Source organism: Rhizobium sp. 01T444 (assembly GCF_056398305.1).
The window spans coordinates 1-44,719 of sequence record NZ_JBFTPD010000043.1 but is presented as its reverse complement, the minus strand read 5'-3'; the positions used below and the strand labels follow the sequence as shown (position 1 = coordinate 44,719).

Below are 44,719 nucleotides of genomic sequence, written 5' to 3'. Positions count from 1 at the left end.
GTGCTCCAGAGCTAGACGCGAAACCGAAACGCCGGGCTCTAAACACGCTGCGACAAGCTGATCTCGGGAGGCAGGGTCATATCGACGGCGGCCGTCGCGACCAACAAGCCGCACCTGCAGTTTAGGAGCATCTTCATCCATGATTTGGTGTCCACCTATTTTGGTGGACACTCATGCCTCAGAGCGCTGCGTCTCAAAAGGCGCACCGAAATTCGCGCTTACAAAACTACAACCTTCGTCGGAGCGATGACGCTACGCGGTTTCATCGCACCCTTGCTTTTGAGACCTACGTGGAAAAGGTCTTGCTGCCGGAGCTTCACGCCGGCGACATCGTCGTGATGGACAATCTGTCCAGCCACAAAGGGCCATGGGTTCGCGAAATGATCGAAAGCGTCGGCGCAAGGCTCGAATATCTTCCGCCCTACAGCCCGGATTTCAACCCTATCGAAAACGCCTTCTCAAAGATCAAGGCACTGCTGCGAAAGGCCGCCGAACGATCCATTGACGGTCTCTGGACCGCAACTCGGCCGCTCGCTCAAGCTCTTCACGCCAAACGAACGCCAGAACTATTTCGCAGCAGCCGGACACGATGCAACGTGATCGGATTCCGCTCTAATAACTGGTGGGGGCCTATACGCAGTTCCCACTCTGGCAAAACCCGGCATGTTGAGTGAAATGTTCACTGAACTGGGGCTTGTCGTGCTTACCCGCGCCGCTGGGCAAAACGTGACGCTAGCGGTCAACGCATTCTTGGATCCATATCTTCTGTACTCATTTGCCGCAGCTTTGCTTATGCTAGGCCTATGTCGACCAAGCTGGCGAATAATCGCGTCCTGGGTGATTTATATTGCCCTTATCATTATGATGGCGCTTCTCGGCAGGCCCGCCATTCTGAGGGTCTATTATCCGCTACTTGTTTTTCTCACCGTGGTGCCTTTACTCTCGAGACCATCAGCGTTTCGCCAGTACCTGATCTGTAGTGTTGCCATCTCCTGTTTGCTGGCGAATGCCGCTCACCTGTACTCCGAGGTTCCTGGCTCCAAGTTACTTCGAAAGGATGACTTGCTCGATCTTAAGCTAGTGAATGACGAACCCCTTTATGTTTGAGGGGGACAATTTCCATTTCAAAAGGTTTACGCGCAGATGCACAATTTAACGGACGGGCTTGATCTAAAGATCTATGGATTTGGTGTCTTCACACTGACACCGTTTTCAGTCGCGGCTAAAGAGACAGCAAGAGGCCGTTCGTTCGAACAGCAAATATGCTCCTCTCACGAACTGTTCATGATGGCATCTTCGCAAGATCTCAGCACTTTGAGCGGCTACTGCAAAGAGCACTTTGACGGCAACTTGGATGTTCAAGATGTTGGTAGGATCACTGACTACCCACTTCGGAAGGTCCAATGCGTGATTCCGACGCCTTAACATGCTGCCGCGACGTCCGGGCTCTCAACGAGGGCGATATAAGATTGCCCGCCCATGTACGGAGGGGATTGGAATTTCTGTCACCGGCACATAAAGCCCCGGGAAATCGATGCCCAAATCGGACAGAAGATCCAATGGAATGCCCGGATATGTGCTGTCCGGTACCAGAAGCCATGCAGACTTTCGATCAGCCTCAGAGAGCCTCGACACGAAGTACCGAAAAAAGTCAGAACTTCCGCTATACCCCGCTAGAGTCCACGCTGTTCCAGGAATTTGTGCGCCGAGTTGATAGGCAGCCATCGGCGCCCTGCCAGTCATGTCAAGAAGAACTGGTACGTCACCACCACCAAAATATTGGCTCCTGACATTCTCGAGATTGCGATAAAACGGTGCGAAAGCGGGATTGACTTTGAAGGGTTCGTTGTTTGGGCCGATTTCAACGACTTCTGTTAGGGCGGAGAATGTCGAGTTCAACCGATAAGGACTTCGTTCTATCGAGATTGCCGTAATTTGAGCCGATCCGCCAATCAGTGCCAGCGCGTAGATAACGTTTGATCGCGCCAAGGCTCCAAAGAACACCGCTGCGGGGACTAACGCCAAAAGTGTCGCTAACGAGAGCAAATTGGACCATGGAGAATTTGTCCCGAAGCAATAAGCCACCTGCCCATAGGCCGTGATCCCTACGACAAACAGTGCACGTCCACGAATGTCCGCTTTGAACTGGCCCGTTCCAATCGAGTAGATCGCGGCAAGCTGCCCCAGCAGTCCGATTAATGTCAGTCGGATTTGCGGCGACGCGCCGTCGAAGGACAGGATGACAATAGCAGCGACCAACATTGCAGCCTGACAGCCCCTCACCCACGGACGGACAGTAGATATTATTCCCGTCCGCGGCACTGCCGCGGCGGAAAGAACGCCAAGCACCATAAAGGATACAAGAAGGTAGCGATTCCCCTGAATGACACTTTGAATATTCGCCGTGTAAATCCTCAAAGATTCTAGGACATTGAAATGAGGGTCTGTGATCATCTGGGCGACATAAAAGCCCTCGAGGAGAACATTTACCGCTTTCGCCGGGTAAAGGCCGACCGACATCAACAGGAGTACTGGGACAACCATCCCAGCGAGCGCGCCACCGATGGATGTAATCCAGACCCTTGCTGCGGTCACGTGACGCGCAGTCCAGAGAAGGAAAATAACGAGTAGTGGCGCAAGCAAAGCTGCTGTCGTTACTTTCACCAAAGCTAGGCTAAGCCCGGCTGCGCCCAAAATCGTTATAGGCAGCACGACACCGCGAGCCGTTGGCGTTTTTCCATTGCCGAAAAGATCAATAAGTTGAAAAAAGGAACCTAAAACCGTGCTTACGAGAACCAAGTTTATTAAGTCATACGAGGGGTCCGGCAGCCAAAAATTGTAGAATGCAAGTGCTGCCGTAGCGCATAGGGGACCCACGAGCAGGATTGACTGCAAGCCCTGAGCTGACGTCAAATATTTCGTTGCGCCCCATGAGAGATATAAACTCGAGGCTACAATCAAAAGAAGAGCGAGAATGCGGTTCCAGTAGATTGACGCAAAAGGCGAAATACTATCCCACAACGCGCCAAACAGGGTCACTTGCGCAATAATCTGCGCGTGGCGTGACACGCTGATGAGGTAAAACGCTGTATCGGTTATATCAACGCCGGCATCGAGTCGCGTTGAAATAAAAAAGAGGAGTGCCGCAAATATCGTCCAAGAAATAGCGACCGGTAGCGGGAGGCGTTGAAATGAGCGTTCAATAAGACCGCCAAATTGCAAAACGCCTGATCTGAAAAACGTGCGATTCAATTTTCAAGACTTCCAAGTACAGAAGCTGTTTGAGACACAATATAGTCAATATCTTCGGGCGTCAGATCGTAAAAGAGCGGAAGACGGACGAGGCGAGCAGCCGCATCTTCTGTAACTGGGCATCCGCGAGGCGCAACTCCGAAGCGGAGGCCGGCCGGAGCCGAGTGCAAAGGCACGTAGTGAAACGTACAGTTGACGCCCCGAGCCTTCATCTCCGCGAGAAATGCTGGACGACATCCAGAATCCGGCAACAGAATATGAAATATGTGGCCGTTTACCGGTTGATCAGCGGTCTCCTGATCCGGCAGGCTCACGCTGAATCTCTTCGTCAAGCTTTGGAACCCTTCCCGGTACCTTTTCCAATGACCTCTGCGCACATCCGTAATCGTGTCTGAACACTCGAGCTGGGCGAGCAGAAATGCCGCGGTCAATTCCGATGGAAGGTAGGATGATCCTAAATCGATCCAGGTGTATTTGTCTGTTTGGCCCTGAAGGAATTGTTGTCTGTTCGTGCCCTTTTCACGCAACACTGCCGCTCGCTCGATAAATCGAGGATCATTGATCACCAGGGCTCCACCCTCTCCAGCGGTGACATTCTTCGTGTCGTGAAAACTTATAGTCGACAGTGCAGAGTGCGTTCCCGATGGAGACCCTTTGTAAAACGAACCATAGGATTGAGCCGCATCTTCGATAACGACAAGTCCACGCTCGCGCGCGAATTCGTTAACTCGATCCATGTCAGGGACACGGCCCGCATAGTGAACCACAAGAATTGCCTTTGTGGCGGCGGTTAGCAGCGCTTCGATTTCATCTAAATCGATGTTCATCGATCCGATTGAAACATCCGCAAAAACTGGCTTGGCACCTCGGAGGGCGACAGCATTCGCCGTGGAGGTAAAGGTGAATGACGGCATGATGACCTCATCACCTGGACCAAGGTCAATAAGCAGCGCCGCCATCTCAAGTGCAGCTGTGCAGGAATGCGTGAGGTAGACTTCGGCTGCACCCAATCGTTGTTTGACATGTCCAGAAACCGCCTTCGTGTAGAAACCATCACCACTCAGGCGGCGGCGTCCGATCGCGTCTTCAACGTATTCTTTTTCTCTGCCAAGGAGTGGAGACCGATTAAAAGGAATTTCAGCCATGATGCGATCCAGTTTCCTGCTGCACAATTGCCTGCAGAGATTGCCCGTATGAAGATTGTTTGAGGTCGCTGGCAAGTCTCGATAATTGATCCAACGAGATCAATTTCATCCGGTACGCTATTTCTTCAGGTGAGCAAACCAGCAAGCCTTGCCGATCTTGCAGAGTTTTAACGAAATCCGACGCCTGCTGCAGACTTTCGTGAGTGCCGGCGTCGAGCCATGCAAAACCGCGATGCAACATCTCGGTACTCAATTCATCCTCGGCTAAATATCGCTCAAGGATGGACACGATTTCAATTTCACCGCGCGCTGAGGGCTTTACGTCTTCCGCAAAATCGGACGCCCTTTCGTCCAGGAAATAAAGCCCCGTTATTGCCCATCGTGACAATGGTTTTGACGGTTTTTCGACGACCGAAAGAGCCTTACCCCTTTCGTCGACTTGCACCACACCGAAGCGCTCCGGATCTTTCACCAAACTAGCAAATATTGAGGCGCCCTTTCGGGCGTAAGCTCTGGCAAGGTGAGTCTGGAAGTCATGCCCAAAGAAAATATTGTCACCAAGGATCAGTACGCTCGGTGAGCCGTTTAGGAATTTTCGTCCAATCTTATAAGCGTCAGCTAGGCCGCGTGGCTCCGTCTGCACGGCATATTCAAACGACATCCCGAATCGCGAGCCATCGCCTAGCAAATTCCGAAAAGACTCTGCCGAATCCGGCGTTGTGATAAATAGGACCTCTTGAATGCCGGCTAATATCAAGACAGAAAGCGGATAATAAATCAGCGGCTTATCAAAGATTGGCAACAGCTGTTTCGAAACACTTAGTGTGAGAGGGAATAGTCGACTACCTGTGCCTCCCGCAAGTACTATGCCTTTTCGCTTCAACAATTTCGGCTCCTCAAGAACTCCGGACGTTAATCGGTCGATAAGACTCGCGAACTCTCGGACGTTTTTTTATGCGAGTAGATCTCCTGAACGATCGACCGAGGCCGATCTTTCACCTCCTCCAGGATCTGCTTCACATAAAGGCCAATCAATCCAGTAAAGACCGCGTTCAAGCTGAAGAAAAACACCACCACGGCCATCAGCGATGACCACCCATCTTGAACCGGCCCAGTTAGCGCGCCCAGCACAACATAACTGCCGTAAAGGATCCCTAGGGTGGCCATGAGGAGGCTGAAGAGTAGCATCAACATGAGCGGTCGCGCGGAAAAGGTTGTAATTGCGAGAAGCATAAGAGCAATCCTTCGGCCGATCGAATACGTCGTTTCCGAGGTGCTGGATTTGACAAATTCGAAAGGTGCCTGAGGATAGCCCGCAAGAATACTCAGGGGAACGAAGACAGGATTCTTATCTCGAAAGCGAAGCAGTGAATCGACATAGCGACGAGTCATCAGCCTCATCGTCGACACGTTTTCTGGGATACCAACGTCGCTCAAAGTGCGGAAAAGCCAGTAGAATAGTCGCCCAGATACCCTCTCGACGTATCCGCCCCTGCGCTTTTGCTGCAACCCGTAGACGCAGTCGACGGATTTTCCTCGCAAAACATCGGCTATTTCTGGAAGCAGTTCCGGCGGCTCCTCAAGGTCACTGTCAATCAAAAAGACAAGATCACCGCGGGCATGATCCAACCCAGCGAGCATCGCGTGATGATGACCAAAGTTTCTGCTAAGCTCCACCAAGGAGATACGTGGATCAGCATCAACGCTTTTACGAACGATTGCCGCGGAATCATCCGGACTGCCGTCGTTGACGATCACTACTTCGATGTCGTCAGTGACTGCTTCGGCCGCGGCTATTGCGCGTTGAATGAATTCCTCAATTGTCTCTCGGGACCGGTACAGTGTCGTGACTATCGAAAGCTTGCACGTCATTGGTCATATGGCTTTCGTCTGTCTGGACCTAAGCCAGTCGTCGACAGAGCGAAACTCTTCCAATCCATAGCCTAGAATCTTTTTCTGCTGGTCGGAGAATCCCGAAGCGTCGGCAACTACAGACGAAATGTGAAATTGTTGCCGAAGCATGGGGATCGTAAATACATGATTGATCGCTCGGCGATTTCTGGCAGTCATATTGGTGCCACCTGCATGATACACCATGCAGTCCAAAACGACGAAAGTACCCCGTTTAACGATGACTTGCTTTTCCAAACGCCGAACAACTTCATCGGGCGGAAATGCTTCACGATGATGGCTGCCAGGAATAACGCGAGTCGCGCCATTCTCGATCGTGAAGTCATCTAATGCGAACAGCGCGTTGATCGCGAGGGGACGTGAACTCGTGAAGTGCTGATACGGCAAATCTCTATGGTATTGAGCCTGATGATACTTGCTTTGATTACCGCGGTTAATAAGGCCATTTACCTGATTGAGAATATAATAGCCTCCCAGTAGCCTTGATAACAATTGATGGAGTCGTTCATTAAAGACGATTTCCCAAAAAAGCGGGCTTATCGTCGGAAGAAGGCGAATTGCATCACGCTCGTTAATTTCCTCAAGATTGTAACCCCTTGCGGAAGCGTCAGCACCATACTGCAGCTCTGCTTCATCAAAGTGTTTCGAGTAATTGTCGAGTTCGCTTTCGGACAAGGCGGCTTCTAGCGCGCTGTACCCAAGGAGCCTGACTTCTTCCGCCAGAACGTCGTAAACGTCCCTTGCGCCCGTAGTTTCAAGGACTCCGTAGCGTGAGATCTCTGTCATCGTAGTGCATCCTGACTTACAACTTCAAAGGGATGAATGATCGGCACGCTCGCTAGCTTAAACCGGTCATGAATTACTCGCCAATTTCGCTCGTGAACAGCAGCGATCAAGGAGATCGGCGCTGATTTTAGGAACTCTTCAGTAGAAATCACCGGCTTGTCATATAACTGTTTCTCAAGCGGGCGGTCGGCTACTAAAAACATGGCGCCCTCGATGATCGCAGGGGTATAGGCGTGGAGTAGGTCGCAGTATTCTCCGGCTCCGAACACACCATATTTCTGACCAACTAGCGTCTGGTCCACTGCCCCGGCAATTTTGCTCCAAGTCCGCAGATAATCGATACGCTGATCGGCTAAAGACTGGAAGTCGCCACAATTCGACCCAACCACCGTCGCCATAAGCCGGAAAAGGTAAATTCTGAAACCCTTCAAGACACCGATCAGAGGGGCGTCCGCAATCGCTGTCAATCGAGCTCTTGCTGCAATCGTTGCCAGAGATCTCGATGTGAAGCTGGAGATATGATCGTAGAAAAGCAGTTCCGATCCGGCGGCCTCTCCATCCGGACATACAATAAGAATTCTTCCCGTTTCATCGATTGTTCGGGCACAAGCCTGCAGGAAGGCGAGCGGATTGCTTGCATGTTCTATGACGTTCACAGATAGGCACAGCGTATCTCTCTGCGCGGTATCAGCAAATTGCTCCGCAAAACCCTGCTGGATGGAAACGCGCTCACCAGCTATAGAACTCGCATATGCCGCGACCTTCGCGCTGGGCTCAACGCCAATCCCAAATTCTGCTTCGAGATTGGTTGTCAAATGATTTAGAAGCGTACCACTACCGCATCCGAATTCAATAATCTTCGTAAAATGCGTCTCACTCCCCAGGTCCGCCAGAAATCCTCTTACCTGTCGGTCATATTCAAGGGATCTCTCAACCTCCGCCGCTGTGTCCCTCAGACCGATAGAATAGTTGTCGCCGTAGATTTCTCTTACGTCACGTTCGGATAAGCTTTCAAAATGAAAGCCATGCCCGCAGTTCGTGCAACTCGAACGCTTTAATGGCTTGCCTGTAACACTGCCATCGCTGATCATCGAGCGCGTTGGATGCGGAACGGGCAACGCACGACAGTCAGCTGAACCGCATGCAGGACATATATGATTATATTTTGTCAAGCCAAATCTCCCTGACCGCCGCTGCGCGAAGCCCATATCGTACCTTGCCGGCAACTTGCAAGCCGTAAAACTGTATCTACAACCCTGAGGGAGCCGTTCCAAGTTGCACCTAAAGACGCTGGCAGCAGCCAGGCAAATTCCAGTGGAAACCACAGACCACGTCGAAGGTCGGGAATTGGAAATCCACGAATCGCTCGAGCTATCGAAGGCGGCCATCTTTGCGCAGCCCAGCTTCAAATTACGAACCTTTAACATGTAAGCGGCCGACCGATTGACATTTCGGACCGGAACAATCAAGGAAAACGACATTGGCTGCACGCCTAAGATCGGCGCTGGTGTAGTTGCAAATTTGGTAGGCGTAACGCCTCGATGACCAATAGATGGATGGGCACACGATGATCCGGCCTCCCAGGATATTTGTTGCAGGACACAGGGGAATGGTCGGCTCGGCTATCGTACGGCGACTATTGGCTGCGGGCCATCCGGCCGATCAGATCGTCACGGCGAGCCACCAAGAACTCGATCTCATCGAGCAGGCCGACGTTCGACGTTTTTTTGAGCAAGAACGGCCCGATGAGGTCTACGTTGCCGCGGCAAAGGTTGGCGGCATCTACGCGAACAATACCTACCCGGCTGACTTTATCTACGACAACTTGATGATGGAGCTTAATATCGTCGAGGCAGCGTTTAGAACCGGCGTTAAAAAACTGTTGTTCCTCGGCTCGAGCTGTATTTATCCAAAGCTTGCCAACCAACCGATCAAAGAAAGCGCGCTTCTGACAGGCCCCCTGGAGCCGACCAATGAGCCCTACGCCATTGCAAAGATTGCCGGTATCAAGTTGTGCGAGAGCTACAATCGACAATATGGCGACAGCCACGGGGTCGATTACCGATCTGTGATGCCGAGCAATCTCTATGGTGTAGGCGACTCCTATCACCCGCAGAATTCTCACGTTATCCCCGCGCTCATAAGGCGTTTCCACGAGGCGAAAGTGGGCGGAGCTTCAACTGTAACGCTGTGGGGCAGCGGTAGGCCTTTACGAGAGTTTCTGTACGTCGATGATATGGCCGTGGCGAGCGTTCATATCATGAATCTGCCTCGTGAAGTCTACAAGAGGCTGATGCCGGAGGGGCAGTCCCATATCAATGTCGGTTATGGAAGCGACGTCACCATCCTTGAAGTTGCGACCATCATCAGCAAGATCGTTGGCTTCAACGGCAGTATCGACTTCGATACAAGCAAACCCGACGGCACCCCAAGAAAATTGATGGACAGCGAAGTCGCAAGAAATCTCGGCTGGTCGCCAAATGTTGATCTGCAGCAAGGCCTCAAGCTGGCTTACGAAGATTTCCTATCCCGAGAGAAAGTCGCATAAATGAGCAAAGTCGCATTAATAACCGGCATAACCGGACAGGACGGTTCTTATCTTGCGGAACTCCTTCTTTTGAAGGGATACGAGGTCCACGGAATCAAGCGGCGCATGAGTTCGTTCAATACGCAGCGTATTGATCACATCTATGAAGATCCGCATAACGAGAACATGCGGTTCAAGCTGCATTACGGCGATCTGACGGATACGAGCAACCTGATCCGCATCATTCAGGACACCCAGCCTGACGAGATCTACAATCTTGGCGCCCAGAGCCATGTGGCCGTCAGCTTCGAAAGTCCCGAATATACGGGCGATACCGACGCTCTGGGCACGTTGCGGCTTCTGGAAGCCATCCGAATATTGGGCCTCGAAAAAAAGACACGTTTCTACCAGGCCAGCACAAGTGAACTTTATGGGCTGGTGCAGGAGACGCCGCAAAAAGAGACGACCCCCTTCTATCCCCGCAGTCCTTATGCAGTCGCAAAGCTCTACGCTTACTGGATGACTGTGAACTATCGCGAATCCTATGGAATGTATGCGTGCAATGGCATCTTGTTCAATCACGAGAGCCCTCGCCGTGGCGAGACGTTCGTGACGAGGAAGATTACGCGCGGGTTGGCGAATATTGCACAGGGGCTCGAGAAGTGTCTTTACATGGGCAACCTTGATGCATTGCGGGACTGGGGACATGCCAAAGATTATGTCCGCATGCAGTGGATGATGCTTCAACAGGATAGTCCACAGGATTTTGTCATCGCCACCGGCAAGCAGTATAGCGTGCGCCAGTTCATCGAATGGGCAGCGGAGGATCTGGGCGTTAAACTCCGCTTTGAGGGAACCGGATTGGAGGAGCGAGGCATCGTGGAATCGGTCTCCGGAGATAAAGCGCCGGCGCTGAAGCCAGGGGATATCATCCTCAGGATCGATCCTCGATACTTCCGCCCGGCCGAGGTCGAGACCCTGCTTGGTGATCCCAGCAAGGCCCGCGAGTTGCTGGGATGGGTTCCGGAGATTTCGGCAAGAGAAATGTGCATAGAAATGGTCTCGCACGATCTGGTGGAGGCGCAGCGACATGCCCTGCTCAAGCGTCACGGGTTTGACGTGAGGGTCAGCACCGAATAACAACTGACGCAACATCAGCAGGAAAGAGATCGTGATAAATTTTGCTATTGTCGGTTGCGGGCGTATCGCGAAAAGACATTCAGAGCTGCTTGGCCTCTCGCAGATTGAAGGCGCAAGATTGGCTGCGGTTTGCGATGTCGACCTCGAAAAGGCAAAGGAATTCGGCGAACGTTTCGGCGTGCCTTATTACCAGTCTTTTGATGAAATGTTGCAGAACGTGCAGATTGACGTTGTCTCGGTGTTAACACCGAGCGGCATGCATGCAGAGCACGTGATCGCGTTGGCAAAGTATAAGCGACATATCGTCGTCGAGAAGCCGATGGCACTGACCCTCACGGATGCGGAGGCCATGATAAAGGCATGCGACGACAATGGCGTACGCCTGTTCGTCGTCAAGCAAAACCGCTTCAATGTCCCAGTCGTCAAGGCCCGCGAGGCACTGGATGGCGGCCGTTTCGGCAAGCTCGTCCTTGGCACCGTCCGGGTCCGCTGGTGCCGCGACCAGAGCTACTACGATCAGGACAGTTGGCGTGGAACCTGGGCTTATGACGGAGGTGTTCTGGCCAATCAGGCAAGCCATCATATCGATATGCTGGCCTGGTTTATGGGCGAAGTGGAGAGCGTATATGCCCGTGCCACCACAGCCCTTGTCAATATCGAGGCCGAGGATACCGCCGTCGCGACGCTGAAATTCCGCAACGGTGCCCTGGGGATTATTGAGGCGACCTCCGCGACACGCCCCAAGGATATCGAGGGCTCGATCTCGATCCTTGGCGCCGGCGGGTCAGTGGAAATTGCTGGTTTTGCGGTCAACAAGATCAGGACCTGGCAATTCGGTGACAATCATGCGGCCGATGCCGAGGTCATGGAAAAGTATTCGGTCAATCCGCCGAATGTCTATGGCTTCGGCCATCAGGCATATTACGAGCATGTCGTTGATTGCCTGAGGAATAACACCAAGGCTCTTGTCGATGGTCACGAGGGCCGTCAGAGCCTGGAGCTCATCATGGCGCTCTATGAATCGATTGCGTCCCAACAGGAAGTCAGCCTCCCTCTGGAGGTCAAGCATTCCAAACTAGGAAGCCGATCCTCGTGACGGGTCCTTCGCCAACACTCTGGAAGGCGCAGGTCCGGGATGTAACCTGCGGCGATCGCGTAAAGATCGTGGAACCCGCCAATGTCTATGAATGTACCCTGTCGGATGACTGTTTCGTCGGCCCCTTCGTCGAGATCCAGAAGGGCGTTCAGATCGGTGCCCGTACCAAAGTACAGTCACATAGCTTCATCTGTGAGCTCGTTGAGATCGGCGAAGACTGCTTTGTCGGCCATGGTGTGATGTTCATCAACGATCTTTTCTCCAACGGAGGGCCCGCAAGAGGAAACCGGACGCTCTGGAAGAAGACACGCATCGGAAATCGAGTATCCATCGGATCGAATGCCACAATCCTGCCGGTAACCATTTGTGACGATGTGGTCATCGGCGCCGGAGCGGTTGTGACCCGTGATATCGAAGTTTCGGGCATCTACGCAGGTAACCCAGCGCGGTTCATACGCACCGCGGGCTCGGGATCTGCCGAGAATTGAACTAAGCGGACGCATCAACATCAATCGACATATCGAGAGCGACATCATGAAAGTCCCCTTCGCCGATCTTCATCTGCAGTATCTTTCGATAAAGGACGAGATCGATGCTGCTATTGCTGCGGTCATCAAATCCTCGGCCTTCATCCGAGGCCCCTTCGTTCAGAAGTTCGAGGAAGAATTTGCTGCTGCTGTTGGCGCCGCACATTGCGTTTCCTGCGCAAATGGAACGGATTCGCTTTACATCGCCATGCATGCGCTGGGCGTAAAGCCGGGCGACGAAATCATTACAACTGCGCATTCCTGGATTTCCACCAGCGAGACGATTACCCAAGCTGGCGGCAAGGTCGTCTTTTGTGACACGGATGCCACGACCTTCACGATCGACGCCGCCAAACTCGAAGAAAAGGTTACCTCGCGCACCGTCGGCATCATCCCTGTCCACCTTTATGGTCACCCGGCCGACATGCGTGCGATCATGGCGATTGCCCGCAAGCATGGCCTTTGGGTTATCGAAGATTGCGCTCAAGCGCATCTGGCGGAAGTTGACGGACAGATGGTCGGAAGCTTCGGGGACGCGGCCTCCTATTCGTTCTATCCGGGGAAAAACCTCGGCGCCATGGGGGATGCCGGAGCCATCACCTGCAAGGACAAATCCCTCGCCGACAAAATGGCGATGTTTGCCCGTCACGGTGGTCTGACAAAGGGTGAGCACCGGATCGAAGGCATCAATAGCCGGCTCGACGGATTGCAGGCGGCTATTCTGTCGGTCAAGCTTCCTCGCCTGGCCGAATGGACCGCGAAGCGGCAAGAGGTTGCGGCGCGCTATGCCGCGGCGCTCGGCAATGTCGGCGGGCTGGAACTGCCGGAGACTGCGCCCGGCAGGACGCATGTCTACCACCTTTTCGTCGTCAAGCATGAACGTCGCGACGCCCTCGCCGCTCACCTGAACGAACATGGCGTACAGACAGTCATAAACTATCCGGTCGCGCTGCCCTTTCTCGCCGCTTATGAACATCTGGGCCATCATGCGGAAGACTTTCCTAATGCCTTCCATAATCAATCGCGGATCCTATCGATTCCGATATTCCCCGAGATGACCGAAGATCAGCTCGCTTACGTGGCCGACACCATCAGGGGATTTGTTGCGTGAGCAAGCCGCAATCCGGCGACCGGGGAGAAGCACGTTCAAGCCTCCTCGGTAACTCCAGCTGGAATCTAGCGGCTTTCGTCTTCACGCTTATTGCGAATTTGGCCACAGTGCCTTTTGTCGTTCGCTGGATCGGACTGCATGATTTCGGCAATGCAGGCATTGTAATTGCAATCACCGCACCACTCACGCTCATCGGCACCGTCCTCGGCCAGGCAACAGTCCGCGAGACATCGACGAGAACAGGACGCGGGGAATATAGCGCCGCATTTCACGTCGCAGTCGTTGCATTGAAGATTTGTCTGATCGCTTCGGCGATCGGATGTATAGCCCTGGTGCTAGCCGGACCATGGATCATGAGAAGCCTCGTAAACAACGAGGGTGCCGGCGCCCAAAACTTCACAGTTCCATTCTTGATCACTGCAGCGGGCATTTTTGCCCAGCAGTTTTCACTGGTGCTGCAGGCCATTTCCGTCGGGCGACAAAATTTCAAGAATGTTGCCAAGGCTTCCGCCTGGAGTTCTTTTGTCACGGTTTTCGTCACGTTGGGATGTACTTGGTCTATCCCAACGCTGAATGGCTATCTGTCCGGCTTCGCCGGAAGCCTCATCCTGTCTGCGGCAGGATGGCTCCTTGTCACACGCCATATCCTGCGCCGCGGCGAACATGCAGGCCCAAAGGTCGGAGACGAACTAAACGCCCTGCTGCATTTCGGGAAATGGCAAGGGCTATCGCAACTTGCAGGTATTTTCGGCAATCAGATGGATAGGTACGTGCTTGCGTCCCTGGCACCTGCCGCAGTGGTCGGACAATATAATATCTGCAATCGCGTGCAGGAGGCCGGTTACATTGCGACCATACGTGCATGCGAGGTGCTTTTTCCGCGCTTCGGCAGCATGTCCGCGAGCAGCGAGTCCGAACGATTTGATTTTTTCCTCAGCTCGTCATGGGTCAATGCGGCATTCGGCGCAATCATGTTATCGCCGATCGCAATTCTCTCAAGACCCCTGCTGACGCTTTGGGTCGGGACGGAAACGGCCGAGGCGGCCGGCCATCTGCTACAGGTTCTCATCCTCGGAGGCTTGATCGGCTGCAGCTACAACGTGTTTTTCTACTATGCCGCCAGCATGGGGAAAAATGCGACCGTGACGATGGTCTCGCTGGCATATTCTATAATGACAGTCATCTTCTCGATTGTTTTCATAGGATATTTCGGCCCCGTCGCTGCAGGCAGTGGCCTGTTGGCTGCAACCATCATCCGATTCGGCCTCACGCTCGTGGTGATCCGCCGCCGCTTCTTTGCGGCGTTCAGCGGTGAGCAGATGTTTGCGAGCACCATTGGCCCAACTGTTGCTGGTTCCGTGCTCTCGCTCGTTTTCTATCAAGTCCAATTCCAGTGGATCGACAACTGGTTCCTGCTCGGCCTCGCCTACATCCTGTTTTTCGGCATTGTGGGAATGGCGATGGTACTTACCGCCATGTCGTCAAAAACCGGACGTATTATCTTGTCCAGAATTTATAGCTCCGTTAGAAGCACAATCGTAGATCGGTATTTCGGCCGGTTCGCCTGACGAAACATAAGAGAGGGCTTTGAGTGATCACTGTAGTGGACTACGGTGTCGGTAATATTGGTGCGATCATCAATATGGCGGACTATCTCGGGATCGATGCCGAAACAAGCAGCGATCCGGACAAGATCAGAAACGCCTCCAAGCTCATTCTTCCAGGCGTCGGCGCGTTCGACAAAGCCATGCTGACCCTGCAAAACAAGGGACTGATTGAACCGCTCAACGAAGCCGCGTTGAAGCGGCAAATTCCCGTTCTTGGCATCTGCCTTGGCATGCAGTTGCTGGCGCGCAGAAGCGACGAAGGTGGTCAGGCCGGCTTGGGCTGGGTCGCGGCGGATGTACTTAGGATCACCTTGCCGCCTGAATCCCCCCTTAAGGTGCCGCATATCGGCTGGCTTGAGGTGAAGCCGGCACGCATAAGCGCCCTTTTCGGTTCGGCAGTACATGGCGAGCGCTTTTATTTCGATCATGGCTATTATGTGCAATGCGACAACCCTCAGGACGTGGCGGCGACAATCGATTACGGTAGCGAAATCTGCTGCGCCGTGAACTCCGGAAATGTAAGCGGGGTGCAGTTCCACCCGGAAAAGAGCCACCGCTTCGGCATGCGCGTGCTTGAGGCCTTCGGGAAGATTTGATGAGAAAAAGGCTTATCCCTGTTCTGCTGGTCGACGAAAAACATCGGCTCGTCAAAACCGTTGAATTCGGAGCTCGGACTTATGTCGGCGATCCCTTCAATGTCGTGCGGCTTTTCAACGAGAAGGAGGTGGATGAGATTTGCATCCTCGATATCGACGCCTCCAAGAACCACCGTGGACCAGATCTTGGTTTCTTGCGCGAGCTGGCGACCGAATGCTTCATGCCGTTGGCCTATGGAGGCGGGATAACCAAGCCGCGGGAATGCGAAGAACTCAATCGCTTCGGCGTCGAAAAATTCGTGCTCGGGACTGGAGCTCACGACGCACAGCTGCTGAAGGCGATTGCCGCGGATATGGGAAGCCAAGCACTCGTTGCCTGCGTTGACGTGAAAGGGCGAGGTTCCGCGGCAAAGTGCATACAGAAGGATGCCGATGGACCGCAAGATCCGGTAGAGTTCTGTCTCCGGCTTCAGGATCTAGGTGTTGGAGAAGTCATCCTTCAGTCCGCAACTCTGGATGGAGAACGATCTGGTTATGATCTCGAACTCATCAAGTCGGTCGCGAGCAAGTTAACCATTCCGGTCATCGCTCTCGGCGGTGCAGGGACGTACGATCACCTGACCGAAGGACTGCGTGCGGGTGCATCGGCTGCGGCATCAGGAAGCACATTCACCTTTGTCGGCCGGTTGCGTGCGGTTCTGGTAAATTATCCCGATCCAGAAATGCTTGGAGGAATGGAGCGTGACGCCCATGCGTAAAGCGCAAAGGATATGTTCTTTCTGTATTATGGATGACTCCAATCCGGCAATCGAATTCGACGCCAACGGACAGTGCAATTGCTGCCGCGATGCGCTCACCAGAAAATCGCATGAATGGTGGCCCGGACCCGAGGGCGAAGTACGAATGCAGCGACTTGTCGCCATGCTGAAGCAGGAAGGCAAAGATAAGCCCTACGATGCAATGGTGGGGCTTAGCGGCGGCATTGACAGTGCCTTCCTCGCACACCTTGCGGGCCGGAAGCACGGCCTACGCTTGCTCGCTGTTCATGTCGATGGAGGTTGGAATTCCGAGCCTGCGGTCCACAACATAGAAAGACTGGTGCGGAAACTCGATCTCGACCTTTATACCTATGTTGTCGAGTGGCAGGAAATGCGAGATCTTCAAGTTTCATTCCTGAAAGCGTCCGTACTCAATCAGGACATCCCGCAGGATCATGCGTTTTTTTCGACACTCTATAGAACCGCAGCAAAATTCGGCATTCGGCACTTTTTAAGCGGCGTCAACTTCGCTTCTGAATCTGTTGTTCCTCCCGGCTTCGGCTATCCATCCGTCGACGGAACACATGCACGCGCCATTCAGCAACGCTTCGGCTCCATGACGCTCGCTACCTACCCCTTCATGAGCTTTCCGGAATATATCTGGATGACGCGGGTACAGAAGCAACTGACAATTCATCGCCCGCTAAACTATTTCGATTACGACAAGGAGAAGGCACAGGACGAGCTTCGCCGAGAATACGGCTGGCGCGACTACGGAAGCAAGCACAGCGAGTCTCGTTTCACGAAGTTTTATCAGGACATATACCTGCCGGCAAAGTTCCACTTCGATAAAAGGAGGCTGCATTTGTCGAGCCTGATCGTAGCAGGACAGTTGACACGCGATAGCGCCCTGGCAGAGATCTCAAAGCCAATCATACTCGAAAGAGATGCGCGCAGGGAAACCAAGTTCGTCGCCAAAAAGCTGGGATTGACCGAACAACAACTTCAGTCCTACATCCTGGCGCCGCCAGTTCCTCATACTGATTATCCCAACGGTATGATGCTGCACAAAGCACTCATGCAGTTGCGACGCTGGGTTCGAAAACTAGTGCCAGTCCGTCGTCACGTGACCGCAAAGGCAGCAAATGTGGACTAGCCTGGTCTTCTCGATCGCGGTCCTTCTGGCGGCGGGGTTCTATATCCGACGCATCGGAGTCAACTTTACCCTCTCCTCGCTGCTGCTTGGATTGATGCTTGTTCTGCATGGTCCGCTTTATCTCTATTACAMACGCGTCTGGGGACCGAAGACGTTATTTTTCGAAAAGATCCTTTCTRCCGCACCTGGCGGAGAGGTCATTCCCACTCTGGATCTCGCTTTAGCTCTATCGTTTTGTTCCGTATGTATTGGAATAGCTCTCTCCGATAAAGTTTTGGGGATCAGCCGTCAGCAAATGCGCGACGCCATTAGCAATTGGAACCTGCAAGCTGTACGGGTTTCTAGAGGCTTCTCCGAGAGGCTTGAGATCATAGCTACCATCGGCGTGCTGGTTCTCGGATTTTTTATCCTCAGCGAGAACAGCGTGCCGCATGTGCTAACCTTTTTTCACACAGATGCGAGTGAACTCGAAAAGATAGCGATGCGCCGTGAATTCGGGGGCAGCCGGTTTTATCTATTGAACCTCTTTAACTCCAATCTGTTCCCGTTTCTGGCATTTTGCTGTTTCGTCGCCTTGAGGGAGAGGTCCATCTGGCTCCGACCCTTGGCCTGGGCGTTTATTGCCGTCGTGCTTTTCGAAAAGGCAGCGACGTTGAGCAAGGCACCGCTGGCGATTTTCATCTTGCAATTGATGGTGATCGAATATCTCCGGCGATCACTTCAGGTTCGCCTCGGCGCGGCTCTCGGTTTTAGCGCCGTTTGTGTTGTGCTGTTCGGAGCGATGACGGCAATCGCCATTCGAGAAGTCAGCGGTTTCGGAGAAACGCTCGATTTCCTCTTCTACCGTGTCTTCATGATCGTCAATGAAAGCCTGTTGRAATATTTCGCAGCAATTCCAAGCGTGCTTCCGCATAGTTGGGGTCGTCAGTTCAGCTGGTTGGCCAATATCCTGCAATCAGAGTCAACTCCGCCCACCTATCTGCTTGTTGGCGCAGTGCATCGCGGAGTGATGGGCTCGACGACAACCGCGATGTTCATTGCCGATGCCTGGGCAGATTTTTCCTGGGCTGGGGTCCTTGCACTCTCACTTATGGCGGGCTTTTTCGTGAGATGGCTCGATACCGAGCTGATCGTAAAGCGAGGTAAGACGGCAGCGACCATTTCCGGTCTGGCGCTCGGCCATTCGGGCGTCTTCATCATGCTATCCACCGCATTGCAGACGGCAATGGTCACGGGCGGATTGATCTTGGTCGTACCATTGACCGTAGCAATGTCCTGCGCTTTCAAATGGCGCCCGATCAACCAGTATCCAGGCAGTGTCGACAGCATGGCCAGCCTGAAGCAGGCATAGACGACATGCGTATTTTCCAGAACTCCGGCGTATATGCATCCTATTTGCCGCGCCTCAATCGCCTTGCAAACCAGGAAATAGAGTTCCGGAAGCGATTGCAGGTCTTTCTGGACGACTCTTATGGGGCATGTCACATCCTCAAGCCTCCCGCCGAACTGGCGCCTGACGTCTTTTTCACGAATGGCGACGATGAAAAGCTTCAAAAATATTGGGCTGCAGAGAATGGTCTTCCAAGTTCAACCAGCATGGAAGAGATCCTGCTTAGTCAAATAGAGCATCACCGAACCGAGATTTTTTACAACATGGATCCGATGCGCTACGGCAGCGAGTTTTTACGAAAGCTGCCGGGTAGTGTTCGCAAGTCCATCATGTGGAGGGCGGCTCCATCCGGTAATGTCGACTTCGGAGCGTATGATCTTATCGTTTGCAACTTTCCAATCATTTTAGAAAGTTACCGCAAGCATGGATGGCATGCGGAGTATTTTGCGCCGGCACATGACCCTGCAATGGATAACTATGCCGCCAATAGCAACCGGCCAGTGGATGTTTTATTTGTTGGAGGTTACAGTCGCCACCATCGCAAGCGCGCCGAAATCCTGGAGGCGGTCTCTGAGCTCGGCACGGGAGTTCGGGTTGTATATCACCTCGACCGATCCCGCCTCACCCGCCTCGCGGAAAGCCCGATAGGATGGCTCCTGCCTCTACGTGAGCACAAACGGCCCAAGAGCATCCGAGCAGTTTCCCAGCCAGCTGTTTTTGGACGCGACCTGTATAGCGCCATCTCACAGGCAAAAATCGTATTGAACGGTGCTGTCGACATGGCTGGCCCCGACCGAGGTAATATGCGCTGCTGGGAAGCACTTGGTTGTGGTGCAGCCATGGTATCCGACGCCGGGAACTACCCGCCGGGGATGGTGGATGGCGAAACCATGTTAACTTATGATAGCGCTCAAGCTGCGGTATCGATCATCCACGACCTACTTGCTGACCGCCGTCAACTACAAACAGTTGCGGCCAGGGGCCACAGTATGATCAGGACGCTCTATAACAAAGATGCTCAATGGCAACAGTTCAATCGACTGGTCGAGATCGCATGAAGCTCAATCCATCGGCACTAGCTAATCTGCTTGCTGGCATTCTGGTGCGGAACAGAAGTCGGTTCGTTGTGGGGCCGCGGAGCAGGGTTCGCTGGTTGGCCTTGCGCTCCATACGAGGTGGTAACACCCGAATTGGTCGAGACTGCATCATAAACTGCATTATCAGTTTCGACGACCCGAATGGGCACATTTCGATTGGCGACCGATGTTACGTGGGATCAAGCCATCTGGTTTGCCATTCAGGCATCGAAATTGGAAATGATGTCATCATCTCCTGGGGCGTAACGATCGTAGACCACGACTCTCACTCGCTGGATTGGGAACTGAGAAAGACCGATGTTCGGGACTGGGGTATAGGTCGGAAGGATTGGTCCGGCGTCGCGATTAAGCCAGTTGTGATCCAAGACAAAGTGTGGATCGGCTTTGGCGCCAGTATCTTGAAGGGCGTGACAGTCGGCGAAGGTGCGGTTATTGGTGCGCAAGCCGTTGTAACGCGTGATGTAGCACCCTACACGGTTGTCGCAGGTAATCCGGCTCGGATCATTCGCCACATAGCGCCGGAAGCAGTCTTAACTCAGGATTGATGATGACATCGCAGCATCTGGATACATGGGAGCAGGCTGTACAATGGCTCCGGGAACAACCCGACCAGCAGAAGCTTGTTATCGATGCCTATTACGACGACCCTCTTTCGAAAGCGGCCGACCGCTATTGGCGAAGCGACGAGTGGGAAGCCATCCGCAAGTATCTTCCTGATCAGCGGGGCAGCGCCGTCGATATCGGCGCAGGACGAGGTATCGCGAGCTATGCTCTGGCCAAGGAAGGCTTCAATGTCACTGCCCTTGAGCCCGACAAAAGCAACCTCGTAGGTTCCGGAGCGATAAAACATCTCGCGGAGGAAACAAAGCTGCCTATTCAAGCGGTGGAAGAGTTCTCTGAGAAATTGCCGTTTCCCGACCAGGCGTTTGATGTCGTTTTCGCAAGAGCCGTCTTACACCATACATCGGATTTGGCAGCCGCCTGCCGGGAGTTCTTTCGTGTCCTGAAGCCGGGCGGTCGCCTGATCGCCATAAGAGAACACGTCATTTCCTCGAAAAACGATCTTCCGGTTTTTCTGGACCAGCATCCTCTTCACAAGTTGTACGGTGGAGAGAATGCTTTCCTTCTGACAGACTACGAAAATGCTATCGTTTCTGCCGGGTTTGGTATGGACAAAGTCTTGGCGCCCCTCGAAAGCGAAATAAATTTTGCTCCGTACACCAGGAATGAACTAAAAAGGGAACTCGGCGCGCGTATCGGAGCCAAGCTGCCACTCGTCGGCGGTGCTGCTTCCGCAATCTTGCGTTTCGACCCGGTGTGGACCGTTCTGTCACGTATTGCACGGGTGTTCGACAACCGACCCGGACGGCTGTACTCCTTCATTGCCACGAGGCCCAGATAGAGAAGAATGGCTCGAATCCTCATCACTGGCGCTCACGGTTTTATCGGCAGATATCTGGCGCGGCATCTCTCGGAAAACGGGCATGTCGTGCTTGGTCTTGGGCATGGTATCTGGCCTCCTCTCCACGCGGAACGCTGGGGGCTGACGCTTTGGCACAATGGAGAAATTGATGGCCTCAATCTTCGGTTGATGCAACGACAGTCCGGCACGCCGGATGTGGTGTACCATCTCGCTGGTGGCTCTTCGGTCGGTGTCGCGATTGCAAATCCCCGCGAGGATTTCCATCGCACAGTAAATTCGACGGCGGAGCTCCTCGAGTGGCTGCGACTGGAAGCGCCTGAGTGCCGACTGGTGGCTGTTTCGAGCGCTGCGGTTTACGGCGCCAATTACGAAGGTCCAATCTCGGAAACAGCGGCTACGAACCCGTTTTCCCCCTACGGCCATCACAAAAATATAATGGAATCTCTATGTCAGTCCTATTGCGATACATATGGATTGAAGGTCGCGATCGCTCGTCTCTTTTCGGTTTATGGACAAGGGTTGCGTAAGCAACTACTGTGGGACGTCTGTTCTCAACTTGAGAGAAATCCGGACCGCCTCAGTCTCGGCGGTGGCGGTGCTGAACTTCGAGACTGGATCGATGTCGCGGATGTCGTGCGTGCGCTATCGCTGATTGAGGCACAAGCCGACCAGTCTCGTAGGGTCATCAATGTCGGCACAGGCAGCGGCACGAGCGTTCGCTCCATTGTCGAGATGGTTGTGGACGCATGGTTCGAGAAACAGCCCTCTCGTCCGAGTATCGTTTTTTCCGGCGAGGCGAGAAAGGGCGATCCTCAAAGCCTGGTCGCGGATTCGACACGGCTCAAATCCCTCGGCTTTGATCTGCGCAGCGATTTAAAGGACCGGCTTTCCGCATATGTCGGCTGGTTTCGGTCGGAGGCTGGCACAGCAAGATGATCAGAATCGGCTTTACCATGATCGGCGGTCGTAACTGGACCGGCGGTTACAATTATTTGCTGAACCTCGTCACGCTTTTAACCCGTTACCGAAAGGACGAGATTTGTCCCGTCGTTTTCTTCGGAACCGATGTTGAGGAAGACGAGGTAGCGCCATTTGCAAGCCTGGACGGCGTAAGGGTCATCCGCCATCCGTTGTTCAACAGATCTCGAAGCCTTCGGTCGCTAATACTCAGTCTTGCAACCGGTACGGATAGAAGCATCCGCGCGGTGTTCAACAAACACCAGATCGATGTGGTCTTTGAAGTGGCGCAATTTTTTGGCTTCAGGCTCGGCCTACCTGCCATTGCGTGGTTTCCGGATTTCCAGCATCGTTATCTGCCGCATCTTTTCAGCAGGTTTGGCTACTGGAAACGTGACATCGGATTTCGGCTCCAGATTATGGCTCATCGCTCAATCATGCTGAGCAGCGAAGATTCCAAACGGTCTTGTGAACACTTCTATCCCGCAGCTCGAGGTCGTACGCATGTCGTTCGCTTTGCCGTGCCGCCAAAAGGCAAGATCGACTATAGCGTGGCGCGGGCAATTGCCGACAAGTACCGGCTACCGGAGCACTACGTCTTCCTGCCCAATCAATTCTGGAAGCATAAGAACCATCTTCTCGTGCTTGAGGCGCTGAAAATCCTCCGTGAGCGGGGATACGGGATCACGATCGCGGCGAGTGGCAATCAATCGGATCCACGTGATCCCACATATTTTCCAAGCCTGAAGGCAGCCATCGAAGAAGTTGGGCTTGAGCAGAATTTTCGTTTGCTCGGGTTGATCCCGTATCAGGATCTCGCACCACTCGGCATTGCGAGCGTGGGGCTGCTAAATCCCTCGCTATTCGAGGGGTGGAGTACCACGGTGGAAGAGGCTCTATCGTGGGGTGTTCCCCTGATCCTGTCAGATCTCAATGTGAATCGAGAGCAGGCGGGCGAAGCAGCAACGTATTTCAACCGTTACGATGCACATTCGCTTGCAGATGCCTTGGTCTCTGTTTTCCCGCATACCCCTGCAACGATCGCTACAAGCGGTGATTCGGCACAGACTATGTCCAGCGAACGAGTTCTCCGCTTCGTTTCTGACTTCACCTCGCTTGTTCGCCATACTTGCAACCAAGTGCAATAACAGAGCAACGACCGAGCACGTGTGGTGTTTCAGTTTCGGTCGCCATAAGAGAACGCAAATGAGTGAGCCGAAGATTTCCGTCATTACTGTCGTCTTCAACAATGAAGATACAATTGCCGATACCATCGAGTCTGTTGCCGCCCAGGATTACGCCAATCTGGAATATATCGTTATAGACGGTCTCTCGAAGGATCGGACGCTTGACAGGATCAAAGAACGCAAGGAGATCATCAGCAAGCTTATCTCCGAAAAGGACGCCGGAATCTATGATGCGATGAATAAAGGTATCGCGTTGGCGACAGGAGATATCATCGGCTTTATCAACGGGGACGATTTCTACCTGCCAGGTACGTTGGCAAAGGTGGCCAAGACATTCAAAGACGACCCACAGCTTGAAGCATGTTACGGCGACCTCTGCTACGTCAAGCAAAACGATCCCCAAACTGTGGTCCGCCACTGGCGTTCGTCACCCTTCGTGCCGACCGCGTTCGAAAGAGGATGGGCTCCCCCTCATCCGACTTTCTTCGTACGCCGCAGTGTTTATGAGCGATTTGGTTCATTTGATCTCGGTTACCGCATCGCCGCCGATGTCGAGTTGATGATGCGGTTCCTGGAACGCCATCGAATCCGTGTCCGGTACGTACCAGGAGTGATGGTCAAGATGCGTATGGGAGGCACAACCAATCGCAGCCTTACCAATATCGTGAACCAGAATAAGGAAATCCTTCGTGCGCTTCGCAGCCACGGCCTGAACGCACGTCTATTTCGGTTTTTGAGCGGAAAATTTCTTTCACGAGGTCTGCAGTTTGCTCGTGGGAAATTCCACGTTTCCACGGCGCCAAAGGTCAAATAGCTCATCGAACGAAGTGCGGCGGCTATTAATTCAGGTTAGCAAAGATTCGAGCTTAATTTGTGCGTCGGGAGTTGTACCAGGTCTTTGCAATTGCTGCGAAGACCCCAACAGCAAAACCGCCGATCAACCCGACGAGAATTCGCTTCAGGCTATTTGACGACACTGGGGACGGCGACGCATAGACTGGTGATAAAAGCTTCGCAGGCTCATTTAGCTGTAGCCGCGAATTAAGGTTCATAATTTTCTGGCGAAGAAAATTGGAATCATCCCGCGTGGCCAAATAAATCGCTTTCTGCCAGTCCGACCCCTGCGACGACTCAATCAATTTCAGATTGTCTGCGAGTTGATTTTCGCTGGCAGCAATTTCTGCCTTGATGCCGTCATCGCTCTGCGAGGCCAAGAGCGATTGCTGCTCTTGAATTAGCTGCACAACGGACGTTACACATCGCTCCGCGAATTCCGACGTAGATGCGCTGAAAGATATCGAGATCACATCATCAGGCGTTGTCGGGGCTATAATTCGTACGCTTCGTGCCAGTTGCTCGCGTGTGGCAGTCCCTCCTTCAGAACAGCTCTGAACGAGCTTCAAGTCGAATGCAGCTGGCGAACGCATCCGAAACATAAAACGATCCCGCGGCTCCGCCGGAGCTACCAGTACAGTTCCATCAGGGCCAGGCCGCCCGATTTTCGCAAGAACGAGTTGTGCGGATGCTTCGAAAACCGCCGGCGCCTTGGTGGTAAGAACACTTGCCCCGATGAGGCCGATGACCGCGCATGCACCAATCACGAGAGCATTTTTCTTGAGGAAGGAAGCCAAAACGAAGAGATTTATTTCTTCATCAAACCGCTTCTCAGACATGGTCGCTCCCGACGTTCACAAACCGGAACCTGAACGAACTGCCACTCGTTCGAAGGTCGTCATCAAACCGCTTCAAGCGTATCCTCGCCCCTAAGTCAATGATCAGAACATCCGCGCGATGGCGGTAGAGGTTGTCGTGAAGGTCGCGCAAAACGAGAATTCAAGGTCAGAGAGCGAATATTCAAACTGTCACTGTTGAGTCAGCTCAGAGAGAACTAAGCGAACACCATCATCTGCGGTGGCACAACCGCTAGCATGCCGACGCGGCGGGCGGCGACATATTTCACGAGCTGTTCCACTACCCGCGGCATGACCGGTTTTTGCACCACGCCGAGGGCGCCGCGCACGCCGTCTGCAACCACTTCCGGATTGGCGGTCATAAAGACGACGGAGATACCATGGTCTTCCGCGAGCTGTCGGCCGATCTCCGGGCCGGTTGCACCGTCGGAGAGGTTGACATCGACGAAGGCAATGTCGGCGAGTGGGGCGAGCCTGAAGGCCCCCTCACGATCCGCTGCGAGGCCTGCGACATGCACGCCCATGTTCTCGATCGTCATTTCAAGATCGAGGGCGATCAGAAGTTCGTCTTCGACAATCAGCACTCGCTGTTCCATGAGATGTTCCCGTTGACAGCTACGCATGACATTCGTGGCCATGACAGATCCCCTTTACACTTTACTTCAGGAGACTCCGCTTCGTTGAAGAGAGATCGCTTCGACGAGGCTCGCAGCTTAAACGGGCGATGCGACGATATGTTCCGGCATGAAACGCAGCATTTCACAATTAAACTTTTGTTAATATTGATAAATTCTTAAAAGCCTTTGCAGGTCGTAAAAAGGCGGCTACTTGTGCCGCCTTCTGAAATTCTGATTTCGGAGGCTTCTCAGCCCTTGGCCTTCAGCACCAGAACCGGATCCTTGCTGTAATCGGCCGGGAAGATTTGCTTCAGGTTTTCGATCTTTGGCAGGTCGTTATAGACGATATAGGGGTAGGTCGGGTTCAGCGTCAAAAAGTCCTGGTGATACTGCTCGGCCGGGTAGAAGCCGGTATAGTCGGTGACCTTGGTGACGATCGGCTGTTTGAAGACATGCGCCTTGTCGAGCTGGGCGATATAGGCTTCGGCGACCTTGCGCTGTTCCGGGTCTGAGATGAAAAGTGCCGAGCGGTATTGGGTGCCTTGGTCCGGTCCCTGGAAATTGAGCTGCGTCGGGTTGTGCGCGACAGAGAAGAAGACCTGCAGGAGCTTGCCGTAGCTGACCTCTTTCGGATCGAAGGTCACCTCGACGGATTCGGCATGGCCCGTCGTACCGGCGCTCACCGTTTCGTACTGGGCGGTTGCCGCTTCGCCGCCGGCATAGCCGGAAATGGCGCTCTTGACGCCCTTCACATGCTGGAAGACGCCCTGGACGCCCCAGAAACAGCCACCGGCGAAGACGGCCGTCTCCGTGCCGGACTTACCCGCCTCGTCGATGGCAGGGGCTGGAATGACGACGGCATCTTCCGCCGCTTGGGTGGCAACGGAACCAAGGCCGAGCGAAAGAGTGGCGGTTGCAAAAAGCGCGGCAAGGACCTTGCCTGATGTGGATATGGGCATGGGGGCTACCTCCGGGAACGACATGGCGAAATCCTCGCCGATCGACGAAAAAGCCGCAAATCACAAGCTGTTCACTCACACCGATGTGACGATTGCACGAAAGCGAATGTGCGAAACCGGAACAGGCGGGAAGGCGAGTTGACAATTCTCTGGAGAGTGGGGACAGTGCCGCCCGGCTCAGAGCCAGCATCCGGGGGGAACCAATGTCTGTGCGCTCGTTCTTCGCTTTTTCCATCATCGTCGCATCTATGATTTTTGCAGGCCCGTCGGCTTTTGCCGCCGACGCCAAGCGGGACATCGTCACCGTCAAGGACGCCGACTATTTCGGCTTCGACCTGCGAACCGAGCAGAATCTCTCGCTCGATCAGTGCAAGGCGGCCTGCATCGGCGACAAGAGCTGTAAGGCCTTCACCTATAATCCCAAGGTGAAGTGGTGCTTCCTGAAATCCGACTTCAAGACGATGAATGCCGCCCCCGGCGCGATTGCCGGCAGGATCGTCGAAACGACGGCTGCGAGCGTCCCGAAAGAGCCGGATATCGGCGCTGCTCCCCGCCTGCCCTTCCTCTCCGACGATCTTGTCCAGCAGGCTCGCAATTTCCGCAACGATCTGGCGCTTGCCGACGACCAGCAGGACCAGGGCGTCGACAGCCTGACGGCAAGCGCGCGCCTGGATCTCACCGGGGGCAATCTTTCCGATGCGCTGAAGGCCTTCCATGGTGCCCTCTCGATCACGCCTGATGATGGCGACCTCTGGATCGAGACGGCGCGTGCCGCCACCTCGCTCGGGGCGCCTGACAGCGGCGTCTTCGGTCAGGCGGTGATCGACGCGCTGAACGGCTACCAGTTGACGCGCACCACCAACAAGCGCGCCGATGCGCTGGCCGTGCTTGCCAAGGTCCTGGAAAAGAATGCCAACTATCGCGATGCGCTGAATAGCTACAAGGCAAGCCTTGCGCTCGTCAGCGCCAAGGATGTGCAGGCGGACTACCTGCGGCTCAAAGAGACGCAGGGCTTCCGCATCACCGAACATACGGTCGATGCCGATAGCGCCACACCGCGCGCCTGCGTCACCTTCTCCGAGGCGCTGGTCAAGACGGTCGACTATGCGCCCTTCGTGACGCTGAACGGCGCTGCTCCCAAGGCCCTGGAAGCCAAGGACAAGCAGATCTGCGTCGAGGGCCTCACTCACGGCGAGACCTACAAGATCGGCTTCCGCACCGGCCTGCCCTCCTCGGTCGACGAGGTTCTGGAAGCGCCGGTCACGATCGACGTCTATATCAAGGACCGCAGCCAGATGGTGCGTTTCACGGGCGACAGCTTCGTGCTGCCGTCGACGGCGCGCCGGGGCATCCCGATCGTTTCCGTCAATATGGCCTCTGCCAATCTGAAGCTCTACCGGATCGGCGATCGCGGCATAGCACCTCTGCTGACCGGCTCGCAATTCCTGACGCAGCTCGACGGCTACAGCGCCCAGAATATCCAGGACCAGAGCGGCGAGCTCGTCTGGCAGGGTTCGATCGAGATCGCCAACGAACTCAACAAGGATATCGTCACCAGCTTCCCGGTCGACGAGGCGCTGCCCGAGCGCAAGCCCGGCATCTATGTGATGGTCGCAACCCCATCGACCGGCCCCGCGCAGGACTGGGATTCGCAGGCCACACAATGGTTCCTCGTCTCCGATATCGGCATCACCACCTATGCCGGCACCGACGGGCTGAACGTCTTTGCCCGCTCGCTTGCGTCTGCCAAGCCGATGGCCGGCGTCGAATTGCAGCTTCTTGCCAAGAACAATGAAGTGCTCGGCACTGCCACGACAGACGCGAACGGCCGCGCCACCTTCACGGCCGGTCTGATGCGCGGCACCGCAGCACTCACGCCGGCCGTCATCAGCGCCAAAAACGGCACGTCCGACTATGTCTTCCTCGACATGACGCGCGCCGGCTTCGATCTTTCCGACCGTGGCGTGACCGGACGCGCCGCGCCGGGCGCAATCGACATCCTGCCTTGGACCGAACGCGGCATCTACCGCGCCGGCGAAATCGTCCATGCCGCAGCCCTTGCCCGCGATACCGACGGCAAGGCGATCGAAAACCTGCCGCTGACCTTCATCTTCTCACGGCCGGACGGTGTGGAAGACCGACGCATCGTCAGCCAGACGAGCAATCTCGGTGGCTATGTGGTGGACCTGCAAACGCAGGAAAACGCCATGCGCGGCACCTGGACGATGAACGTCTATACCGACCCGAAGGGCTCGTCGATCGCCACCAAGACCTTCCTCGTCGACGATTTCGTGCCTGACCGCACTGACATGGAGATCAAGACCGACTCCAAGGAGATCGGCACGGATACGGCCGCGACGATCAATATTTCCGGCAAATATCTCTATGGCGCGCCAGCGGCGGGCCTGACGATTGAGGGCGACGTCGTCGTCAAGCCGACCCGCGAAAATGCCGCCTATCCCGGCTATCAGTTCGGCCTTGCCGACGAAGAGGCGAGCGAGGATTCGCGCCAGCCGATCGATGGACTGCCGGCGCTCGACGAGAACGGCGAGGCCTCGACGGATCTGACGATCGGCGAACTGCCGGCCACGACCCAGCTCCTGAAGGCCACCGTCTATCTGCGCATGCAGGAGCCGGGCGGCCGGGCCATCGAGCGCTCGCTGGAGATCCCGGTCAAGACCGACGCGACCGCCATCGGCATCAAGCCGGAATTCGACGGCGACCTGCCGGAGAATGCGCTGGCGAATTTCACGGTCATCGGCCTCGATACCCAGGGCCAGAAGCAGGAGATGAAGGGCCTGCGCTGGAAATTCTACAAGCTGCGCCGCGACTATCAGTGGTATCGCGAAGGCACAGCCTGGAAATATGAACCCACCTATACACCCGAAGAGGTCGCCTCCGGCTCGGTGGATGCGACGGCTCAAAATGGCGGCAAGATCCAGGCACCGGTCAACTGGGGCCGTTACCGGCTCGAGGTCGAAAGCCCTGACGCCGAAGGTCCGACCTCCAGCGTCGAGTTCGATGCCGGCTGGTTCGTCGCCTCGACTTCGACGGAAACGCCCGACGGTCTCGAAATCGCTCTCGACAAGGACAGCTATCATGTCGGCGAGACGGCCAAGCTGAAGGTCACGTCGCGTTATGGCGGCGAGCTGATGATCACGGCCGGCACAGAAAACCTGATTGCCGTTGAGAACGCCACCATGGGCGAAACCGGTGGCGAGGTCGATATTCCCGTCACTGCCGACTGGGGTGCCGGCGCCTATGTGACTGCCACCCTCTTCCGGCCGGGCGATTCGCTCGACACCCATATGCCCGCCCGCTCGATCGGCATCAAATGGCTGAAGGTCGATCCCGCTGAGCGTGCACTTCAAGTCAAGATCGAACCGCCGGAAAAAATGCTGCCGCGCGGACCGCTTGATATCGCACTGCAGGTCACAGGCGCCGGCGCGAATGAGGAAGCCTATATTACGGTTGCCGCCGTCGATGTGGGCATCCTGAACCTGACCCGCTACGAGCCGCCGAACCCTGAGGACTGGTATTTCGGCCAGCGCCAGCTCGGCCTCGAAATCCGCGACCTTTACGGCCGCCTGATCGACGGTTCGCTGGGCGCGACCGGCAAGCTGCGCACAGGCGGCGATGGCGGCGCAATCGCGCTGCAGGCAAGCCCGCCGACGCAGAAGCTTGTTGCCTTCTTCTCCGGTCCGGTAAAGCTCGATGCCGAAGGCAAGGCGAAAGTCAGCTTCGACATTCCGCAATTCAACGGGACCGCCCGAGTGATGGCACTGGCCTGGACGAAAACCGGCGTTGGTCACAGCGCCAAAGACGTCATCATCCGCGATCCTGTCGTCGTCACCGCAAGCCTGCCGAAATTCCTGGCACCCGGGGACAAGGCCAATCTGCGGCTCGACATCGCCAATACCGATGCGCCGACCGGCGACTACAAGTTGACGCTCACCGGCAACAGCGCGCTCAGCATCGACGGGCCTGCCGAGCAGACGCTGAAACTTGAGGCCGGCGCCAAATCCGATCTGACGCTGACGCTTGTCGGCGGCGAGCCGGGCGATGGCAGCGTGGCGATCAACCTGTCGAATGATCAGGGGCTTTCGCTCGACCAGGTGGTCGATGTGCCGGTGCGGCCGTCCTCGCTACCGATTACAGAACGGCGCGTCATTGCGCTTGCACCCGGCAAGAGCCTGACGGTCGACAAGAACCTCTTGGCCGACAGCGTGTTGCCGGGGGCTTCGATCGCCGTCAACGTCACACGCTCGGCCGCTTTCGACATTCCCGCTCTGCTGATGACGCTCGACCGCTATCCGTTCGGCTGCGCCGAACAGACGACGAGCCGCGCGCTGCCACTGCTCTATCTGGCCGAGGTCGCCAAGCAGGCCGGTATGGATGAAACGGATGACGACATCCACAAGCGCGTGCAGGATGCGATCTACCGTGTGCTGTCCTACCAGGCCTATGCGGGAAGCTTCGGTCTGTGGGGACCGGATTCCGGCGATCTCTGGCTCGATTCTTATGTCACGGATTTCCTGACGAGGGCGCGCGAGCAGAAGTACGATGTGCCGGATCGCGCGCTCGTCCAGGCGCTGGAAAACCTGCAGAACTCGCTCTCCTACACGACGGATGTGAAAGGCAAGGGTGATGAGATCGCCTACGCCCTCTATGTGCTTGCCCGCAACAAGAAGGCTGCCGTCAGCGACCTGCGTTACTATGCCGACACGATGATCAACGACTTCCCGACGCCGCTTGCCAAGGCCCATATCGCTGCAGCACTGGCGCTCTATGGCGATGCAACGCGCTCGAAGAACATTTTCGTCGATGCGCTCCAAATGTCGAAACAGTCGATGGTGACCCGCGTGAATTTCTCGCGCACGGACTATGGCTCGGTGCTGCGCGATGGCGCGGCGATCCTGGCGCTCGCCGCCGAAAGCCGGCCGGTTCCGCCCGTCATTCCGGAACTTGCCAAGGCGGTCGCGCGGGAATGGGATCGCAGCAAATATACAAGCACCCAGGAACAGGCCTGGATGCTGCTGGCGGCGCGTGCCCTGCAGAACGGCGACGACGATCTGAAGGTCAACGTCAACGGCGCTGAGCGGACCGGCGCCTATATGGCGAAGATGACCGGCGATGCGCTGATCGACCATCCGCTGACATTGACGAGTGCCACGAGCGACACGGTCTCGGCTGTCGTCACCACGGTCGCCGCCCCTGTCAAGCCGCTGCCGGCCGGCGGCAACGGCTTTACCATCGAGCGGACCTATTACACGCTTGATGGCGAGGAGGCGAATGTCAGCGAGGCGCAGCAGAACGAGCGCTACGTCGTGGTGCTGCATGTTACCGAGCAGAACGACTGGGCCTCGCGCATCGTCATCACCGATCTCCTGCCGGCCGGCTTCGAGATCGACAATCCGAACCTTGTCGACAGCGCCCAGATGACGAATTTCGACTGGGTTGGCGAGATGTCCGCCGCCCATACGGAATTCCGCTACGACCGCTTCGTCGCCGCCTTCAACCGCGACGAAAGTTCAGCGCGTGACTTCAACGTCGCCTATGTCGTGCGCGCCGTAACACCTGGCGTCTACGATCATCCGGCAGCGACAGTCGAGGACATGTACCGTCCCGATATGTCTGCGCGGACGGCGACCGGCAAGATGGAGGTCGTTGCGGCTCGACAATGAGGCGGTGGCAAAAGTTTGCGATCGGGACAGCGGCCGGCATCATCATTGCCGGCGCAGGTCTTTTCGCGCTCGATGCCGCCGACCGTGCTTATCCGCCGCCGCTGGAGCAAGCAGAAGCCGTCTCGCCCGAAGTGCTGGATTCCGACGGGCAGTTGCTGCGCGCCTTTGCCACACCGGAGGGGCGCTGGCGGCTGAAGACCGGCGTTTCCGACGTCGATCCGCAGTTCACTCGCATGCTGGTCGCCTACGAGGATCGGCGTTTCTACGAGCATTCCGGCATCGATGTCTGGGCGCTCGGGCGCGCGGCACTGCAATTTGTCAGCAACGGCCGAATCGTGTCTGGCGCCTCGACGCTCTCCATGCAGGTGGCAAGGCTGATCGAGCCGCGCGAAAGCCGGTCGTTTTCGGCAAAGCTCCTGCAGATCATGCGCGCCGTGCAGATCGAGCGGCGGCTTTCGAAGGGTGAAATCCTCGATCTCTATCTCACCCATGCGCCCTATGGCGGCAATCTGGAAGGCGTGCGCGCCGCAAGCCTTGCCTATTTCGGCAAGGAGCCGAAGCGGCTGACGGTGGCCGAAGCCGCCCTGCTCGTCGCGCTGCCGCAATTGCCCGAAAAGCGCCGCCCGGACCGGAACCTGAAAGCTGCGGAAGCGGCGCGCAAGCGGGTGCTCGACCGTATCGCCGTGGCCGAGGTGGTCGGCGATGGCGAGGCCGAGCGCGCCGAGGGTCTCGCCATTCCCGCCCGCAGGCTGCAGCTTCCAGCCCTTGCCGCCCATGTCGCGGAAGCCGCCCTGCGCAAGGATCCGAAAGCGATCCAGTATCAGACGACGCTGAAGAAACAGGTCCAGACGGGTCTCGAATCCGTCGCGCGTGCCGCGACGATGAAGCTCGGACCAAAACTGTCGCTCGCCATGGTGATGGCGGACGCCGAGACCGGCGAGATCGTCGGCRAGGTGGGTTCCGCTGATTATTTCGATGCAAGCCGCTCCGGCTGGATCGACATGACGCGTATCAACCGATCGCCCGGCTCTACGCTCAAACCCTTCATCTATGGCCTTGCCTTCGAGCAGGGACTGGTCAGCCAGGAGACCATCATCGAGGACCGGCCGGCCGATTTCTTCGGCTACCGGCCGCGCAATTTCGACATGAGCTACCAGGGCGACGTGACAGTGCGCGAGGCCTTGCAGCTCTCCCTCAACGTGCCGGCCGTCAAGCTGCTCGATGCGGTCGGCCCGTCTCGCCTTATGGTACGTTTCCGCCGCGCCGAGGTGCGCCCCGTTTTGCCGCCAAACGAGACGCCGGGCCTGGCGATCGGCCTTGGCGGCGTCGGCATCACGCTGAAGGATCTCGTGCAGCTCTATACAGCGCTTGCCAATCGCGGCCAGCCGGTAAGGATCGGTGACGGTGTAACGAATGCGCCGGGCAAGATCGAAGGCGAGCCCCTGCTGGAGCCGGTCGCGGTCTGGAATGTCGCCGACATACTCTCGGGCGTCATACCGCCGGCCGGCGCGCCGCAACGCGGCATCGCCTACAAGACCGGCACGAGCTACGGCTATCGCGATGCCTGGTCGGTCGGTTATGATGGGCGCTATGTGCTTGGTGTGTGGGTCGGACGGCCCGATAACAGCGCCGTACCCGGTTTGACGGGATATGGCACGGCCGCCCCCATCCTTTTCGAGGCGCTTGCGAAATCCGGCATCGCCACCACGCCGCTGCCGCGTCCGCCGGCAGGCGCCGTGCGCATCGCCCAGACCGAGCTGCCGATCAGCCAGAGGCGATTTGCCGTCAATGCCAACGGGCTGCTCGTCGCGTCCGGCCGCGAGCCGTCGCCCCAGATCGTCTATCCCCCGGAGGGCGCCCATGTCGATCTTGGGGCAAAGGCGGGCGATCTTTCGCCGCTGATGCTAAAACTGCAGGGCGGCCGCGCGCCTTTCCGCTGGCTTGCCAACGGCAAGCCGCTGCCGGATCTTTCCCGCCGGCGCACGCAAAGCTGGATGCCTGATGGCGGGGGTTATTCCAAGCTGACGGTTATCGATTCCATGGGCCGGGCGGCAAGCGTCGGCGTCTTCGTCGACTAGAGCCTTACCTGGCCAGATTGAAGCGTTCTGTTGGCAGAGCACGAAACTTGACCTTGGCTCCCGGACGATGGCCCATCAGTAGAAGCCCAGCGTTCCTGATAAGCGCGGCTACAGAGGCACTCGATAGAGGATGACGCGAGCACTCGGTACAAGCTGCGACAGGAAGTCGAAATCCCGCACGTTGCCGGTCAATACGCTCGCGCCCAGCTGCCGCGCCTGCAGGAAAATGAGGGCGTCATTGACGAAGCGGCGCTCATGTCCCTCGCCTTTGGGCAGATTGCTCAGGCGAAAGAGGAGCCCGGCCAACATGCCTGCCTGTCCCCAGATGGGCGCATCCGGGGCATGAAGCCGGTGGACCGGAATGTCTTCGACCGTCGCAGCGATCGCTGCCAGAGCCGCTTTTGTAGAGGGATGTTTTGGGTTCAGCCGACCGAAGGCATGGGTCAGCTCAGAAAGGCACACTGCGGAATGGTGGCAGAGGCGATAGGTCAGCAGCGTATCGACCTCCGTCGGTGAGCGGCCCTGAAGCACGTCCAGATAAACGCTGGTGTCCAAGAACAGAGGCCCGCCGATTGGCGGTTCGTCAGCAGCCCATGCGAGAGTTTCGTCGGGTCTGCGTTCGAGCGTTCCCCTGTGCTTTTCGGGTTTTAACGCGCGAAGGCTTTCGGAAAGATCAAATCTCAAGATCGATATCCGCCGGGATGATGCCTTTTCGGTCCACCAGACGCACGCCAAAGTCATCTTCAAGAGCAAGGCGGGAAAGCGCCAATTCCAGCAACTCGGTGTCGGAGGTAACATGGGCACGCTTCTTGGCCGCCTCGATCAACTCTGAGGGGACGCGCCCGGACAGTCTCGTATTCTTCGCCGCGCCAAGAAGACCAATGGCCTTCGCTTGCTCGAGCACAAGTTTGTTGCGATTCAATGCGACCTTTGCTTCAGTTTCCGCGGCAGAATGTGATCGGGCAGCCATGAAATTCTCCCTGTGTTGAACAGAGTATATATAGCGTTGAACGTCGGGGCAAGATTTTATGGTGAGTAAGCGGTCCAGAAGTGCGCGCTGGAGATTGGAACGGTCACGGTGCGGATACGATTCAGACGCCCATTCCCCATGATTTCGAATTCACTACCATCACGAACCCACCCTTAAGGGACGGGAACAAAAGCGCTTCACAACCGTTGGAAGATGTCTCCTCCAAACGGCAAAAATGACCCCATGACACTCCCCTCCGCGACCTACCGGGTCCAGTTCCGCAACGGCATGACATTCGATCACGCATGCGGGCTCGTACCCTATCTGAAGTCGCTCGGCCTCAGCCACCTCTACGCCTCGCCGGTCCTCACGGCTACCAGGGGATCGACGCATGGTTACGACGTGACCGACGCCAGCGAGATCGATCCAGCACTTGGAGGAAGGGCGGGATTCGATCGCCTGACGGCGACGCTGTCAGAAGCAGGCATGGGCCTGATCCTGGACATCGTGCCGAACCATATGGCCGCTTCACTGGAGAATGCCTGGTGGCGGAGCGTCCTGGAATTCGGCAGGCATAGCCCGTTTGCAGACTATTTCGACATAGACTGGCGCGAGCGGCTGACCCTGCCCCAGCTCGGCAAGAGCTTCGATGAAAGCGTTGCTGCCGGCGAACTGACGATCACCATCGACGAGGCGCATGGCAATTTGGCGATCAGCTATTTTGACAACCTCTTTCCGCTGAGCATGGAAAGCTACCCTCTGCTCTCGGCGGAACTGGATGATCCGGTTCTCGCCGGGATGGCGGAACTGACGGCCTCTGTCGACGGCGGTGACCTGCATCGTGGCCTGCGCGATATGATCTTCGAGGCCGGCGATCTCAAAAGCCTGAGTGGAAAGCTTGCAGCGCTTTCGAAAGACAATGCCTTTATGACACGGCTGCACGGGAGACAGCACTGGCAGCTTCAGCGCTGGCAGGAGGCCTCGGAGCATCTGAGCTATCGGCGGTTTTTCGAGGTGACGGGGCTGGTCGGCCTGCGGGTCGAGGATATCAGGGTCTTCGAAGAGAGCCACCGCCTGGTTCTCGATCTCGTGCGTCAGGGCCAGGTGCAGGGCCTGCGCATCGACCATATTGACGGGCTGGCGGAACCGAGAGCCTATCTCGACCGCCTGCGGGAAGCGGTCGGCGCGGACACCTATATCGTCGTCGAAAAGATTCTCGGCGCAGGTGAGGAATTTCCCGCCGACTGGCCGGTGCAGGGAACGACCGGCTACGAGTTCATCACAGCCTTAAGTGGGCTTTTCGTGGACGGCAATGGTTTACAGAAGCTCGATGAAGCCTATCGCCGACTGGCGGATGGCAATGGCGATTTTGAAGCCGGGCGGCGGACGGCCAAGCGGCTGATGGTCGAACAGAATTTCGCCGGCGAGGCGGCCCGCCTTGCACACATTGCAGCCGGCCTCTTTCCCGAACTGTCGAAGGAGGAAATTACTGGGGCGATCTCAGAGCTTCTGATCGCCTTTTCCGTCTACCGCACCTATGGGGCCAATGGCCCGCTCGATACGCGGGATGCGGATCTCCTGAAGAAAGCCGAGATGGCGGCCGCCGGACATCTGGACTATGCGCAGCCCCTGCAGAGCATCGCGGCCATACTCGAAGGCACGATCGACAACGAGGCGGCTCGCGAATTCCGCCTCCGTTTCCAGCAACTCTCCGGCCCCGTCATGGCAAAGGCAATGGAGGATACGCTGTTCTATCGCTACAACCGGCTGCTGGCGGTAAACGAGGTCGGCGGCGAGCCGGATCATGTGCCAGGCGGCGTCGAAGCGTTTCACCAATTCATGCAAGCGCGCACACGCTCCCAGCCCTCAGGTCTTTCGGCAACATCGACGCATGACACGAAGCGCGGCGAGGATGCGCGCGCCCGGCTTTATGCTGTCAGCGAAGGCGCCGGCGTCTTTGCCGACGCCGTCGAACACTGGCGAAGACTGAATGAAAGCCACCGCACGGAACTGCCGGATGGCGCAGCACCTGAGCCCAATCTGGAATGGATGCTCTACCAGGCGCTTGCCGGCGCCTGGCCCGAGGATTTCGACCGCCATCATGCCGATGCGCTACGCGACCGCTTCACCGCTTTTGCGGAAAAGGCCATTCGCGAAGCCAAGCTGCGCACGACTTGGACGGCGCCGAACAGTGACTATGAAGAGGCGGTGCGAACCTATACGGCCGCGCTCCTCTCAATCGACGATGACGCATTCACCGAGGATTTCGCTCGAGTCCTGCAGCCCTTCATCGAAGCCGGCTACGTCAACAGCCTGTCGCAGACGCTGATCAAACTGACGGCACCGGGCATTCCCGACATCTACCAGGGGGCAGAGGGTTTCGATTTCAGTTTCGTCGATCCCGATAACAGGCGCCTACCGGATTTCGAGACATTGAGCGGCTGGCTTGCCGAAGGCGGTGCGCTCGCACGGCTGCAGGCCGCGGCATTGAAACAGCGCATCATCCAGATCGGCCTGGGGCTCCGGATGGAGCGCGCCCGGCTTTTTGCGGAAGGCGATTACCTGCCGGTTGCCGTCAACGGGACAAGGAGTGACCATGTCGTCGCCTTTGCCCGTCTGCATCAGGAGAACTTCGCCATCACAGTCGTGCCGCGACTGATGTTCGGCTGGCTCGATCCCGGCGTGCTCTTTGCCGGACCGGAATTCTGGGAGGATACGGCAATATCAGTGCCCTCGCCCATGCACGGCCTCAAGGCCGATCTGTTGACCGGCAAGATGCTGGAACCGGGAAACAAGATCTCGCTTGCCACGCTACTTGGAGACCAGCCGGCGGCTCTGATCGTGCCGGCCTGACGGCAATCGCGAAAAAATCTGCACGGACGAAAAAAGACGTTGACCTTCCAGTTGCTGGAAGGTTCATAAAGCTGTCCGGATGCCAGAAAGGCATGAAAGGCGCAGTTTATGGATAACAAGCACGATCATCATCAAGACCACGATCATCATGGGCATGATCACGGCCATCACCATCATGGCGACGGCACGCAATGCGGTTGCGGCCACGACGAAAAGGCTGAAGACATGGTGGTGCGCGATGCCGTCTGCGGCATGACGGTCGACCCGAACGCCGGAAAGCCTTCCCTCGATTATGAAGGTCACACCTATCACTTCTGCAGCGATGGCTGCCGCCAGAAATTCGAGGCGGCACCGCAGGATTATCTGACCGCCAAGGACCCGGTCTGCGGCATGACCGTCAACCGCTCGAACGCGAAACACTTCCTGAAGCACGAGGGCGAAAAATTCTATTTCTGCTCCGCGGGCTGCGAGGCGAGGTTCGAGGCCGATCCCGAAACCTATCGCCATGGCAAAAAGCCAACGGCAGCCGCTATGCCGAAGGGCACGCTCTATACCTGCCCGATGCATCCCGAAGTCGTCAGCGACCATCCCGGCGACTGCCCGAAATGCGGCATGGCGCTGGAACCGATGGGCATTCCGCCTGAAGATGAAGGTCCGAACCCGGAACTCGTGGATTTTATCCGGCGCCTGTGGGTCAGCGCTGTTCTTTCAATTCCGCTCTTGATGCTTACCATGGGCCCAATGCTTGGCCTGTCCTGGCCGCGTGAAGCGCTCGGCGAGCCGCTGGCGAGCTATGTCGAACTGTTGCTGGCGACACCCGTCGTCCTCTGGGCAGCACTTCCCTTCTTCCGCAGGGCATGGGCATCGCTCGTCAACCGCAGCCCCAACATGTGGACGCTGATCGGCCTCGGCGTCGGTACGGCCTATCTCTACAGCGTCGTCGCGACCTTGGCGCCGGACCTCTTCCCCCACAGCTTCCGCGGTCATAGCGGCTCCGTCCCCGTTTATTTCGAGGCGGCTGCCGTCATCGTGGCGCTCGTCTTCGTCGGGCAGGTGCTGGAATTGAAAGCCCGTGAACGCACCGGCTCTGCAATTCGCGCCCTGCTCGATCTTGCGCCAAAGACTGCGCGCCGCATCGATGCCGACGGCAGCGAGCGCGACGTGCCTGTCGATGAGATCCAGACCGGCGACCGGCTGCGCGTGCGCCCCGGCGAACGCGTACCGGTCGATGGCTCCGTCACCGAAGGGCAGTCGACGCTGGATGAATCGATGATCACGGGTGAACCGCTTCCGGTTGAAAAGGCCAAAGGCGACGCACTGACCGGCGGCACGATGAACAAGAACGGCGCATTGATCATGACCGCCGAAAAGGTCGGTGCCGATACCACTCTCTCACGTATCGTCGATATGGTGGCCAAGGCGCAGCGTTCGCGCGCGCCGATTCAGGGCGCCGTCGACCGTGTTTCGGCGATCTTCGTTCCGGCCGTCGTTGCCGCTGCCATCGCAGCCTTCCTCGTCTGGTCCTTTGTCGGGCCGGAGCCGCGGCTGGCCAATGGGCTGCTCGCCGCCGTCGCCGTCCTGATCATCGCCTGCCCATGCGCACTTGGCCTCGCAACGCCGATGTCGATCATGATCGCCACCGGACGCGGTGCGCAGGAAGGCGTCCTGATCAAGGATGCGGAAGCGCTGGAGCGTTTTTCCAAGGTCGATACATTGATCGTCGACAAGACCGGCACGCTGACCGAAGGAAAGCCCAAGCTGACGGACGTTGTGGCTTTGGGCAGCATTGATGAAAAACATCTGCTGGCGCTTGCCGCGAGCCTCGAACGTGGCTCTGAACATCCGCTTGCAGAAGCCATCGTCTCAGGGGCCCAAGAACGCGGCCTCACCTTTCACGAGGTCACAGGTTTCGAGGCACAGACCGGTAAGGGCGTAAAGGGCACGGTTGGCAGCGCGTCCGTCGCCCTCGGCAATGCCGCCCTACTCGCCGATCTCGGCACCGATCCGGCAGCGCTCCTGGACCAGACCGAGGTGCTCCGCGGCGAAGGCAAGACCGTCATGTTCGTCGTCATCGACGGTACTTTGGCCGGCCTCGTCGCAGTCGCCGACCGCATCAAACCAACGACGGCGGCTGCCATCAAGGCGCTGCACGACAGCGGCCTGAAGATCATCATGGCGACCGGCGACAACGAACGCACGGCCCGTGCCGTGGCGAAAAGCCTCGGGATCGACGAGGTCCGCGCCGATGTTCTGCCCGAGGACAAGAAGGCGCTCGTCGATGAACTGAGGGCAAAGGGCGCCGTCATTGCCATGGCTGGTGATGGGGTCAATGATGCACCGGCGCTGGCAGCCGCCGATGTCGGCATCGCCATGGGCACGGGTGCAGATGTTGCGATGGAAAGCGCAGGCATTACATTGGTGAAGGGCGATCTCAACGGGATCGTCCGCGCAAGACGGCTGGCTGAGGCGACGATGCGCAACATCCGCCAGAACCTCGGCTTCGCCTTCGGCTACAATGCTCTCGGCATCCCCGTGGCAGCCGGTGTGCTCTACCCGATCTTCGGCCTGTTGCTCTCGCCGATGATTGCAGCGGCCGCCATGAGCCTCTCCTCTGTCTCCGTCATTGGCAATGCGCTGAGACTGAGGGTCGAAAAGCTGTAAAGGAACCAGGCGATGAATATCGGCGAAGCCTCGGAACGGTCCGGCCTGCCTTCAAAGACCATCCGCTATTATGAGGATATCGGCCTGATCCGTCCTGACCGGGGCGGAAACGGCTACCGCGACTATGCGGCCTCGGACGTACACAAGCTGCGCTTTCTGCAGCGTTCGCGCGGCCTCGGCTTCTCCGTGGAGGAATGCCGTCAGTTGCTGGCGCTCTACGAGGACAAAAGCCGGGCAAGCGCCGACGTCAAGGGGATCGCCGAGGCGAAGCTTTCGGAAATCGATCGGAAAATCCGCGAGCTGACGGAGTTGCGACACACGCTCGAGCATCTTGTTCATGCCTGCCACGGCAATGACCGTCCCGACTGCCCGATCCTCGAAGAGCTCTCGGATAGCGCCGCCTAACGAGGCCGGTGCCCAGATCCAGGGCTTTTCTCGTCCTCGCCATATCAGGAAAAGCGGAGGTTATTCCTTGATGACCGTTTCGGAGGGTTTCTTCTGTTCCTCGGCCTCTTCATCATGCTCGTCATCGATGCTGGTGTCATCCAGTCGGTGCTTGATCGCCAGCGCATAGATGACATCGAGGATATTGCGGTCCTTTAGATGAGGATCGCTGAGCGCCAGCAGCGAGGCACGAACGATCTTCTTGCTGGAGGCTTTCGGACAGCGCTTGCGGACAAATTCATAAAGGGCATCGCCCACAAGTCCATCCATTGCGCCGTCCACGAGAGCCTCGTAGACCCGCTTTTTCTCTTTCATATTCCATGTTCCCCTTGCAAATCAGCGGGGCACATATTCTGTCATGGAACCGTCATAAACAACCGCCGAGCGCGATCTGTCGACAATTGGTCAGCTATGCAATCGTGGAAAACGATAATTCTCATGTCGCCTGTCTAGACATGCGACCGACAAGCCTGGCGGGCATCCCTAAAACCGAGACCAGCTCCCCGAAACGCATTCAGGCAAGATTAGTCACAGCGGAAGCGACATGGAGAGGCTAATCGCGCTTCTTGGCTGCAACGACAGCTTCAGCCTGAATCACAAACATCTCTAGTTCCTGTTTGGTCATTCCATTAGCCACATTGGAAAAACGCTCAAGCAGCGCCGCGAACTGTGGATCTTTTGCAGTCTTAAGTGTCACACCCAGCAGCCAGTTTGGTGAGGTCTCCAAGGTGTTCGCGATCCTCACAAGGGTCGCCAAATCTGGTTCCCTGCGACCTGAAGCGTAGTGCGCGTACCGGCGTTCATCGAGCCCAATTCGCCGCGCCGCCTCAGCGTTCGAAATGCCCAGTTGCTGGGCTCGTTCCTGCAATCGTCTCGCGAGTGTTTCCATAGGAACATCTTGTTCCCCAATGACACGAGTCTAGCCATGAACGATATGTAGTGCTATAACTACGATATGGAGTTACCCGATGCGGAAGATTTCTGTCTGGAAGATCCCGGAAAAAGGACATTAGGCAGCACATGGAATTACGCCAGCTATCCTACTTCGTTGCAGTGGCCGAGGAGCTGCATTTCGGCAGGGCGGCAGCCAAGGTGCATATCGCCCAGCCAGCTTTGTCGAACCAGGTGATGGCACTGGAGAAGGAACTCGGCGTCGCGCTCTTCATCCGCACGACACGGCGGGTGGAGCTGACAAGGGCAGGGGCGGCGTTCTACGAACGCTCGGTCAGGATCCTCAGCGAAGTCGACCTGTCGACCGAGATCGCCCGGTCGGTGGCCGGCAAGACGACACGCAGGATTGCGATCGGCACCGTCTATCCTGCCACCATCGGCGTGCTGCCATCCTTCCTTGCGCGCATCGCCCGCAAATATCCCGATATCCGCCTGCATATCGAAAGCGGCACCACCGATGATATCATCCGCCATATCGAGGCAGGCCGCATCAATCTCGGCTTCATCCGGCCGGTGGAGAATATCGGCTCCTTGCGCTTCTTCTCGATTGCCCATGAACGTTACCTGCTGGCTGTTGCCAAGGAGAGCCCGCTATCGCGGAAGAGCGAGATCGGTCTCGAGGATCTGCGTAGTGAGAAGATCATTTCCTTTTCCCGCCAGAACCTCTCCTACAGCGAGCGCTATTTCGCGGAAAAGTTCGAGGAGCACGATCTGACCGGCAATGTCGCCTATACATGCGACGACACGTTCTCGCTCGTATCGCTGGTTTCTGCCGGCCTTGGCATCGGCTTCGTGCCGGAATGGACGCAGGATCTGCCGAACCGCGGCTTCGAGCTCAAGAAGGTCAAAGGCGTCGACTTCAAGATCGGGCTCGGTGTCGCCTGGAACCGGGAAGACCCGACCGCCTCACGCGACGACATCATCGATATCGCACGATCGCTGGTTCGGCCGGGACGATAAGATATCGGTCAATCGCTGTCGCGGTGGTCGATGTATCTGCCATGGATTGGCTTTGCGGACTGCATCCATCAATAGGCTATTTCAGGGATAGTCCTTGGCTCTTCGTCTGCCGCATTGCCTCCGCCTGCTTGAGTGCCATGACAGTACGCTCATGCGCAGACAGTTGTTGGACGGTCCGCATCGAGGCCCAGGCGGCCTTGATCTCCAGCTGTAGCGCAGTGCTTATTCCGGCGGTAAGGGTCTTGAACGCTTCGCCGTCAGCATCCTTCGCCGCTATTCCGAGAAAAGTGCGCTCTCCGAACCGTTGAGAAACGGCGCGTGCGAACCCCTCGAGCTCTGCCTTTACGGTTCTGTCGGCCAGCGCATATTCGAGGCCAGCCGGATGATCGTTTCGATTGATTGCATCGCGAACGCGTTCGAGAACAGCCTTGGCATTTTGCGACAGATCTGGGATTTCAACCGACAAGTTCTGGCGTCGAGCGTACTCTGCCATCTCAGCCCTTTGCACGGTCTGAATGCGTATCTTCAGAAAGCGCTCCAGAGAGCGAGATAGAGCGGGAACATTAAGAAGAGCAGTTTCCCGATCACGCTTGTCGCTCTTACCGGCCAACAAACCTATCTTGCCTCTGAGCGCGCCATATATCTCCGGCGTGTTTGCGATCTTCAATATTGTATTCGCAGCCACCCCTGCATCCCGGATCATCGCGTCGACATTGACCGCCTTGAATGCCGCCTCCGGTTGCCCATAGACGAGACGAAACCGCAACGAGACATCCTCCCACTCCTTCTGGAGGCCGGGATCGGCGCCGAGCCTGGCCTCTATGGCCTGTGCCATCGACTGAGGGAAGATCGTTATGCCGGATACCATCGGCTTTGCTGCCTTGTCTGCGCTGACAAGGTGAGCCGTCGATGCGGTTCTTGCGACACCGAGCCTTTCGCCGACAGTGGCCAGACGGGCGGCGAGGCTCAAGAGCGTCTGCTTCTGCCTGACCATCCATTCCAGCCGATGCGCAACCAGCGTCCGTGCGACCCGAACGAGGTGCAGACCGCGGCTTTCGGCAAAATGAAGTGCCTGCCGATAGAATGAGCCGCCCTCGTAGTCGAGCGTCGTTTCCTTGGAATTCCTGCGCGACAGGATTGGTGTGAGACCACCCGTCTTTTCGAAGGACCGGCGTCCGTAGTAGA

Annotated in this window: 38 protein-coding genes and 1 pseudogene; 24 read left to right on the top strand and 15 right to left on the bottom strand. The window is 56.6% G+C overall.

Features of this window, described 5'->3' with window-relative positions:
* Positions 1 to 141, bottom strand: a 141-nt coding sequence (locus AC1DTN_RS34205; RefSeq protein ID WP_477924531.1) for a transposase, incomplete at its 3' end; no start/stop codon positions are given.
* A gap of 33 nt (positions 142 to 174) precedes the next feature.
* On the opposite strand from AC1DTN_RS34205, the pseudogene AC1DTN_RS34200 reads away from it, so the two are divergent.
* Both AC1DTN_RS34200 and AC1DTN_RS34195 read left to right on the top strand, forming a co-directional pair.
* A pseudogene (locus tag AC1DTN_RS34200) lies at positions 175 to 600 on the top strand (transposase); the annotation flags it as partial.
* 63 nt (positions 601 to 663) lie between these two features.
* The gene (locus tag AC1DTN_RS34195; protein WP_477924527.1) at positions 664 to 1,107 is read left to right on the top strand and encodes a hypothetical protein; all 444 of its coding nucleotides are present in this window, start codon (positions 664 to 666) and stop codon (positions 1,105 to 1,107) included.
* A gap of 342 nt (positions 1,108 to 1,449) precedes the next feature.
* Here AC1DTN_RS34195 and AC1DTN_RS34190 read toward each other — a convergent pair whose 3' ends face one another.
* From AC1DTN_RS34190 to AC1DTN_RS34165, 6 genes are read right to left on the bottom strand one after another with little or no spacing between them, the layout of a single operon-like run.
* Entirely contained in the window at positions 1,450 to 3,252 is a 1,803-nt protein-coding gene (locus AC1DTN_RS34190; RefSeq protein ID WP_162747946.1) for a hypothetical protein, read from the bottom strand.
* A complete protein-coding gene (gene rffA / locus AC1DTN_RS34185) occupies positions 3,249 to 4,397 on the bottom strand; it encodes a dTDP-4-amino-4,6-dideoxygalactose transaminase (RefSeq protein WP_113321228.1) in 1,149 nt (382 codons plus the stop codon). The genes AC1DTN_RS34190 and rffA overlap by 4 nt, the downstream gene beginning before the upstream one ends.
* The gene (rfbA, locus tag AC1DTN_RS34180) at positions 4,390 to 5,280 is read right to left on the bottom strand and encodes a glucose-1-phosphate thymidylyltransferase RfbA (protein WP_477924529.1); all 891 of its coding nucleotides are present in this window, start codon (positions 5,278 to 5,280) and stop codon (positions 4,390 to 4,392) included. Before rfbA ends, rffA begins: the two co-directional genes overlap by 8 nt.
* A 29-nt stretch (positions 5,281 to 5,309) precedes the next feature.
* Positions 5,310 to 6,269, bottom strand: coding sequence for a glycosyltransferase family 2 protein (locus AC1DTN_RS34175; protein WP_477924525.1), 960 nt, complete (start codon positions 6,267 to 6,269; stop codon positions 5,310 to 5,312).
* A 3-nt stretch (positions 6,270 to 6,272) separates the two neighbouring features.
* Positions 6,273 to 7,094: a phytanoyl-CoA dioxygenase family protein gene (locus tag AC1DTN_RS34170; protein WP_477924523.1), complete on the bottom strand. Its 822-nt coding sequence runs from the start codon at positions 7,092 to 7,094 to the stop codon at positions 6,273 to 6,275.
* The gene (locus AC1DTN_RS34165) at positions 7,091 to 8,266 is read right to left on the bottom strand and encodes a class I SAM-dependent methyltransferase (RefSeq protein WP_477924521.1); all 1,176 of its coding nucleotides are present in this window, start codon (positions 8,264 to 8,266) and stop codon (positions 7,091 to 7,093) included. The genes AC1DTN_RS34170 and AC1DTN_RS34165 overlap by 4 nt, the downstream gene beginning before the upstream one ends.
* A 380-nt stretch (positions 8,267 to 8,646) precedes the next feature.
* Here AC1DTN_RS34165 and AC1DTN_RS34160 point away from each other — a divergent pair, with 380 nt between their 5' ends.
* Genes AC1DTN_RS34160 through AC1DTN_RS34085 form a run of 16 tightly spaced genes read left to right on the top strand, consistent with a single transcriptional unit; the run spans position 8,647 to position 24,480 of the window.
* Entirely contained in the window at positions 8,647 to 9,642 is a 996-nt protein-coding gene (locus AC1DTN_RS34160; RefSeq protein WP_477924520.1) for a GDP-L-fucose synthase family protein, read from the top strand.
* Entirely contained in the window at positions 9,643 to 10,761 is a 1,119-nt protein-coding gene (gene gmd, locus AC1DTN_RS34155) for a GDP-mannose 4,6-dehydratase (protein WP_113321225.1), read from the top strand.
* Positions 10,762 to 10,792: 31 nt separating this feature from the next.
* Positions 10,793 to 11,857 (top strand): Gfo/Idh/MocA family protein, encoded by a 1,065-nt coding sequence (locus AC1DTN_RS34150; protein WP_477924518.1) that lies wholly within the window; start codon positions 10,793 to 10,795, stop codon positions 11,855 to 11,857.
* Positions 11,854 to 12,345 carry an acyltransferase gene (locus AC1DTN_RS34145; RefSeq protein WP_113321223.1) on the top strand — a complete coding sequence of 164 codons (492 nt, stop codon included), beginning with the start codon at positions 11,854 to 11,856 and terminating at the stop codon, positions 12,343 to 12,345. Before AC1DTN_RS34150 ends, AC1DTN_RS34145 begins: the two co-directional genes overlap by 4 nt.
* Positions 12,346 to 12,391: 46 nt before the next feature.
* Positions 12,392 to 13,495, top strand: a complete 1,104-nt coding sequence (locus tag AC1DTN_RS34140) for a DegT/DnrJ/EryC1/StrS family aminotransferase (RefSeq protein ID WP_113321222.1) — start codon at positions 12,392 to 12,394, stop codon at positions 13,493 to 13,495.
* Complete coding sequence (locus tag AC1DTN_RS34135; protein ID WP_477924515.1) at positions 13,492 to 15,063, top strand: lipopolysaccharide biosynthesis protein; 1,572 nt, start codon at positions 13,492 to 13,494, stop codon at positions 15,061 to 15,063. Before AC1DTN_RS34140 ends, AC1DTN_RS34135 begins: the two co-directional genes overlap by 4 nt.
* A 35-nt stretch (positions 15,064 to 15,098) precedes the next feature.
* Positions 15,099 to 15,698 carry an imidazole glycerol phosphate synthase subunit HisH gene (hisH, locus tag AC1DTN_RS34130; RefSeq protein ID WP_477924513.1) on the top strand — a complete coding sequence of 200 codons (600 nt, stop codon included), beginning with the start codon at positions 15,099 to 15,101 and terminating at the stop codon, positions 15,696 to 15,698.
* Entirely contained in the window at positions 15,698 to 16,456 is a 759-nt protein-coding gene (locus AC1DTN_RS34125; protein ID WP_477924511.1) for a HisA/HisF-related TIM barrel protein, read from the top strand. The genes hisH and AC1DTN_RS34125 overlap by 1 nt, the downstream gene beginning before the upstream one ends.
* Positions 16,449 to 17,612: an N-acetyl sugar amidotransferase gene (locus AC1DTN_RS34120; protein ID WP_113321218.1), complete on the top strand. Its 1,164-nt coding sequence runs from the start codon at positions 16,449 to 16,451 to the stop codon at positions 17,610 to 17,612. The genes AC1DTN_RS34125 and AC1DTN_RS34120 overlap by 8 nt, the downstream gene beginning before the upstream one ends.
* Positions 17,602 to 18,963 (top strand): oligosaccharide repeat unit polymerase, encoded by a 1,362-nt coding sequence (locus AC1DTN_RS34115; RefSeq protein WP_477924509.1) that lies wholly within the window; start codon positions 17,602 to 17,604, stop codon positions 18,961 to 18,963. The genes AC1DTN_RS34120 and AC1DTN_RS34115 overlap by 11 nt, the downstream gene beginning before the upstream one ends.
* A gap of 5 nt (positions 18,964 to 18,968) precedes the next feature.
* Positions 18,969 to 20,060, top strand: coding sequence for a glycosyltransferase family protein (locus AC1DTN_RS34110; protein ID WP_113321216.1), 1,092 nt, complete (start codon positions 18,969 to 18,971; stop codon positions 20,058 to 20,060).
* Positions 20,057 to 20,644 carry an acyltransferase gene (locus AC1DTN_RS34105; protein ID WP_477924507.1) on the top strand — a complete coding sequence of 196 codons (588 nt, stop codon included), beginning with the start codon at positions 20,057 to 20,059 and terminating at the stop codon, positions 20,642 to 20,644. The genes AC1DTN_RS34110 and AC1DTN_RS34105 overlap by 4 nt, the downstream gene beginning before the upstream one ends.
* A gap of 2 nt (positions 20,645 to 20,646) precedes the next feature.
* Positions 20,647 to 21,501: a class I SAM-dependent methyltransferase gene (locus tag AC1DTN_RS34100; RefSeq protein ID WP_113321273.1), complete on the top strand. Its 855-nt coding sequence runs from the start codon at positions 20,647 to 20,649 to the stop codon at positions 21,499 to 21,501.
* A 6-nt stretch (positions 21,502 to 21,507) separates the two neighbouring features.
* Positions 21,508 to 22,458 (top strand): NAD-dependent epimerase/dehydratase family protein, encoded by a 951-nt coding sequence (locus AC1DTN_RS34095; protein WP_477924504.1) that lies wholly within the window; start codon positions 21,508 to 21,510, stop codon positions 22,456 to 22,458.
* The gene (locus tag AC1DTN_RS34090; protein ID WP_113321213.1) at positions 22,455 to 23,627 is read left to right on the top strand and encodes a glycosyltransferase family 4 protein; all 1,173 of its coding nucleotides are present in this window, start codon (positions 22,455 to 22,457) and stop codon (positions 23,625 to 23,627) included. Before AC1DTN_RS34095 ends, AC1DTN_RS34090 begins: the two co-directional genes overlap by 4 nt.
* Before the next feature lie 58 nt (positions 23,628 to 23,685).
* Entirely contained in the window at positions 23,686 to 24,480 is a 795-nt protein-coding gene (locus tag AC1DTN_RS34085; RefSeq protein WP_113321212.1) for a glycosyltransferase family 2 protein, read from the top strand.
* A gap of 52 nt (positions 24,481 to 24,532) precedes the next feature.
* On the opposite strand, the gene AC1DTN_RS34080 is transcribed toward AC1DTN_RS34085, so the two are convergent.
* From AC1DTN_RS34080 to msrA, 3 genes are all read right to left on the bottom strand, one after another.
* Positions 24,533 to 25,339, bottom strand: coding sequence for a GumC domain-containing protein (locus AC1DTN_RS34080; protein ID WP_113321211.1), 807 nt, complete (start codon positions 25,337 to 25,339; stop codon positions 24,533 to 24,535).
* 215 nt (positions 25,340 to 25,554) lie between these two features.
* Complete coding sequence (locus AC1DTN_RS34075) at positions 25,555 to 25,995, bottom strand: response regulator (RefSeq protein WP_113321210.1); 441 nt, start codon at positions 25,993 to 25,995, stop codon at positions 25,555 to 25,557.
* A gap of 227 nt (positions 25,996 to 26,222) precedes the next feature.
* Positions 26,223 to 26,933, bottom strand: coding sequence for a peptide-methionine (S)-S-oxide reductase MsrA (gene msrA, locus AC1DTN_RS34070; RefSeq protein ID WP_113321209.1), 711 nt, complete (start codon positions 26,931 to 26,933; stop codon positions 26,223 to 26,225).
* Between the two features lie 203 nt (positions 26,934 to 27,136).
* Here msrA and AC1DTN_RS34065 point away from each other — a divergent pair, with 203 nt between their 5' ends.
* Both AC1DTN_RS34065 and pbpC read left to right on the top strand, forming a co-directional pair.
* Positions 27,137 to 32,617: an alpha-2-macroglobulin family protein gene (locus tag AC1DTN_RS34065; protein WP_477924501.1), complete on the top strand. Its 5,481-nt coding sequence runs from the start codon at positions 27,137 to 27,139 to the stop codon at positions 32,615 to 32,617.
* Positions 32,614 to 34,695 carry a penicillin-binding protein 1C gene (gene pbpC, locus AC1DTN_RS34060; protein WP_477924499.1) on the top strand — a complete coding sequence of 694 codons (2,082 nt, stop codon included), beginning with the start codon at positions 32,614 to 32,616 and terminating at the stop codon, positions 34,693 to 34,695. The genes AC1DTN_RS34065 and pbpC overlap by 4 nt, the downstream gene beginning before the upstream one ends.
* A 108-nt stretch (positions 34,696 to 34,803) precedes the next feature.
* Here pbpC and AC1DTN_RS34055 read toward each other — a convergent pair whose 3' ends face one another.
* A complete protein-coding gene (locus AC1DTN_RS34055) occupies positions 34,804 to 35,379 on the bottom strand; it encodes a type II toxin-antitoxin system VapC family toxin (protein ID WP_477924498.1) in 576 nt (191 codons plus the stop codon).
* A complete protein-coding gene (locus AC1DTN_RS34050; protein WP_113321205.1) occupies positions 35,369 to 35,665 on the bottom strand; it encodes a hypothetical protein in 297 nt (98 codons plus the stop codon). The genes AC1DTN_RS34055 and AC1DTN_RS34050 overlap by 11 nt, the downstream gene beginning before the upstream one ends.
* A gap of 243 nt (positions 35,666 to 35,908) precedes the next feature.
* Here AC1DTN_RS34050 and treY point away from each other — a divergent pair, with 243 nt between their 5' ends.
* The 3 genes from treY to cueR all read left to right on the top strand — a co-directional run bounded on the left by treY (position 35,909) and on the right by cueR (position 41,584).
* Complete coding sequence (gene treY / locus AC1DTN_RS34045) at positions 35,909 to 38,518, top strand: malto-oligosyltrehalose synthase (RefSeq protein ID WP_477924497.1); 2,610 nt, start codon at positions 35,909 to 35,911, stop codon at positions 38,516 to 38,518.
* Positions 38,519 to 38,626: 108 nt separating this feature from the next.
* Positions 38,627 to 41,179, top strand: coding sequence for a heavy metal translocating P-type ATPase (locus AC1DTN_RS34040; RefSeq protein ID WP_477924496.1), 2,553 nt, complete (start codon positions 38,627 to 38,629; stop codon positions 41,177 to 41,179).
* A gap of 12 nt (positions 41,180 to 41,191) precedes the next feature.
* Positions 41,192 to 41,584: a Cu(I)-responsive transcriptional regulator gene (gene cueR, locus AC1DTN_RS34035; protein ID WP_007812037.1), complete on the top strand. Its 393-nt coding sequence runs from the start codon at positions 41,192 to 41,194 to the stop codon at positions 41,582 to 41,584.
* A 60-nt stretch (positions 41,585 to 41,644) separates the two neighbouring features.
* Here cueR and AC1DTN_RS34030 read toward each other — a convergent pair whose 3' ends face one another.
* Positions 41,645 to 41,938: a hypothetical protein gene (locus AC1DTN_RS34030; RefSeq protein WP_477924495.1), complete on the bottom strand. Its 294-nt coding sequence runs from the start codon at positions 41,936 to 41,938 to the stop codon at positions 41,645 to 41,647.
* A gap of 238 nt (positions 41,939 to 42,176) precedes the next feature.
* Positions 42,177 to 42,512, bottom strand: coding sequence for a helix-turn-helix domain-containing protein (locus tag AC1DTN_RS34025; protein ID WP_113321201.1), 336 nt, complete (start codon positions 42,510 to 42,512; stop codon positions 42,177 to 42,179).
* Positions 42,513 to 42,643: 131 nt separating this feature from the next.
* Here AC1DTN_RS34025 and AC1DTN_RS34020 point away from each other — a divergent pair, with 131 nt between their 5' ends.
* On the top strand, positions 42,644 to 43,534 hold the full coding sequence (locus tag AC1DTN_RS34020) for a LysR family transcriptional regulator (RefSeq protein WP_477924493.1): 891 nt from the start codon (positions 42,644 to 42,646) through the stop codon (positions 43,532 to 43,534).
* Positions 43,535 to 43,610: 76 nt separating this feature from the next.
* Here AC1DTN_RS34020 and AC1DTN_RS34015 read toward each other — a convergent pair.
* A partial coding sequence (locus tag AC1DTN_RS34015) for a BID domain-containing protein (protein WP_477924492.1) occupies positions 43,611 to 44,719 on the bottom strand: 1,109 nt, incomplete at its 5' end.

Bases quoted from the DNA above. Each gene is read 5' to 3' on its own strand.
- AC1DTN_RS34195 (WP_477924527.1), top strand. From the start codon at position 664: ATGTTGAGTGAAATGTTCACTGAACTGGGGCTTGTCGTGCTTACCCGC.
- rffA (WP_113321228.1), bottom strand. From the start codon at position 4,397: ATGGCTGAAATTCCTTTTAATCGGTCTCCACTCCTTGGCAGAGAAAAA.
- AC1DTN_RS34175 (WP_477924525.1), bottom strand. From the start codon at position 6,269: ATGACGTGCAAGCTTTCGATAGTCACGACACTGTACCGGTCCCGAGAG.
- AC1DTN_RS34170 (WP_477924523.1), bottom strand. From the start codon at position 7,094: ATGACAGAGATCTCACGCTACGGAGTCCTTGAAACTACGGGCGCAAGG.
- AC1DTN_RS34160 (WP_477924520.1), top strand. From the start codon at position 8,647: ATGGATGGGCACACGATGATCCGGCCTCCCAGGATATTTGTTGCAGGA.
- gmd (WP_113321225.1), top strand. From the start codon at position 9,643: ATGAGCAAAGTCGCATTAATAACCGGCATAACCGGACAGGACGGTTCT.
- AC1DTN_RS34140 (WP_113321222.1), top strand. From the start codon at position 12,392: ATGAAAGTCCCCTTCGCCGATCTTCATCTGCAGTATCTTTCGATAAAG.
- AC1DTN_RS34125 (WP_477924511.1), top strand. From the start codon at position 15,698: ATGAGAAAAAGGCTTATCCCTGTTCTGCTGGTCGACGAAAAACATCGG.
- AC1DTN_RS34120 (WP_113321218.1), top strand. From the start codon at position 16,449: ATGCGTAAAGCGCAAAGGATATGTTCTTTCTGTATTATGGATGACTCC.
- AC1DTN_RS34110 (WP_113321216.1), top strand. From the start codon at position 18,969: ATGCGTATTTTCCAGAACTCCGGCGTATATGCATCCTATTTGCCGCGC.
- AC1DTN_RS34105 (WP_477924507.1), top strand. From the start codon at position 20,057: ATGAAGCTCAATCCATCGGCACTAGCTAATCTGCTTGCTGGCATTCTG.
- AC1DTN_RS34100 (WP_113321273.1), top strand. From the start codon at position 20,647: ATGACATCGCAGCATCTGGATACATGGGAGCAGGCTGTACAATGGCTC.
- AC1DTN_RS34095 (WP_477924504.1), top strand. From the start codon at position 21,508: ATGGCTCGAATCCTCATCACTGGCGCTCACGGTTTTATCGGCAGATAT.
- AC1DTN_RS34090 (WP_113321213.1), top strand. From the start codon at position 22,455: ATGATCAGAATCGGCTTTACCATGATCGGCGGTCGTAACTGGACCGGC.
- AC1DTN_RS34085 (WP_113321212.1), top strand. From the start codon at position 23,686: ATGAGTGAGCCGAAGATTTCCGTCATTACTGTCGTCTTCAACAATGAA.
- AC1DTN_RS34080 (WP_113321211.1), bottom strand. From the start codon at position 25,339: ATGTCTGAGAAGCGGTTTGATGAAGAAATAAATCTCTTCGTTTTGGCT.
- AC1DTN_RS34075 (WP_113321210.1), bottom strand. From the start codon at position 25,995: ATGGCCACGAATGTCATGCGTAGCTGTCAACGGGAACATCTCATGGAA.
- msrA (WP_113321209.1), bottom strand. From the start codon at position 26,933: ATGCCCATATCCACATCAGGCAAGGTCCTTGCCGCGCTTTTTGCAACC.
- AC1DTN_RS34065 (WP_477924501.1), top strand. From the start codon at position 27,137: ATGTCTGTGCGCTCGTTCTTCGCTTTTTCCATCATCGTCGCATCTATG.
- AC1DTN_RS34050 (WP_113321205.1), bottom strand. From the start codon at position 35,665: ATGGCTGCCCGATCACATTCTGCCGCGGAAACTGAAGCAAAGGTCGCA.
- treY (WP_477924497.1), top strand. From the start codon at position 35,909: ATGACACTCCCCTCCGCGACCTACCGGGTCCAGTTCCGCAACGGCATG.
- AC1DTN_RS34040 (WP_477924496.1), top strand. From the start codon at position 38,627: ATGGATAACAAGCACGATCATCATCAAGACCACGATCATCATGGGCAT.
- cueR (WP_007812037.1), top strand. From the start codon at position 41,192: ATGAATATCGGCGAAGCCTCGGAACGGTCCGGCCTGCCTTCAAAGACC.
- AC1DTN_RS34030 (WP_477924495.1), bottom strand. From the start codon at position 41,938: ATGAAAGAGAAAAAGCGGGTCTACGAGGCTCTCGTGGACGGCGCAATG.
- AC1DTN_RS34025 (WP_113321201.1), bottom strand. From the start codon at position 42,512: ATGGAAACACTCGCGAGACGATTGCAGGAACGAGCCCAGCAACTGGGC.
- AC1DTN_RS34020 (WP_477924493.1), top strand. From the start codon at position 42,644: ATGGAATTACGCCAGCTATCCTACTTCGTTGCAGTGGCCGAGGAGCTG.